This window comes from Actinophytocola xanthii, assembly GCF_001921205.1.
GTDB classification, from domain to species: domain Bacteria; phylum Actinomycetota; class Actinomycetes; order Mycobacteriales; family Pseudonocardiaceae; genus Actinophytocola; species Actinophytocola xanthii.
Genome location: NZ_MSIE01000035.1, coordinates 1 through 55,543 on the forward strand (window position 1 = coordinate 1; position 55,543 = coordinate 55,543).

The window sequence follows — 55,543 nt, forward strand, 5'->3', positions numbered from 1 at the left end:
CATCGCCACACCCTACAACTGCCAACGAACTACCGACTCAGGACATTAGGTTCCGGGCAGCGCCCGTAGTGGTGCACGTCGAACTGTTGCGCTCGGGGTTGTTCCACGACCGGCCGGAACTGACCAATCGTTACGTAGACGCGCTAGCCCAGATCGCCGGTGTGGCACTCGGTGAGACACAATCAGCCCGTCTGATCGACACTGTTCGGAAGGAGTTGGAGGGCTGACCGTGATCACCCCCGCACTCCGCTGGCGGCGTAGCAGCCGGAGCGGAGACACGAACTGCGTCGAGGTCTCCCACAACCTCGACGCAGTCCGCGACAGCAAGCAACCGTGTATCCAGTTGGGCGTAGACACCCGCAGGCTACTGGACGCGGTCAAGAACGGGCGATTCGTCCGCTAGTGCCAAGGCTACTCGGAATACGGCTCGGCCCCCGGAATCCTGCCCCCTGCTGACGGGGCACCGGGGGCCGAGTGTTCGTTAGGGACTAAATTTCGTTGACGGGAACGCGCCCGTCGGTCTCAGCGTCCCTTGTCCCGAAATTGGACCGGTGTCAGCGTGGGACCTTGGGCGGTTGGATCGAAATGTTCCACGTATTTCTCATAAATGGTCGCACTCGGAGTCCAGTGATTCGCAACCCTGCGAACGTACTGGAAGCCGAGACTCTCATAGTATCGATGGAGCGCCTTATTTGTGTCCCATGCATCTAGCACGAGTTTCTTTCGTCCATGAGCCCGGGCTAGGTCCTCGGCAAATTTGATCATTGCCGCACCAATGCCCTTTCCACTCTCGGATCGCGGCACCATCATGCGGTGAATGACGTAGGAATTTTCCAGTTCCTCATTAGTCCAGAGACCTTCATCCGCAACAACGTCGATGGCGATCGTCCCGATCGGCCGACCGTCGTCGTCGAGGGCCATCCAAGTCTCACCCGCCTCAATGGAGCGGCTGATACGCCGCTCGAACTCATCTCGCGAGAGTCCTTTGGTGTCCCACTGATCGCTGCCCTTGTCGTGGATCCACGCTGCTACCTCCCAACGCCACGTCGCGATCAGCCGGACGTCCTCGTCCGTCGCCTGACGGAACCTCACTGCTTAGCCTCTGCGGCGTGTTCCGTAATATGCGTGATCACGTTGCGGTCCGCTGGCAAGACTTCAACAGTGAGGCGCGTTATTGTTTCCTTCGCTGTCGCCAGCCGCCTGAACAACAACACTGAAACACCTGGCGCCAGGTTGAACCGTCGCCTCTCTTCCATATTTGCCGGCCGACTGCCGATCTCGTGGTGGACGCGATCTTCGACGTATCCCCGGGCTGCCATTCGACGAACCGTGCCCTCGGGAATGTCTTGCGGGACGTCAAGGCCGCATGCTTTTGCTATCTGATACGGGTAGTAGGTCGCCTGCTCGGACCAAGGGATCTGGTTGACAAAGCGCAGAAGCTCCCGAACGACCACCAGGTCGTTTTCTTCGACTTTGAGCTTCTCTGCGACCGCTCGGGAAGCGGGCTCTATGCGGAACTTGAAATCCTGACTCGGCTCCCGACCTGACGCTTTGACCACGGACGACCACGTGTCGGTCACGGTGCCGGACTGGTCCTCGCGGTACGGGCGCTCGGAATCGACGTTGTACTCAAGCAGCGGCAGTCGGCGCACGAAGGTGCCCGCCCGTCCCCTGGTCTCGATCAGACCCTCCGCCGCCAACCCGGCCAGGGCCTGGCGGACCGTGCCGCGGCTTGCCCGGTAGTGGTCGGCCAGCTCCGGCTCGGTGGGCAACTTGGCGCCGTCCATCAGCGCGACTCCAAGGAGAGTCGCCTCCGATCGGATGGCCTGCTTCAGTTCGTCGGCAAGCTCCCGGTACTTGGGCTCTGCTGCCATGCCGGCCATCTCCTCGCTTCGCCCGATTCGTATAGACGAATCTTACGTAAAGCCTTGACACCTGTCGAGTCGCGACTTAGCGTCTGTTTCGTACAGACGAAATAGACGCTCTGGTCGCAGGCGACCAGTGCATCGCGACGCTAGGACCCATATGAGCGAGATGAGCAGGTCAGAGCCCCACTACCCCGACGGCCTGACCATGTCAGTCATTGAAGCGCTGTTGACCGAGGCAGAGGAGACCGCGACCCCTCGCAGCCAACCGACGTGGGCCGTGCTGGATGGGAGCGCCGCGCAGCGGCGGGACCGCCGCATTGCTCGACGCGCGATCGGTGCAGTCGTTCGGGCGTTGCCGGCGCACCTGCCGGAGGGCTTTGCGGCCGGCGAGGTGGCGTAATGACGGACCAACGACAGCTGATGAACCCCGGCCCGGCGACGAATCCCGCCAAGAACTCCCACCGGGTCGGGGCTCTCAACCACCACCAGATGAGCGGAAGTGGAGAGAGGTCAATGGTAGGGAACGGTTCCCGCCCCGGCGACTACCCAGCCCGGGGGATTCGTCGGTGGTCGCCGATGAGCACGAAGCCGCAGGACGCCCAGCACCGGCCGTTGTCCGAGGTAGACAAGCTCCGTGTTGAGGCGCGCTCGGCTGCTGAGGTGCGTGCGTTGCAGACGCATCCGGATGTGGTGGCGTTGCGGGTGGAGAAGGTCCGTAAGCAGGTCGACGCGCTGATCTGGGTGGGCCTGCTGCTGGGTCTGTTGTTCACAATGGCCAACGTTCAGACGTTCGCTGCAGCTGGTGCGGCTGCGTGGTCGTTGCCGTGGATCGCGGCATGGCTGTTGGACCCGATGGTGTCGTTGGTACTGATCGCGGTGTTGCTGGCCGAGCAGGTGACCGCCCGGTGGCAGGTGGAGATGCGCACCAGGGGCACAGGGCCGTGGGTGAAGCGAACGAAGGTGTTCGCGTTCGCGGCCACGTACACGATGAACACGTGGGAGGCGTGGGCTGACCTGCACCTCGCGGGCATCGTGCTGCACTCGGTGCCGCCGGCCATGGTGTACCTCGCCGCGGAGACCGGCCCGATCCTGCGAGACAGGCTCACGGAGGCTGTGTTGCACGCGGCCAAGCTGACCGACACAGATAACGGCGGGCACGGCGCACTGCCGCCGGTTGACCTCCCGATCGTGCCCCTGGATCTCGATACCGAGACAACCGCGCCCTCGCGACAGCGGTCCCGGAAGCCGGCGAAGGCCAGGAAGGCGTCTCGTCGGGTGTCCCGTGCCGAGTACCTGGAACGGGCTCGTGCGGCGTACCGGCCGGGGACGATGGTCACTCCGGCGTGGGTGCGGGAAGCCGTGCCGGGCATCTCGCGGGGCACCTCTCAGGTCGTGGCGAACGAGCTGCGCACCGAGCTGGACAACCAGCACACCGTCACCACAGTGGCTACCGCGCCGGAGGCTACCGATCCCACCGACTCCGCTGCCGCGTCGGTCGACGGGAGGGCCGCCTGATGACCATCACGACGAACACCCCGACCCCGATGCCGGGCGACGAGACCGGCCGGCCCGTGAACGGCGTCCCTACCGTGCTCGTGAACGGCACGAAGAACCGTGCCGCGAACCTGGCCTCGAATGCTGTCCCGAACAGCGCCGTGAACAGCGCCGTGAACGGTGTGGTGAACGGCGGGGACACCGCCTACGAGGTCGAGCTGGACGAGACCTCGCCGACCGCGCGCCCGGTGCAGGTCGACGTAGCCGCGCCAACGGTGCCCGTGGTCGCGACTAGCCCTCTCCGACGGCCGATCATCCCGCCGCAGCTGCGACCGGCGAACGTGAAGGCCACCGCACGCCGTGCGGGTGGACGCGCGGCTCACGTGGCCGGCTACCACGCGGTCCGGCTGCCCTGGTACCTGGCGAAGCTGGGCTGGTTCGCGGTGCGCGGGTTGGGCCGGGTGCTGGCCGGTCAGCTGCGGTGGTGGTGGGTGCCGGGTGCGTTCGCGATGGAGCAGCACGCCGCGAACACCCACCAGTTGATGGAGTGGGAGCGGGTCCATCGGCAGGTGAAGGCGACCCGCCAGTGGCGGGGCATCGTGCTCGCCAGCGAGGCACTGACGCTGGGCATCGGGGTGCCCGTCGCGGTGACGCTGGTGCCAACCGGATGGCTGCTGATGGTGGCCGGTGGGCTGGTTGCCGGCCTGGGGCACTACGGCCGGCCGGCGGGTCAGACGTTGATCGGTACGGCGGTGGTGGCGCCGAGGTTCCGCAAGCTGAATTCCGACATCGTGCTCCGCGCCTACTACGCGGCTGGTCTGGGCAATCCAGCCAAGCCGGGCCAGGAGGTCCAGTTCGGCTCCCCGATGGCTCGCGACGCGCGGAACACCGGTTCCCAGGTGGTCATTGACCTGCCGTACGGCAGGGGCTGGTCGGACGTGGCGAACGCTAGGGAGAAGATCGCGTCCGGGTTGGACGTGCACGTGAACCAGGTGTTCCTCACCCCGGACAAGACCTCCTCCCGTCGGCACACGCTGTTCGTCACCGATCGGGACCCCCTCGCCGTGCCGGCCGGGCGAACGGACTTGCTGGACGGCAAGCCGCGGAGCATTTGGCGGCCGGTGCGGTTCGGCAAGGACGAGCGCGGCAACCTCGTCGAGCTGTCCCTGATGTGGGTGTCGGTCCTGGTCGGTGCCCAGCCGCGCAAGGGCAAGACGTTCGCCGCTCGGTTGGCCGCGCTGCACGCTGCGCTGGATCCGTTCGTGAAGCTGATTGTGGTGGACGGGAAGAACTCGCCGGACTGGGCCAAGTTCCGCCTGGTCGCGCATCGGATCGTGTTCGGTACTCACCCCAACCCCAACGACCCCGACCCGGTCGCCAACCTGCTCGCGGTGCTGGACGAGGTGTTGGAGCACATCGACCGCGTGAACCAGACCCTCGCCGGTCTGCCGGCCGGGGTGTGTCCGGAGGGGAAGCTGACCGAGGAGTTGGCGAGGGACCCGCGTTACCCGGATCTGCGGGTGGTGTTGCTGGTGATGGAGGAGTTCCAGGTCTACTTCGAAACCGAGGACCAGGCCGTGAACAAGGAGATCGCCGCGAAGCTGTCCCGCATCCAAGCCGTGGGGCCCTCGGCGGGGGTGGTGATCCTGTCCAGCTCGCAGAAACCCAGTGGTGTGGGGGCGGGGGATGTGGGTCGGTTGTTCAACCGCTACCGCGACAACCACGCCGTCCGGTTCGCCCTCAAATGCGGCAACCGCCTCGTCTCCGAAGCCGTCCTCGGTGGGGACGCCTACGCCGAAGGGTTCGACGCCTCCGCCCTCCCGGTCGGGGATGAGTACCGGGGCGTGGGGCTGCTCTACGGCCAGAGCGACCACACCCCCACCACACGCACCTTCCTCGCCGACCACACCGACGCGGAGAAGATCCTGACCGCCGCGCGGGCGCATCGGGAGCGGGTCGGCACGCTGACCGGGCAGGCCGCCGGCGAAGACATCGCCCGGCAAGTCCGCGACGTGCTCGCCGACGCGCTGTCGGTGTTCTCCGGCTCCAAGCGACTGCCCTGGCAGGTTCTCGCCGCCCGGCTGGTCGAGCACGCCCCGGAGCATTACGGCGACCTGACCGCCGATGCGATCAGCGCCCAGCTCCGCGCGCTCGGTGTCTCGAGTGTCAACGTCAAGTGGGACGGACAGGTGCTTAAGGGCGCCACGGCTGAGGACATCCACACCGCGATGACCCGCCGCGCTAGCAACACACCGTAACCAGCCGAAGGGTTGTTCCGCGGTTGGTGGGGTAGCGGGGTTCCCGCTACCGGTAGCGGCTCCGCTACCCCACCCCGCTACCCGCCACAACACACCTGATCAGGCCCTATCTCCGCAGGTAGCGAGTAGCGGCCTCAGCCCACCCATGCTCAAAACCCCGTCCCGGGAGACACCTGTGCTCATCTCTGCCGCTACCCCCACCCCACCCACCGCTACCCACAGCTACAACCCCGGAGGGCTCATCGCCGTGCTGGTCCTGGTCGCGCTCCTCGCCCTCGCGGTCTACCTCCTGCGCTGCTGGGCCTTCCCCTTCACCACCTGCCCTCACCCCAACCGCCGCCGTGCCTGGCGCTGCCGCCGCTGCGAAGGCACCGGCCGCCGGCTCCGCGCCGGCCGCCGCTTCCTCAACCACCTCCGCCACATCCGCCGCCACGGCAACCACCACTGACACCGGAAAGGCCCCATTCGCCATGACCAAGTTTCTTGACGCTGCCCTGGCCCACGCTGAGCGTGGCTGGCACGTCTTTCCTCTCCGCCCCGGCACCAAGCGACCCGCGCTCCACTCGACGAAGCACTGCCCCATGACCGATTCGTGCAAGGCCGGTCATCGCGGGTGGGAGCAGCGCGCCACCACCGACCCCGACCGCATCCGCGCCGCCTGGACTGCCGGCCCGTTCAACATCGGCATCGCCACCGGCCCATCCGGACTCGTCGTCATCGACCTGGACATTGCCAAGCCCGGCGACCGGCGACCGGCCGAGTGGGACCTGCCCGGTGTCCACGACGGACAAGACGTCCTCGCGGTCCTCGCCGACCGCGCCGGGGAGTCCTTTCCGGTCGACACCTTCACCGCGATCACCCCGTCCGGTGGTGTGCACCTGTTCTACGTGGCACCTGACGGTGTGGCGTTGCGGAACACCGCCGGAACCCGGCTGGGGTGGAAGGTGGACACCCGCGCTCACGGCGGCTATGTCGTCGCCCCTGGCTCCCTCGTGGACGCCATGCCCTACGAGATCGTGGTGGACCGCGACCCGGCGCCGCTGCCCGGGTGGCTGCTGGGCTTGCTGCGGCCGGCGCCGCTCCCACCACCGCCGGACAAGCCCGTAACCCTGCTGTCCGGGCGCCGGTCCCGCTACCTGGACGCCGCGATCCGGATGGAGTGCGAGCGGGTCCATCAGGCTCCGGACGGGCAGCGCAACGCCTGCCTGTACGTCGCGGCGTTCGCGCTCGGCCAGCTCGTGGCCGGAGGTGCACTCATCGCCGACGAACACGAGCGGGTGTTGCTGACCGCCGCCGGCCGCCACATCGCCGTCGGCGCCTACACCGAACGCGAGGCCCGCGCCACGATCGCGTCGGGTCTGGCCAAGGGCGCCAACCGTCCCCGGCAGGTGGCCTGATGACCGCGCCCCTGCGCCCGCTCCAAGCCGTGACCGAGCTACCCGCCCGGCGGACGCGGTGGACCGACGCCGAGCTGATGCGCGAGGAGTTCCCACCCCCGAAGTGGGCGGTCCCCGGCCTGCTCTGCGAAGGGCTCAACCTGCTGGCCGGTGCCCCCAAGCTCGGCAAGTCCTGGTTGTCGCTCGGGATCGGCGCGGCCATCGCCAACGGCGACCCCGCGTTGGGTGGGATCGAGGTCGAGCGCGGGCCGGTCCTGTACTGCGCCCTGGAGGACACGGGCCGTCGGCTCCAGCGGCGCCGCCGGCAGATGCTCGCCGCCGGCTGCCGCGCGGCGCCGCTGCTCACCCTGGAAACCGCCTGCCCCACCATGCCCAACGGCGGGGATGCGCTGATCGTCGAGTGGATCGAGGACAACCCCGGCGCCCGCCTGATCATCATCGACACCTTCGAGAAGATGCGCGGCCGCAACCCCCAAGGGGTGTCCGCCTACAGCGCCGACTACGCCGCCGCCGGCCGGTTCAAGACCATCGCCGACAACTACGGCGTCCCGATCCTGCTCATCCACCACGTCCGCAAACAAGCCGCGGAGGACTGGCAAGACCTCGTCTCCGGCACCAACGGCCTGACCGGCGCCATGGACGCCACCTTGGTCCTAGAGCGCTCCCGGGGACAGGCGGACGGGGTCCTGCACGTCACCGGCCGCGACGTCGTCGAGAACGACTACGCCATGACCTTCGACGGCACCTTCTGGACCAAGCTCGACGGCCCGGCAGGCGACTACGAGCTGGGCGACACCCGCGCCGACCTCATCCGCCTTGTCCGCCAGTACCCCGGCCGCAAACCTGCCCAGCTCGCCGACGCGCTCGACCTTCCGCCGGCCAACGTCCGGCAGACCCTCTCCCGCATGGCCAAAGCCGGCCAACTCCGCGTCGCCCCCGGCGGCGCCTACTACCCGCCCGACCCGAGTGACAGCACCAGCGACACCCCACCCCTGTCACACCTGTCACTCAGTCACCCCACCCCCTCCGACCAGGGAGAACACCAGTGACAACCCCAGTGCCACCCACCAGGAACCGTCACAGCGATCCGAGGGACGAGCTTGCCGCCATGGCCACATCTCTGGAGCACGACATCGAGCACAGCGACAAGGCGCGCTTGCTGATCACTGTTGAAGCTGCGGCTGAACTGCTCTCGATCAGCCGCACCCGTATGTACGCGCTCATCAAGTCCGGAGAGGTCATGTCGGTACGTGTTGGCCGGCTCCGCCGAGTTCCGGTGGCCGCGTTAGACGCCTTCACCGCGCATCTGCTCAACAGCCAGCGCGCTGCCTGACAAGCCACGAAAGGGGAGCACGATGGCTCGCAAGGCTCGGCCCGAAGGAACACGTGCACCGAACGGTGCGTCTTCCGTGTACTTCGGCAACGACGGCAAGTGGCACGGCCGCGTCACCGTGGGCGTGCGAGACGATGGCCGACCGGACCGGCGCCACGTCAAGCGCAAGACAGAAGCGGAGGTGATCAAGGCCGTCCGCGAATTGGAGAGGCAGCGCGACGCGGGCAAGGTGCGGAACCCGGGCCGCGCGTGGACGGTCGAGAAGTGGCTCACGCACTGGGTGGAGAACATCGCCGCACCGAGCGTGCGCCGGACGACGATGGTCGGCTACCGATCGTCGGTTTACAACCATCTGATTCCCGGTGTTGGGGCACACCGCCTGGACAGGCTCAGTCCGGAACACCTCGAAAGGCTGTACGCCACGCTGCAGCTCCCCAAGGGGCAAGGCGGCAAAGGGCTCGCCGCCGGAACGGTCCACCTCGCGCACAGGACTCTCCGAGCCGCGCTCAGTGAGGCGATTCGACGGAATCACGTCGCGGAGAACGTGGCAAAGGTCGCTAAGCCGCCACGGATTGACGAGGACGAGGTGGTGCCCTTCACTGTGGAGGAAGCGCGCCGAATCCTGGCTACAGCGGCCGGGGTGCGCAACGGGGCGCGATTCGTGGTCGCATTGACCATCGGACTGCGGCGCGGGGAAGCCCTCGGACTCAAATGGTCGGATCTGGACATCAAGTGGCGACACGGCTGTGAAAAGGACAGCGAATGCCGCGGCACTGCTGCGCAGATGTGCCCCGACCGCCAACTCAGGTCCGCGACGATGACCATTCGGCGTGCGGTACAGCAGTTCGTGTGGCAGCACGGTTGTACCGTCGGCCCGGATGGACGGGTCTGCGGCCGCAAGTACGGTGCGCACTGTCCGCAACGCCATGGTGGAGGAGTGGTCATTACTGACGTGAAGTCCCGCGCCGGTCGGCGGACCGTGGGTGTGCCGGCGCCGCTGGTGCACGAGATCGAGCGGCACCGTGAGCGGCAAGGGTTCGAACGCTTGCAGGCGGCCAACCTATGGCGCGAGGAGGGCTGGGTTTTCACGAACCGTCTCGGCGGTCCGGTTCACCCAACCGTGGACCATGAGGCATGGAAGGCCCTGCTTCGCAAGGCAGCGGTACGGAATGCCCGCCTGCACGATGCCCGGCATACAGCCGCGACCATGCTCCTGGTACTCAAGGTGCCGCTCCCGGCCGTCATGGAGATCATGGGTTGGTCGGATGCCTCAATCGCAAGGCGGTACATGCACGTCCCGAGTGAGTTCCTAGCCGTCATAGCGGACCAGGTGGGCGGGCTTGTCTGGGCCGATCCAAAGGATGACGACGAAGGCGACCCGCCGGCCGATGCGCAAATTCGGTTCTGATTGCTGCGGCTATTAGGACGCTACTGACATCGTCGCGTCCTTCGAGACAACGAAGCGCTCGGCGTCCAGCATTGGACGCCGAGCGTTTCGTCTGCTCAAGATTGGACTGTATCTAGTAGGTGGAGGTGTGCTGCGTGGGACCCCATGATTCTCACGCTGACGGAACGATATCGCCATTTAGCCACAATCGCCGTCAGTTTGAGCTTACGTGGTCGCTCTTCCTGACGTGGGGTGGTCCGAATAGAGCTAGGTTGCGAGCCCTCACCTCTCCTCCAGTCAAAGGTGGCAAGATGTGTCGGTGCCTGAGAGCCTGACAGACTGGTTGGACAGCGAGCGAGGACAGACGTCGGCTCTGCAACGAGCCCGGATAGACACAACGAAGCTTCTCGCGACCTTCTCCGCAGCGATGGCTGCAACAGTAGTCGCTACTGCCCTGCAAGTGGGTAAGCCAAACGTACTGGATAGGGTCGCTGTGTGGCTGCTCCTGGTTACGGCTTTAGGTGCGATCGGAGTGATCCTTTTGGACCGGTCTCGCGAGGTAGATGTAGCTGCTGTGGTGTTGGAGTCGACCCGGAAGGGCTGGGACTCGCGCACGTTGGTCGAAGAACTTCGCCAAGCCGCCTTCGAAGCGCAGGAGAGCAACCGGTCAGTGGTGTTTTGGACGCGGACTGCAGCCATCGTCACTGCCGTCGCCGCCGTCGCAGCCAGCGGATTTGCAGCGCTGTCGCTTCTTCAACCAGCCGCGTAGGCTTGGCTAGGTGTCCCGACGCTATCTGCGCGTGAGTGGCTGGGGGCCGTTCCCCCTTCCGGGTGAACGGCGCCGAGTCGAACGCGCTAGCAGGCGTGCGCGAGAGATGCTTGCCCGGGTAGCGGAACTGGAACGAGAGGACCGGTCACCTGCTAGCGGGACGGAGGATGGGTTGCCCTCGTCGGGGAGTGATGAGCCAGCGGGGGGAGGCTCGCCAGGACGAGGACGTGCCAACTCGAATATCACAACGACGACAGGTGGTCAAGCGCAGGGGCCGATGGGATTCAGCTCCGAGCACTATCACGTTGTGGACCTGTTCCCGACCCTAGCTACGGTTCGGGGGCCAGAAGTCGCTTCAGCGGCCCGGGCAATGGCACTCTTCGATGACTCGATGTATACGGAGGATGACTCGACGTATACGGAGGTCGGGGGAGCTTCGGGTGAACCTGGCGAAGCACTGGCTGCGGTCTTGCTGGCGCGCAGCCGGTTGGCCCAGGGGGACAACGGCACGGCGATGCAAGCTCTGAACGAAGCAATCCACGCGCTGCAGCTGGAGATAGCGAAGCGCCGTGGCGCTAGCGGCATACCCGAGGGCCACGTCGGAATCGGCAGCGCACCAGAAGGCGGCGCTAGCGGCATACCCGAGGGCCACGTCGGAATCGGCAGCGCACCAGAAGGCGGCGCTAGCGGCATACCCGAGGGTCATGCCGATACCGGCAGCGAGCCCGAAGGCCTTCAGCGGCGACGGGCCGACTGAGCCCCAAACTGAGACCCACCACCCCCGCAAACGACGAACGCCCGGCGTCCATGATCACGGACACCGGGCGTTCTGCCTGATCAGAGCGCGGAGGATGCGGGATTTGAACCCGCGAGGGCTATCACACCCAACACGATTTCCAATCGTGCGCACTAGGCCACTATGCGAATCCTCCGTCGAAGAGGGTACCGGACGTGGCTCTGACCGGCCAAAACGGGTGGTCAGTGACGTGCTGACGTGCGGAGACGACTGATCATCGGCGGGGTGAGGGCCCCGAACGCAGGCCCCGCGGCGCCCGGTGGCCCCACGGAGCGTCCCCGCGCGAGCACCGGCCGATCACCACCCGTAACCAGGGAAGAAAAACCCGCAAACCACTTGCCCTCATTTCCCCCAACAACGCGACTCAGGTCGCGCTGACGCTCGCGACCCAGATGATGCACACCAGCAACCCCACCAGCGAGCACACCAGTCCGGCGACCGCCGGCCCCTTCGGCATGCCGGGAGTCTTGCCGGCGTTGCTGATGCCGACCCCGCCGAAGATGACGCCGAGGACCGTCAACGGCCAGGCGATGACCCCGATCAGCGGGATGAAGGAGAACACCAGACCCACGATTCCCAGCACCAGCGCGGTGACCCCCATTCCGTTGGACGGAGCCGCCTGGTACACCGGATAGGGCTGCCCCTGCGGAGGGAAATAATGGGTCATTGTTACTCCTCGTGATTAGTGAGCTGGCTCAGACGTCGTCCTTTCCGGGCAGTCCGTTACGACGCGCGGCGGCGATATCCCCCGGTCGGGTATGAGATTTCGAGTCGTGTAACAGGGGCGACCCGGGTACCCACGCCGCATGACGAACCGGAACGTGGACATGGGTCGGGCGGCGGCGGTGGTGGGCGCGGCCGCCCTACAGGTCGCCGCGGGGGCGGTCGGCGGGCCCGGCCTGGTCGGGGAACCCGTCGGCGAGGTCGCGAACGCCTATCCGACCCTGCTGCTCCCCGGCGGCGGCGCCTTCGCCATCTGGTCGCTCATCTACGTCCTCTTCGCGGCCCTCGCGGTTCGACAGGCGTTCCCGAGCCAACGCCACCGGACCGTGCACCGGCGCACCGGGTGGTGGCTCGCCGCCGCCGGGCTGCTGAACGCGGCCTGGATCGCGTTGTTCACCCAGCGCCTGGTGGGTGCCGCGCAGGTCGTGATCGTCGCCCTGTTGGCGTGCCTCGTCGTCGCGGCGCTGCGGCTGCGTCGCGAGCCCGCCGAAGACTGGGCCGACCGGCTCCTGCTGCACCTCCCGGTGGCGATCTACACCGGCTGGGTCGCGGTCGCCACCGTCGCGGGGGCGGCGACGACGAGCGCCTTCCTCGGGGCGGCTCCGAGCGCACCGGTCGCGGTCGCGGCCGTGCTGTTGACCGGCGCTGCGGCGGCGTTCGCCGCGCTGCGGCTGCCGGCCGTCCTCGGGTTCGCGGCGGCCGTCTGCTGGGCGTTGGGGTGGATCGCGGTGGCCACGCCGGACACCGCGGTGCGGGTGGCCGCGCTGGTCGCGGTGGGCGTGGTCGTGGTCGGCGCCGTGGTGCGGCGGGGGAGGGCCCTGGGCTGACGACCTCACCTGTTGTGCACCACCACCGCGGGCCCGCGATGATTCGGGCTACGCGGAACGGGGAGGTCCTCCATGCGGTGGTGGCTGCCGGCGCTGTTGGTTGTCGTCTGGCTCGGGCTCGGTGCGCTCGGCGGCCCCTACGCGGGCCGGCTCGCCGAGGTCGCGGAGAACAACAACGCCGCCTTCCTCCCCGACTCTGCCGAGGCGACCGAGGCGCAGCGGCTCCAGGAGAGCTTCACCGACGAGCAGGTCCTGCCCGCGGTGGTCGTCGCCGAGCGGCAGGGTGGGCTCGCGCCGGAGGACACCCGGTACCTCGCTCAGCGGACGGGTGCGCTCGCCGAGGTCGACGGGGTCGTCGGTCCGCCGCAGCCGCGGAACTCCGACGACGGCGAGGCAGTGCAGCTCGTGCTGCAGATCCGCGGTGGGGGCGAACCCGCCGAGGTCGTGGCCGAGATCCGCACCCAGCTCGAGGAGGGCAGACCGGACGGGCTCGCGGTGGCCGTCACCGGGCCCGCCGCGCAGATCGCCGACCTCGTCGAGGCGTTCGGCGGCATCGACGGGTTGCTGCTGCTCGTGGCCGGTGCGGTCGTCGCGCTGATCCTGGTCGTGGTCTACCGCAGCCCGGTGCTACCGCTGATCGTGCTGTTCTCCGCCGTACTGGCGCTGGGCACCGCGAGCTTCGTCGTCTACCAGCTCGCCGAGGCCGGCACGCTCACGCTCAACGGGCAGAGCCAGGGCATCCTGTTCATCCTCGTGTTCGGCGCCGCGACGGACTACGCGCTGCTGCTGGTCTCGCGCTTCCGCGAGCAGCTGCGCGAGACCGAGGACCGGTTCGTCGCGATCCGGGCGGCCCTGCGCGGCACGATCGAGCCGATCGCCGCCTCGGCCGGGACCGTCATCCTCGGCCTGCTGTGCCTGCTGTTCTCCGACCTGAACTCCAACCAGGGGCTCGGCCCGGTCGCGGCGATCGGGATCGGCGGGGCGCTGCTCGCCTCGGTCACCTTCCTGCCGGCGGCCCTCGCGCTGCTCGGTCGGGCCGCGTTCTGGCCGTTTCGCCCTACCTACGGGTCGGCCAAACCAGAGCACGAGGGGCTGTGGGGGCAGGTGTCCGCCCTGGTCGGCCGCAAACCGAGGCTGATCTGGATCGTCACCACGCTCGTCCTGCTCGTCGGGGTCGCGTTCCTCCCGCAGCTGCGGGCCAGCGGTACCGCACAGTCCGACCTGTTCCTGACCGAGGTGGACTCGGCCAAGGGGCAGGAGATCGTCTCGCGGCACTTCCCGGGCGGCTCCGGTGCGCCGACGGCCGTCCTCGCCCGCGACGCCCAGGCCCAGGATGTGCTCGCCGCGACCGACGTGCCGGGCGTGGAAGAGGCAGCCGTCGTCGACAGCCGGGGCGGGTGGACGCTCATCCAAGCCGTGCTCGAGGACCCGGCCGACTCCGAGGACGCGATCTCCACCGTGAAGCGCCTCCGCGAGTCGGTGCACGCGGTCCAGGGGGCGGAGGCCAAGGTCGGCGGGCAGACCGCGATCCAGCTCGACGTCCAGACCGCGTCCGCCCACGACCGCACGCTGATCATTCCGATCGTGCTGGTCGTGATCTTCCTCGTGCTCGCCCTGCTGCTGCGGGCGCTGGTGGCCCCGCTGATGCTGATCGCCACCGTGGTGCTCTCGTTCGCGGCGACGATGGGTGTGTCCGCCCTGGTGTTCAACCACCTGCTGGGCTTCCCCGGAGCCGACCCGGCGATCCCGCTGTTCGGGTTCATCTTCCTGGTGGCGTTGGGGATCGACTACAACATCTTCCTGATGACCAGGGTGCGGGAGGAGGCGCTGGAGACCGACACCAGGACCGGCACCCTGCACGGCCTGGCGGTGACCGGCGGCGTGATCACCTCGGCCGGGGTGGTGCTGGCCGCCACGTTCGCCGCGCTCGCGGTGATCCCGGTGCTGTTCCTCGCGCAGATCGCCTTCATCGTCGCCTTCGGCGTGCTGCTCGACACGATCATCGTGCGCTCGCTGCTGGTGCCGGCCCTGACGATCGACATCGGACCGAAGGTCTGGTGGCCGGCCAGGATGAGTCAGGCGAGCCGCTCGCAGAGCCAGGCCAGCGAGAGCGGGTAGCGGTACTCGATCGCCCCGTGCCCGGCGTCGAAGAGCTCGAAGTAGACGGCGTCCGCGCCGACCCCGGCGGCGGTCAGCGCCCGGTGGAAGGCGACCGCGCCGAAGTCCAGGTGGTACTCGTCGCGGTTGCCGGCGTCGATCCACACGGCGTTCAGTGAGCGGACCGCCTCCCGGTACTCGGGGCGGGCGGCCATCAGCACCGGGTCCCACTCCAGCCACCGCGCCCACACCTCGGGCACCACCGCGCCGGTGTCGTCGAACGGGATGGCGACCGAGCCGTCCTCGTTGCCGGAGTACGCCGCGGCGTAGCCGTACAGCTCGATCAGGTCCAGGTCGGACGGGCGGGTGCCGTGCAGGCGGCCACGCCAGTCGGCGAGGAAGGCGGGGTAGGAGCCGTCGTACTCGTCGCGCAGCGTCCTGGCGACGGTCCGGAAGTCCGGCCGGTAGCAGACGTCGAACAGGGCGTCCCCGGCATGGGTGGCGAAGGCGCCGAACAGGTCCGGGCGCAGCAGCGGGGTGACCATGGCGCCGTAGCCGCCGCTGGACTTGCCCGCGATGGCCCGGTGGTCGCGGTCGGCGAGCGTCCGGTACCGCGCGTCGACCCACGGCACGACCTCGTCGCACAGGTAGGAGTGGTAGCGGCCGGTCGCCGGCGAGTCGAGGAACTGGCTGCCGCCGAAGGCGGTCCACGCGTCGACGTAGACCACGATCGCCGGCGGCACGTCACCCTGGGCGAACACCTCGTCGGCGAGCTCGGGGAACGGGCGGCGGAACGGCATCCGGTTGAACCACATGCCCACGTGCCCGGTGTAGCCCTGGATCGTGTAGACGACCGGGTAGCGCCGGTCGCTCCGGTCGTAGTCCGGGGGCAGGTAGACGAGGATCGGACGTTCGTGGGGGTCACCGAGCGGGTTGTCGCGCAGCAGCACGCTGTCGACGACACCCTGCTCGATTCGACCGGCGAGCTCCGCGGACCAAGGCAGCATGCGGCAAACCCTAGGCCGAAGACAGAAGGGGACCCCACGCACCCGACAGAGCCCGCTTATCCTTGCTGCCTTCCGGCCCTGGGGAGGTTCACGAGATGAACGCCGCATGGGGTCCGTAGTCAGTGTAGCCAGCCCGTCCGGGCACCGCCCGTGGGTGGGTGGGCAGTCGGGCACGGCGGGTATGGTCCTGCCGTGGCGCTCGCCCTCTACCGCAAGTACCGACCGGCGACCTTCGCCGAGGTCGTCGGCCAGGAACACGTCACCGAACCGCTGCGGGTCGCGCTGACCGCCAAGCGGGTCAACCACGCCTACCTGTTCTCCGGCCCCCGCGGCTGCGGCAAGACCTCGAGCGCGCGCATCCTCGCCCGCTCGCTCAACTGCGAGCAGGGCCCCACCGCGGACCCGTGCGGCGTGTGCGACTCGTGCATCTCGCTGGCCCCCGAGGGCCCGGGCAACGTGGACGTGGTCGAGCTCGACGCGGCGAGCCACGGTGGTGTCGACGACGCCCGCGAGCTGCGCGACCGCGCTTTCTACGCGCCGGCCTCCTCGCGGTACCGGGTGTTCATCATCGACGAGGCGCACATGGTCACCACGCAGGGCTTCAACGCCCTGCTCAAGATCGTGGAGGAGCCGCCGGAGCACCTCGTCTTCATCTTCGCGACCACCGAGCCGGACAAGGTGCTGCCGACGATCCGGTCGCGCACCCATCACTACCCGTTCCGGCTCATCCCGCCGAGCGCGATGCGCGAGCTGCTCGAGCGCAACGTCGCCGACGAGGGGGCGACGGTCGCACCCGCGGTCTACCCGCTGGTCATTCGGGCCGGCGGTGGCTCGGCGCGGGACACCCAGTCGGTGCTCGACCAGCTGCTCGCCGGGGCCGGGCCGGAGGGCGTGACCTACGAGCGGGCCGTGGCGCTGCTCGGGGTCACCGACGTCGCGTTGATCGACGAGATGGTCGACGGGCTCGCCGCCGGCGACGCGTCGACCGTGTACGGCACCGTTGACAAGCTGGTGGAGGCCGGGCACGACCCGCGCCGCTTCGCCGCCGACCTGCTGGACCGGCTGCGCGACCTGGTGCTGCTCCGTGCCGTGCCGGAAGCCGGGGCCAAGGGCCTGGTCACCGCGCCCGGAGACGAGCTGGACAAGATGATCACCCAGGCCCAGCAGCTCGGCCCGGGAACGCTCACCCGGTTCGCCGAGATCGTGCACAACGGCCTGGTCGACATGCGCGGAGCGACCGCGCCGCGACTGCTGCTCGAGCTGCTCTGCGCGCGCATGCTGCTGCCCGGCGCCGTGCCCACCGACGCCGCGGCCGACTCCGCGGTGCTGCAACGCCTGGAGCGGATCGAGCGCCGGGTCACCGTCGGTGGATCGGCCCCCGCCGAGCCGGCCGCCCAACCCGCTCGCCCGGTCACCTCGAGCGGCTCGGCCGCTCCGACGCGAGCGGAGGCAGCCGGCCAGGCCCCCGCCGGCCAGCGCGACGCCGGCCGTGCCGCCGAGCAGCCGCCCGCCGCCCGCCCGGCAGCTGCCGACCACCGCGACGCCGGTGATCCCGCACGCCCTGCCGCCGGGCGAGCGCCCGAGCCGGTCGAACCCGCGCCGACCCCCGCCGTCACCACCCCTGAGGCCGAGGCCGCGGGGATGCCGGCCACCCAGGGCGGTGTCGACGCGCCCGGGATCCGCCGGCTCTGGTCGGAGCTGCTGGCCGAGGTGCGCAAGGTCAGCCGCAGCACCGAGGCGATGCTCACCAACGCGAGCGTCCAGTCCGTCGAGGGCAACACGGTGACGCTCGGGCACATCGCGGCCCCGCTGGCCCGCCGCCTCGCCGAGGGCCGCAACGTCGACGCGATCGCCAAGGCCCTCGAGGCCGTGTTCGGCGGCACCTGGCAGGTCCGCTGCGTGCATGCCGACCCGAGCGCGGCGAGCAGCGCGCCGGTCGCGGAGAAGCCGAAGGTCGCGCCCACGTTCCAGCGCCCGACCCAGGCCGCCGCCCCGCCGCGCCGCCCCGAACCGGCCCCCGAGAAGACGCCCGAGCCGCGGCCGACCCCCCCGGTGGCCACCGCCGACGACGAGCCGCTCCCGCCGGAGCCTCCGGAGGAGGAGGACTACGACGACGGTGGTCCGGCCCCCGACCTGCCGCCGGCGAGCAGCCCGGAAGAGGACATGGTCAAGCTGCTGACCGACAAGCTCGGCGCGAGGCCCCTGGACCGCTAGGGCGCGCTAGCCGAGGTAGGCCAGGATGCCGGCGGCGATCGCGGTGGCGTATGCGCGCCGACCGGACTCGCTGGCGAACGCGGCGGCCTCGTCGGGGTTGCGCATGTTGCCGCACTCCACCAGCACTGCCGGCCGCTGCGACAGGTTCAGCCCGCCGAGGTCGTTCCGCGGCGACAGCCCGTCCCGCCCGATGTAGGTCGACACCGGGAACGACGCCCGCAGCGCGTCGCGCATGGCCTCGGCCAGCCGGAGTGTCGGCGCGCCCTGGGCGGGGTTCAGCGGCGGCGCCGAGTACGCGACGTGGAAGCCGCGGGCTCCCGGGTCGATCGAGCCGTCGGCGTGGATCGACACCACCGCGGCGGCCCGCGCCCGGTTGCCGACCGCGGCCCGCTCGTTCACGCACGGCCCCACCCCGTCGTCGTCGGGGCGGGTCAGCACCACCCGGACCCCGCGCGCGGTGAGCGCGTCCCGCACAAGCAGGGCCACCGACCAGGTGAACACGTGCTCCGGAAAGCCGGCGTCGGTCGCCGTGCTGGTGGTGTTGCAGGGCTTGGTCCGCCCCCGTCCGGCCGGCACCGGCCGGTTGATCACCTCGGGCGCGCCGGCGTTGCCTCCGTTGTGTCCCGGGTCCAGCACGACGACCGGCACGACGACAGGCGCGACGGCGGGCGGCGCGGTGCTCGTGCTCGACGGCGGAGCGGAGGACGGAGCGGAGGACGGAACCGACGGCCGGGTCGCGGACGGAACCGACGGGGGAGGAGAAGACAGGGACACCGGAGGGGCGGGTGCGGCGCAACCGGCCAGCGCGAGCAAAACCGCCGTGAGTACCGGTCTCCGCACGCCGTTCACCCTTCCACGACACCGACCCGGCTACGCTGGAACGCGAGACCGTTCATCGAGAGGAGCCGGCGTGCAACCCGGTGGCGTACCCGACATGCAGCAGATTCTCGCCCAGGCGCAGAAGATGCAGGAACAGCTGATGTCGGCGCAGGAGGAGTTGGCCAACGCGGAGACCACCGGCAGCGCCGGCGGCGGGTTGGTGACCGCGGTCGTCTCCGGAGCGGGCGAGCTCAAGTCGCTCACGATCGACCCGAAGGTGGTCGACCCCGAGGACGTCGAGACGCTCGCCGACCTCGTCGTGGCCGCCGTGCGCGACGCGTCCAACAGCGCCCAGCAGCTCGCCCAGGAGCGGATGGGCCCGCTGGCCGGTGGGCTGGGTGGGCTCGGCCTGCCCGGTATGTAGGACATGTACGAGGGACCGGTCCAGGACCTGATCGACGAGCTCGGGCGGTTGCCCGGCGTCGGCCCCAAGAGCGCCCAGCGGATCGCCTTCCACCTGCTCGGCGCGGACCCGGCGGACATCGCCCGGTTGCAGCAGGCGCTGCAGAAGGTCAAGGACGGCGTGGTGTTCTGCGACATCTGCGGCAATGTCTCCGAGGAGGCCACCTGCCGCATCTGTCGCGACGCCCGCCGCGACCCGAGCGCGGTGTGCGTGGTCGAGGAGCCCAAGGACGTCCTGGCCATCGAGCGGACCAGGGAGTTCAAGGGCCGCTACCACGTGCTCGGGGGCGCGCTGGACCCGCTGTCCGGGATCGGTCCCGACCAGCTGCGCATTCGCGAGCTGCTGTCCAGGATCTCCGCGCAGGAGGTGACCGAGGTGATTCTCGCCACGGATCCGAACACGGAGGGTGAGGCCACCGCCACCTATCTGGTGCGGATGCTGCGCGACTTCCCGGGCCTGGCCGTCACCCGGCTGGCGTCGGGGCTGCCCATGGGCGGCGACCTGGAGTTCGCCGACGAGCTCACGCTGGGGCGCGCGTTCTCCGGCCGCCGCGCCGTCTGAGTGCCACCCCGACCCGACCTACCCCGGCTTGGCCCACCCCGGCTCGGCCCGGTGCGGCTGGTCGCGGTCGACGGTCCGTCCGGCTCTGGCAAGACCACGTTCGCCGCGGACCTCGCCGTCGAGCTGGGTGCGGCCGTGGTCAGCACCGACGACTTCGCCACCTGGGACGAGCCGGTTTCCTGGTGGCCGCGGCTGGTCGAGGGCGTGCTGGCCCCGCTCTCCGCCGGCCGCCCCGGCCGTTATGTGCGCACCGAGTGGACCGATGGCCGGCCAGGGCCGGGAGCGGTGATCACCGTCGAGGTCCCGGAGATCCTGATCGTCGAGGGAGTGTCGGCCGGGCGGCGTTCGGTCGAACATCTGCTGTCGGCGCTGGTCTGGTGTGAGGTTCCCGACCCTGCCGAGCGCCTCGCCCGGGCGGTGGCCCGCGACGGCGAGCCGGCCAGAAAACCTCTGGTCGAGTGGCAGGCGTTCGAGCTGGGCTGGTTCGCCGTGGACGGCACTGTCCAGCGTGCCGATTACCGCCGGGTGAACGCCCTGGGTAGTTCGCATAACGGGCATGCGTGACCGAGTTGTGACCGAGGTGCTTTGTTGACCTGGCACTCGATGGATATAAGGTCGGCGACCGAAACCTGAGTCACAACTCTCCTGAGGTGCGAAATGGTCCAAATCCGCCCGGTTCGCCTGGTGGCGCTCGGCCTCACGGCCGCACTCGCCCTGTCCGCGTGCGCTGAGTCCGAGCGCGGCGGCGACGACGAGGGTCAGTCCGGCGGCGGCCAGACAGGCGGCACGATGACCTTCGCCACCGAGGGTGCGCCGAAGCTGTTCGATCCCTTCTTCGCCACCGACGGTGCGACCTTCCGCACCTCGCAGCAGATCTTCGAGGGCCTGATCGAGTTCAAGCCGGGCACTGCGGACGCCGAGCCCGGCCTGGCCGAGTCCTGGGAGTCCAGCGAGGACGGCAAGACCTGGACCTTCAAGCTCCGCGAGGGCGTCAAGTTCCACGACGGCACCGACTTCAACGCCGAGGCCGCCTGCTTCAACTTCGACCGCTGGTACAACCAGACCGGCGCGGCGCAGAGCCCGGCCGTGACCGGCTACTGGCAGGACAACTTCGGCGGCTTCGCCGACGGCAAGGTCCCGTCGCTGTTCGAGTCGTGCTCCGCGACCGACGCCAGCACGATCGAGGTCAAGCTGACCCGCTCCACCTCGAAGTTCCCGGACATCCTGGGCCTGCCGTCCTGGGCCATGCAGAGCCCGAAGGCGCTGCAGGACTACAAGGCGGACGAGGTCGTCCAGCAGGGTGACAGCTTCGTCTACCCCGAGTACGCCACCGAGCACCCGACCGGCACGGGTCCGTTCAAGTTCTCCAAGTACGACGAGGCGAACGGCACCGTCGAGCTGGTCCGCAACGAGGACTACTGGGGCGACAAGGCCAAGCTGGACAAGCTGATCCTCCGCGCCATCCCGGACGAGACCGCCCGCAAGCAGGCGCTGCAGTCCGGCGACATCGACGGCTACGACCTGCCGGGCCCGGCCGACTGGCAGGGCCTCAAGGACGACGGCTACCAGCTGCTGATCCGCCCCGCGTTCAACATCTTCTACGTCGGCATCGGCCAGAAGAACGTGGCGAAGCTGCGTGACCTCAAGGTCCGGCAGGCCATCGCGCACGCCATCGACCGCGAGGGCCTGGTGCAGCAGCAGCTGCCCGAGGGCGCCAAGGTGGCCGAGAACTTCTACCCCGACACCGTGTCCGGCTGGACCGACGACGTCGAGAAGTACGACTTCGACCAGGACAAGGCGAAGCAGCTGTTGAAGGAGGCCGGTGCGGAGAACCTGACGGTCAACTTCTACTGGCCGACCGAGGTCACCCGCCCGTATATGCCGAACCCGCAGGACATGTTCGGCTTCATCCGGGGCAACCTGGAGGCCGTCGGCCTGAAGCTGAACGTGGTTTCCAAGCCGTGGAACGGTGGCTACCTGGAGGACGTCGACCAGGGCAAGGCCGACCTGTTCCTGCTCGGGTGGAACGGCGACTACAACACGCCGGACAACTTCATCGGCAACTTCTTCTCCGACCCGAACAACCGCTTCGGCACCGGTAACTCGCCGTGGGGCCAGACCCTGTCCGACGAGCTGAAGGCCGCCGACACGGAGCCGGACCCGGAGACCCGCAAGGGGATGTACGAGGACCTGAACAAGAAGCTGAAGGCGGAGTACCTGCCGGCCATCCCGATCTCGCACTCCCCGCCGGCCCTGGTCGTCGCGGAGAACGTGGAAGGCCTGGTTCCGAGCCCGCTCACCGACGAGCGGTTCGACTCGGTCAGCATCGGCTGAGCTGACCAACGCTCCCACCACAAACAGGACCAATAGGTGCTTCGCTACACGATTCGGCGGCTGCTGCAACTCCTCATAGTCGTCGGGGTGCTGTCGCTGCTGCTGTTCGCGTGGCTGCGCTCGCTCCCAGGAGGGCCGGTCTCGGCCCTCCTGGGGGAACGCGCCACCACCGAGTCCAGGGCCCGGCTCACCGAGGAGTTGGGGCTGGACCAGCCAATCTTCGTGCAGTACTTCAAGTTCGTCGGACGCGCGTTGTCCGGGGACTTCGGGGTCTCCACCGGCGTACAGCCGGGAGACTCGGCGACGGAGATCTTCCTGCAGCGCTTCCCGGCGACGCTGGAGCTCTCGTTCCTCGCCATCGTCATCGCCGTCGCGGTCGGGATCCCGCTCGGCTACCTTGCCGCCCGGCGCCGTGGCGGCTGGCTGGACAACCTCAGCGTGGTCAGCTCGCTGATCGGTGTCGCGGTCCCGGTGTTCTTCCTCGCCTTCCTGCTCAAGCAGGTGTTCGCGGTGGACCTGGGCTGGTTCCCCACGGCCGGGCGCCAGGAGGGCGGGATCGACGCCACCCGGGTGACCGGGTTCTTCGTCCTGGACGGCATCCTCACCCAGGAGTGGGACGCGGCCTGGGACGCGTTGGTGCACCTGATCCTGCCCGCCGTCGCGCTGTCCAGCATCCCGTTCTCCGTGGTCTTCCGGATCACCCGGGCATCCGTGCTCGACGTGGTCGACGAGGACTACGTGCGCACCGCGGAGTCGAAGGGCCTCACCACGCCCGTGATCCGCCGCCGGCACGTGCTGCGCAACGCGATGCTGCCGGTCGTCACCACGATCGGCCTGCAGACCGGCGCGTTGCTGGCCGGGGCCGTGCTGACCGAGAAGGTGTTCGCCTTCCCCGGGATCGGGCAGGCGCTCGCGCTCGGGTTCGAGCGCCGGGACTACCCGGTCCTGCTGTTGCTCATCCTGTGCGCTGCCGGAGTGTTCGTGCTGATCAACCTGCTGGTCGACCTGTCCTATGCGTTGATCGACCCACGCATCCGAACCAGGGGTGGTGGCAGGTGAGCACCCGCACGGACAAGATCGACGCCCTGAGCGAGCAGGCGGCCCGCGGCGACGACGCCGGGGTCAGCCTCGCCGCAGCGGCCTGGCGACGCCTGCGCCGCAACCCGGTGTTCCTGGTCGGCTCGACGATCGTGCTGTTGTTCGTCGTGCTAGCCATCCTCTCCCCGTTCCTGGCCCCGCACGACCCCGCGGTGCCGATGCTCGGCGACCAGGTCGTCCGGGCCCGCAACCAGATCCCGCCGGTGCAGGAGGGGCACCCGCTCGGCGGCGACCAGGTCGGCCGCGACCTGCTCTCCCGGGTCCTCATCGGCTCCCAGCAGACGCTGCTCGTCGGCGTGCTGGCCACGCTGATCGGCCTGGCCGGCGGCCTGGTCCTCGGCACGCTGGCCGGTGCCATGGGCGGCTGGGTCGACACCGTGGTCATGCGCGCCGTCGACGTGATGCTCTCGATCCCGGGCCTGCTGCTCGCGGTCTCGATCGGCGCCCTGTTCGCCCGACCGAACCAGTACACGGTGATCCTCGCGGTCGCCGTCGTGCAGATCCCCGTGTTCGCCCGGCTGCTGCGTGGCTCGATGCTCGCCCAACGGCACAGCGACCATGTTCTCGCGGCGCGGGCGCTGGGGGTGCGGCAGCGTTCGATCGTCTTCCGGCACATGCTGCCGAACTCGCTCGGCCCGGTGATCGTGCAGGCGACGCTGGTGCTGGCGATCGCGATCATCGAGGCCGCGGCGCTGTCGTTCCTCGGCCTCGGCAACCCCGACGACCGGCTCCCGGAGTGGGGACAGATGCTCGGCCAGGCACAGAACGTCATCGACAGCCACCCGCAGCTCGCGTTCTGGCCGGCCGGCTGCATCATCGTCGTGGCTCTCGGGTTCACGCTGATGGGTGAGTCGCTACGCGAGGCACTCGACCCGAAGAGCCGGCGGTGAGGTGACATGGCACTGCTCGAGGTTCGAGACCTCTCGGTCGTCTTCCAGCGCAGGGGGGAGCGACCGTTCACCGCGGTAGACGGGGTGAGCTTCGACGTGGAGCCCGGCCAGACGGTCGGTCTCGTCGGCGAGTCCGGCTGTGGCAAGTCGGTCACCTCGCTCGCCATCATGGGCCTGCTCGCCAAGCGCGGAGTGAAGATCAGCGGCTCGGCGAAGTTCGACGGCACCGAGCTGCTGTCCCTGTCCGACCGGCAGATGCGTGACCGGCGCGGTCGTGACCTGGGCATGGTGTTCCAGGACCCGCTGTCCTCGCTGAACCCGGTCGTCTCGATCGGGCTCCAGGTCACCGAGGTGCTCGAGCGCCACCGCGACATGTCCCGCAAGCAGGCCTCGGTCGAGGCGGCGGAGCTGCTGGAGAAGGTCGGCATCCCCGACCCCAAGCGGCGGCTCTCGGAGTACCCGCACCAGCTCTCCGGCGGAATGCGGCAGCGTGCCCTGATCGCGATCGCGCTGGCCTGCCGGCCACGGCTGCTGATCGCCGACGAGCCGACGACGGCGCTGGACGTGACCATCCAGGCGCAGATCCTGGCGCTGCTGGCGGACCTGGTCCGGGACACCGAGACGGCACTGATCATGATCACCCACGACCTGGGCGTGGTGGCCGGCCTCTGCGACGAGGTCAACGTGCTCTACGCGGGGCGGGTCGTCGAGCGGGCTGGTCGGCACGACCTGTTCCGCGTCCCCCGCCACCCGTACACCCACGGCCTGCTCGCCTCGATCCCGCGGCTCGACGCGCCCCGGGGCGAGCGGCTCTCGCCGATCAAGGGCTCGGTCTCGGACAACATCCCGTGGACCACGGGATGCGCCTTCGCACCCCGCTGCCCCAACGCGCTGGACACCTGCGTGCAGGTGACCCCGGCGATGGAGCCCGACCCGGTGGTCGCGGGGCCGCGGTTGCTGCGCTGCCACAACCCGGTGGAGCCGGCCACGGCCGCCGAGCAGGAGATCATGTCGTGACCGAACTGGAGAACCCGTCGTCCCCGCTGGTCGAGGTCGTCGACATGAAGGTCCACTTCCCGATCCGGCGGGGGGTGGTGCTGGACAAGACGGTCGGTTACGTCTACGCGGTGGACGGGGTGGACCTGTCCATCCGGTCCGGCGAGACCTACGGGCTGGTTGGTGAGTCCGGCTGCGGCAAGTCCACGCTCGGCCGCGCGATGCTCAAGCTGACCGAGCCGACCGCCGGTCGGGTCGTGTTCGACGGCATCGACCTGTCGTCGATGAAGGGCGAGCCGTTGCGCACGATGCGCCGGCGGATGCAGATGGTCTTCCAGGACCCGCTGTCCTCGCTTGACCCGCGCCAGTCGGTGGAGTCCCTGCTGGTCGAGGGCATGCGCGCGCACGGCCTGGACAAGGGCAAGGAGTCCTCTGCCAAGCGTTTGCGCGAGCTGCTGTTGGCGGTCGGCCTGCCCAGCACCTCGCTGCGCAAGTATCCGCACGAGTTCTCCGGTGGCCAGCGCCAGCGCATCGGCATCGCCCGCGCGCTGTCGGTGGAGCCGGACCTGATCGTGGCCGACGAGCCGGTGTCCGCGCTGGACGTGTCGGTCCAGGCGCAGGTGATCAACCTTCTCGAGGACCTGCAGACGGAGTTCGGCCTGACCTACCTGGTGATCGCGCACGACCTCGCGGTGGTGCGGCACATCTCCGACCGGGTGGGCGTGATGTACCTGGGCGGGTTGGTCGAGGAGGCCGACTCCGACCAGCTGTACCGCGAACCCCTGCACCCGTACACCAAGGCCCTGATGTCGGCGGTGCCGGTGCCCGACCCCCTGGTCGAGGACCGGCGCGAGCGGATCCTGCTGGCCGGGGACCTGCCGTCCCCGGCCAACCCGCCGACCGGATGCCGGTTCCACACCCGCTGCCCGTGGCGCCAGGAGACCCGGTGCGACACCGAGCGCCCGGCCCTGCGCGAGATCGACCCAGGGCACCGGGTCGCCTGCCACTACGCCGAGGACATCCGCGCCGGGCGGATCCGCCAGCACGCGGTCGAGGCCGAGCTGGTTCGGGAGGACTGGGACGTCGTGCCCGACGACGCCTCCCTGGCCGGCCCGGCCTCGGTCACGGAGACACTCGGTCCCTGACCACGCTGGGTCTCAGCGGTTGGCCCGGTTGACCGCCGAGACCACCGCACGGAGCGAGGCCGTGATGATCGAGCTGTGCACGCCGACGCCCCACAGCACCCGGTCGCCGACCGTGCATTCGACGTAGGCGGCCGCCCGGGCGTCGTCGCCGGCGGTGAGGGCGTGCTCGTTGTAGTCCAGGACCCGCACGTCGTAGCCGACCGAGGCCAGGGCGTCCACGAACGCCGCGATCGGGCCGTTGCCGGTGCCGTTGATCTCGTGCCGGTCGCCCTCCACCTCGATCACCGCCGCGAGTTCGTCGTGACCGGAGCCGTCGTCGCTGACCCGGTGCTCGCGCAGCACCAGCGGAGCCGTCGAGGTCAGGTACTCGGTGGCGAAGGTGTCCCACATGAGCGTCGGCGAGACCTCGCCGCCCTCGTTGTCGGTGTACTGCTGCACGACCCGGGAGAACTCGATCTGCAGGCGCCGGGGCAGGTCGAGCTGGTGCTCGGTCTTCATCACGTAGGCCACGCCGCCCTTGCCGGACTGCGAGTTCACCCGGATCACGGCCTCGTACGAGCGACCGACGTCCTTGGGGTCGATCGGCAGGTACGGGACCTCCCACGGGTGCTCGTCGACCGAGTGACCGGCGCGCTCGGCCTCCGCGCGGAGCGCGTCGAAGCCCTTGTTGATCGCGTCCTGGTGGCTGCCGGAGAACGCGGTGAACACCAGGTCGCCGCCCCACGGATGACGTTCGGGCACCGGCAGCTGGTTGCAGTACTCGACGGTGCGCCGGATCTCGTCGATGTCGGAGAAGTCGATCTGCGGGTCGATGCCCTGGCTGAACAGGTTCATACCCAGCGTGACCAGGCAGACGTTGCCGGTCCGCTCGCCGTTGCCGAACAGGCAGCCCTCGATCCGGTCGGCGCCGGCCTGGTAGCCCAGCTCGGCGGCGGCGACCCCGGTTCCCCGGTCGTTGTGCGGGTGCAGCGACAGCACGACCGAGTCGCGGCGCTCCAGGTTCCGGTGCATCCACTCGATCGAGTCGGCGTACACGTTCGGGGTGGCCATCTCCACCGTCGCCGGCAGGTTGATGATCACGGGGGCGTCCGGCGACGGCTGCCAGATCTCGGTGATCGCGTTGCACACCTCGGCCGCGTAGGACAGCTCGGTGCCGGTGTAGGACTCCGGCGAGTACTCGAACCGGAAGTCGGTGTCGGAGTACTTCCCGGCGAGCTCCAGCACCATCTCGGCCGCGGAGGTCGCGATCTTCTTGATGCCCTCGCGCTCCTCGCGGAACACCACCCGCCGCTGCAGGATCGAGGTCGAGTTGTAGATGTGCACGATGGCCTTGCGCGCGCCGGCCAGCGACTCGAACGTCCGCTCGATCAGCTCGGGCCGACACTGGGAGAGCACCTGGATCGTGACGTCGTCCGGTACAGCGCCGTCGGTGATGATCTCCCGGACGAAGTCGAAGTCGGTCTGCGAGGCCGCCGGGAACCCGACCTCGATCTCCTTGTAGCCCATGCGCACCAGCAGGTCGAACATCTTCCGCTTGCGTGCCGGGGACATGGGGTCGATCAGTGCCTGGTTGCCGTCCCGCAGGTCCACAGCGCACCACTGCGGCGCTCGGTCGATGACGCGGTCGGGCCAGGTGCGGTCGGGCAGCGATACGGGCTCGACGAGCTGGGCGAAGGGCCGGTAGCGGTGGGTCGGCATGGCCGAGCCCCGCTGAGTGTTCCACGCGGGCTGGTCCGGCGGCGCCGGTCGGGACGGGATCCGGATGCGGCTGGCGGCGCGCTGGCTGTCCTGGAAGTCCTGGATGCTCATGGCTGGGGTAGCTCCTGGTGCCGGGTTCGGTGAAGGAAGACCGGCACGACAACGCCCCGCGGCGGGGAGCCGGTCTGGTCAGGCCCCGTCGCGGCGACGAAGGAGGAGAACACGCGCCACGGAAGGCAGCCTAACCACCGTGTCCACCACTGGCGACTCCAGGGTGCGCAAAGTTGAGCCGAACGGTCTAGTCAAATTCCTCCATCCGGTAGTTTCATCACACGATCGGAGGGAATTCTTCTTCCATGACTACTCGTCGATGGGCCGTTAGCAGTGGCCGTGGAACCGCGGCGCGGATCATCACCGGTATCGGTGCGGCGTTCGCTCTGATCGAGGTCGTGTACATCCTCCTGATCCTGTTCGGTGCGAACCAGGCGAACGACTTCTTCCGCTTCGTGAAGTCGCTCGCGGAGCCGTTGGCGTTGTTCTTCCCCGGCTTGTTCAACCTGGCCAACAACAACCTCGAGACAATTCTGAACTACGGTCTCGCCGCCGTGTTCTGGATTGTGGTTTCCGGTTTCGTCGCCCGACTCGTTTCCCGATGACCGGTACCGGTGCTGGCTACCGGTCGGTAGCCAGCAGCCGGTCGACATGCCAGACTTCCCACCATGGCCGCGCACACCGAGCGCCCTGAGGGTGTCGAGCAGCACCGCCGACGCGGAGCAGCCGAGGTGCGCGCGACCGTGGTGGGAGTTCTGGCGGGTCTGGTCCGTTGGGTCGGGCTCGCCTTCGCGCTGGTCCTGGTCATCCACGTCCTGTTGACGGTCGGTAGAGCGAATCCGGACAACGGGATCACCGTCTTCTTCGCCGACGCCGCCCAGCCGCTCGCGTTGGCGTTCCGGAGCCTGTTCACGCCCGAGAACGGCGACCTGCGGGTGCTGGTCAACTTCGGGCTCGCGGCGTTGTTCTGGTTGATCGGCTCCGCCGTCCTGGCCCGGCTCATCCGCCGCCTCGGCTGAGCGCGGCGGGTTTCGTCCCGAACTCCAGAACGAGAACGTGTTCTAGTATGGTCCGGTGGACACCATCCCCGCCGTGCTCGCCGCCGCAGCCGACCGGTTCGGGGACGGCGATGCGATCGTCGACGACCCCGTCCGACTGTCCTGGCGCCAGCTGTACGCCGAGGTCCGCACCGCCGCGAGGGCGCTGATCGCCCTGGATGTCCGCCCTGGCGACCGGGTGGCGATCTGGGCGCCCAACACCCACCACTGGGTCGTCGCGGCCCTCGCGGTCACCTGTGCCGGTGGCGTACTGGTGCCGGTCAACACCCGGTTCACCGCCGGGGAGGCCGCCGACCTGCTCACCCGTAGCCAGGCGAAGGTGCTGGTCGTGGCCGGCGAGTTCCTGGGCCGCGACCGCCTGGCCGAGCTGCGCGACGGCGGCCACCCGGTCCCCGCCACCCTGGTCGTGGGACCGGCCGGTGTGCTCGGCCCGACCGCCGCCGAGCACACCGCCGACTGGGCCGGCCGCGCGGACCTCGCCGCGGAGGTACCGGTCGAGGTCGCCGACTCCCGCGCCGGTGCCGTGACGCCCGACGACCTCGCCGACATCCTGTTCACCTCCGGCACCACCGGCCGCAGCAAGGGCGCGATGAGCGCGCACCGCCAGGCCGTCGATGTGGCCCGGGCCTGGGCCGAGCTCGGCGAGGTGACCGCGGCCGACCGGTACCTGGTGATCAACCCGTTCTTCCACAGCTTCGGCTACAAGGCGGGCATCCTCGTCTGCCTGCTGACCGGGGCGACGATCGTCCCGCAGGCCGCCTTCGACGTGGTGGCGGCCATGCGGCTGGTGGCGCGGGAGCGGATTACCGTGCTCCCCGGCCCACCGACGATCTACCAGACGCTGCTCGACCACCCCGACCGCGCCGCGCTCGACCTGTCCAGCCTCCGCCTCGCGGTGACCGGGGCGGCCACCGTCCCGGTCGTCCTCGTCGAGCGCATGCAGAGCGAGCTGAGCTTCGACACCGTGCTTACCGCGTACGGGCTGACCGAGGCCGTCGTCGCCACGATGTGCCGGCCCGACGACGACGCCGCGACCGTCGCGCGCACCTGCGGCCGGCCGACCGCGGGCTTCGAGCTGCGCACCGACCCCGAGACCGGTGAGGTCCTGCTGCGTGGCCGCAACGTCATGCTCGGCTACCTCGACGACGAGGCCGCCACGGCCGCCGCCGTCGACTCCGAGGGCTGGCTGCACACCGGCGACGTGGGCCGGGTCGACGAGCGGGGCTACCTGACGATCACCGACCGGCTCGGCGACATGTACGTCTCCGGCGGGTTCAACGTGTACCCGGCCGAGGTCGAACAGGTCCTGGCGCGACTGTCCGGTGTGGCCGAGTCGGCGGTGGTGGGCGTCCGCGACGAGCGCCTCGGCGAGGTGGGCAAGGCCTTCGTCATCCGGCGTGGCGACGAGCTGTCCGAGACCGACGTGCTCGACCACTGCCGGCGCGAGCTGGCGAACTACAAGGTGCCGAAAATGGTCGAGTTCCGCGGCGAACTGCCGCGGAACTCGACCGGGAAGGTGCTCAAGCGCCTGCTGCGCGAGTGACTTACTTACGGCACGACCGTCACCACGTCACCAGGAGCCAACGAGTTGAAGAACGTCTTCGCGTTCTCCCGGGTCAGCCGCACGCAGCCGTGGGACTGCGAGTTCAGGCTCCCCTCGTGGAACGCGATACCGGTGTCGGTGAAGAACACCGCGTACGGCATCGGTCCGTTGTAGGCCTGACTCCAGTGGTCAATGTTCTTCCACGTCACGTGGTACACCCCCGGCGGGGTCTCGTACCCCGGCTTGCCGTGGGTGACCGGAACCCCGCCCAGGGTGACGCCACCGTTACCGTCCATCAGCCAAGCGCGGTTGGCGCTCAGGTCGACGCAGGCTCGGGTCTCGCCACCACACGGGGCCGGCGACGCGCTGGCCGTGCCCGGCGCGGCAAACATCGCCGCTCCGACCGCGGCCGCACCGGCGGCCATGCCCGTGATCTTCCGCAACTTGCTCATCGTGGACCTCCCATCCGCCCTGAGGGCTCGTGTTCAGTCTTTCGACGCCATAGGACTTCCCGCTCCGCGCGCGATCAAACACGCTGAGTCAAACCGTCGAAGATCAGGCTGAGGTAGTGCTCAGCCAACTGGTCGGCGGACAGGGACCCGTCGCGCCGGAACCAGCGCACGGCGACCCAGACCGAGTCGCGCAGGAACCGGTAGGTGACGAGCGGGTCGAGGTCGGCGCGGAACTCCCCGGCCGCCACGCCGTCGCGCAGCACGGTGATCCAGATCCGCCTGACCTCAGCCTCGACCTCGGTCAGGTAGTCGAAACGCGGCAGACCCCGGAGGTAGCCGCGCTCGTTCTGCAGGACGGTGATCGCCGCCCGGTGCTCGGACATCGACCGGAAGGACACCCGCACCAGTTCGCCCAGAGCCCGCGTCGGCGTCGTCCCGTCCGCGACCACCGCCCGGTAGGTGTCCAGCAGGTCCCCCAGATAGCTGGACAGCAGCTCGTCGAGGATCGTCTCCTTCGAGTCGAAGTGGTGGTAGAGACTGCCGGAGAGCACCCCGGCCGCGTCGCCGATGTGGCGGACCGTCGTGGCCCGGTACCCCTGGTCGGCGAACAGCTCGGCGGCGATCTGCACCAGCGCCTCGCGCCGTTCCGAGGTCCTGCCCTGCTTCGTCCCCTGTTTCGGGCTCATCGCTCCCACTTCCTACCCAAGCGCTAGCTTGGTAGCGTAACAGGATGCCTGAGGCGTACCTCGTCGACGCCGTTCGCACCCCGGTCGGCCGGCGTGGCGGCGGGCTCGCCGGTGAGCACCCGGCCGACCTCGGCGCGCACGTCCTGCTGGCTCTGTTCGACCGCGTGGAGCTCGACCCGGTGGTGGTCGACGACGTGGTCTTCGGCTGCGTGGACACGATCGGTCCCCAGGCCGGCGACATCGCCCGCACCAGCTGGCTGGCCGCCGGCCTGCCCAGCGAGGTGCCAGGGGTGACCGTCGACCGCCAGTGCGGCTCCTCCCAGCAGGCCGTGCACTTCGCCGCGCAGGCCGTCATGTCCGGCACCGCGGACGTCGTCGTCGCCGGCGGGGTGCAGAACATGAGCGCGATCCCGATCTCCTCGGCCATGCTCGCCGGCCGCGAGCACGGCTTCGCCGACCCCTTCCGGACCTCCCGCGGCTGGCTCGCCCGCTACGGCGACCAGGAGATCTCCCAGTTCCGCGGGGCGGAGGTGATCGCCGCGAAGTGGGGCATCACCCGCGCGGAGATGGAGGAGTTCGCGCTGGGCAGCCACTACTCGGCGCTCGCCGCGATCGAGGCCGGCCACTTCGCCGGGGAGATCGCCCCGGTCGGCGGGGTGCGCGAGGACGAGTGCCCCCGCCGCGACACCAGCCTCGCCAGGATGGCCGCGCTGGCGCCCCTGCTGCCCGACGGTCGGCTGACCGCCGCCCTGGCCAGCCAGATCGCCGACGGGGCGGCGGCACTGCTGGTCGTCTCGGAGCGCGCGCTGCGCGTGCACGGCCTCAGCCCGCGGGCCCGCGTCCACCACCTGAGCGCCCGCGGCGGCGACCCGCTGACCATGCTCGACGCGCCGATCGAGGCGACCGCGCACGCCCTGCGCCGAACCGGTCTGTCCATCGACGACATCGATCTGGTGGAGATCAACGAGGCGTTCGCGAGCGTGGTCCTGGCCTGGCTGCGGGAGACCGGCGCCGACCCCGGGCGGGTCAACCCGACCGGCGGCGCCATCGCGCTCGGACACCCGCTCGGCGCGACCGGTGCCCGGCTGATGACCACGCTGCTCGGCAACCTCGAACGCACGCGCGGTCGGTACGGGCTGCAGACCATGTGCGAGGGCGGCGGGCAGGCGAACGTGACGATCCTGGAGCGGCTGTGAACATGTCTGGGCGGGTCGTACTGGTCACCGGCGGCTCCCGCGGGGTGGGCCTGGGCATCGTCCGCGCATTCGCCGCGGCCGGCGCGCACGTGGTGACCTGCGGTCGCTCGGCCGCGGAGTCCGAGGTCCGCTACCACCGGGCAGACGTCCGCGACCCCGCCCAGGTGGACGGCCTGGTGTCCGCGGTCGTCGAGGAGTTCGGGCGGCTCGACGTCGTGGTCAACAACGCCGGCGGGGCACCGCCGGCGCAGGCCGCCACCGCCTCGCCCCGCCTGCACGCCAAGATCATCGAGCTGAACCTCGTCGCCCCGCTGCACGTGTCCCAGCGGGCGAACGCGGTCATGCAGGAGCAGGAGTCCGGCGGGGCGATCGTGATGGTCGGCAGCGTCGCCGGGACCAGGCCCTCGCCGGGCACCGCTGCCTACGGAGCGGCCAAGGCGGGCCTGGCCAACCTCGCCGCCAGCCTCGCCGTCGAGTGGGCGCCGCGGGTCCGGGTGAACACGGTCGTCGTGGGCCCGGTCGACACCGAGCTGTCCCACCTGCACTACGGGGACGCCGACGGGGTGGCCGCGGTGGGCTCGACCATCCCCATGGGACGGATGGCCACTCCCGCCGACGTGGCGCAGGCCTGCCTGTACCTGGCCGCGCCCTCCTACGTCACCGGGAGCACCCTGACCGTGCACGGCGGCGGGGAGCGCCCCGCGTTCCTTGCCGCGTCGAACGCGGTGCCGTCGTGATGCTCGCCGGCCGGGTGGCGGTGGTGACCGGAGCCGGTCGGGGAATCGGCCGTGCGCACGCGCTGGAGTTGGCTCGCCGGGGCGCCGCGGTGGTGGTCAACGACGTGGGTGGGGCGGCCGCCCCCGTGGTCGAGGAGATCACCGCGGCCGGCGGCAGCGCGCTCGCCCACGACCTCGATGTGTCGACTTCGGAGGGTGCCGAGTCCCTGGTCGAGTCGGCCGTCTCCAGGTGCGGCCGGCTCGACGTGCTGGTCAACAATGCCGGCATCGTGCGGGACCGGATGCTGGTGTCGCTGTCCGAACAGGAGTGGGACGACGTGGTGCGGGTGCACCTCAAGGCCCACTTCCTGACCATGCGCCACGCCGCCGCGCACTGGCGCGCGGCCGCGAAGGCGGGTGAGCCGGTGGCCGCACGGGTGATCAACACCAGCTCGGGCGCCGGCCTGTGGGGCAGCGTCGGCCAGGCCAACTACTCGGCCGCCAAGGCAGGCATCCTCGGCCTGACCCTGGTCGCGGCCGCGGAGCTGGCCCGCTACGGCGTCACCGTCAACGCCATCGCGCCCGCGGCCAGGACCCGGATGACCGAGTCGCTGTTCCCCGACCTCCCCGGGCCGGAGCACGTGTCCCCGCTGGTGGTCTGGCTCGCCGGCCCCGAGTCCGGCGCGGTGACCGGCCGCGTCTTCGAGGTGGAGGGTGGCCGGATCACCGTCGTCAACGGTCCGGTTCGCGGCCCGACCGTGGACAACGGCACCCGGTGGGACCCCGCCGACCTCGGCCGGGTCGTCGGTGCCCTGCTGGCCGAGGCCCCGGAGGCGACACCGGTCTACGGAACCTGATCCACCCACTCGTCCACCCGAGGGTCCTCCCTGACCTCGAACAGGTCCGGCGCCACCTGGACCGACCGCTCCCGGATCCGTTCCGCCCAGCCCGGCGGCCACACGGTCGTGCTCGACCACCGCACGCCGGCCAGGTTCGCCGACTCCAGCTCCAGCTCGGCCAGATCCACTCCGGAGAAGTCCGCCAGGGCATGAACGAGGTCCTCGCGCGTGCGGACGATGGACCAGGCCACCTCGCGCGCTCGCCTGGTGTTGCCCAGGGTGACCCATCCCCGGACGTTCTCCAGATCATGGGCAAGCGACCGCTGGTACCCCCGCCCGAGGCCACCCACGCGGTCAACGCTCTCCAGATCGGGCCGGCACGTGGCCGCGAAGTACTGGTAGAACTCGTCGTCGGTCCGGAAGACGTCGGTCTTCGGATCGGCGGCGGCCCACCGCTCCCACTGGTGCAGCGCCTCCCGCGTCGCCCGCGCGACCCCCGCTTCGAGTGCGGCCAGCAAGCGGAGCCGCGCGGCCGGCGGCTCGTGTACAGCCATCGCGGTGAACCCGGCCAGCCCGCGCAGCCCTCGGCGGCGCGGACGCGGCTCGCTGGGGAGGATCGTCCACAACCCGGCCTCGGGGTCGAGGGCTGCCTCGAGCGCGTTGTCGATCGCCGACCGCCGCCGGGCCAGGGTGGCGTCGCGCAGGCCGGCCTCGACGTCCAGGACGGTGTCGAGCAGGTCGTGCAGGTCGTGGAGTGGATCGGCGCTCATCGGAGGTGGTCCTTCCCGATGGCCCGGCGCGCCTTGTACAGGCTGGACCGCACGGCGTCCACGTCGATGCCGAGCTCCTCGGCGATCTCGGCGGGGGTGTACTCGTACAGGCTCCAGGCCAGGACCTGGCGCTGCCGGGGCGGCAGCGCCGCCAGCGCCTCGACGAGGTCGGTACGCAGCGCCGTCAGGTCGGCCTCGCCGCCCCGCCAGAGTGGGGTCGGCTCCGGCGGGTTCGCCGTCGGCGTCTCCACGGCGAACATCCGGCGGGCCAACCCACGGGACGCGACCCGGAAGGCCCAGGCACGGGGGTGCTCGATGGCGCTCCACCGCCGGTAGGCCGTGCACATCGTCTCCTGGGCGACGTCGGCGGCGTCGACCGACGAGCCGCCCTGCAGGATCAGGAACCCCACCAGGTGTTTCACGTTCAGCCGGTAGAAGGCCGAGAACTCCTCGTCGGTGCCGGTCGGCGCGACCGGGCGGGCCGTGTCAGCGGGCTCGTGGGGGTTCATCGCGGCCGATCCGGAGCTGGACGGTGAGCGTGCCGGCCCGCAGGAGCCGTTCGACGACCAGGAGGATGGCCGCCGCGAGGATGGGATCCATGTTCGCCTCACTCTCTGTCGGTAGTGGGAGGCGCGACGGGCCGTGATCGTGAACTCAGAAGGCCGGATTGCCCCATTCGCCGGTGAAGGCCAGCTCCGCGAGCGGCCTGCGCCGGCGCGGGGCCAGCTCGCGGTCGCGGCGGGCGTCGTCGAGCTGGTCGGGGGAGCCGAGGGTGCCCAGGGCTATCACGACCAGGGGTTGGATGTCCTCGGGCAGGGCGAAGCTGAGCTTGGCGCCCTCGCGGTCGAAACCACCCATCTGGTGGGCGGCGACACCCTCCGCGACGGCCTGGAGCACCAGGTTCTGCACGGCCAGGCCGACGCCGTACTCGGCCATCGGCACCTGGCCCTTCTCGTTCCTGGTCGCCACGCAGGCCAGGACCAGCACCGCCGAGGGCCAGGCCCACTCCCGGTTGCGCTGGGAGAGCAGGGCGAGGATCCGCTCGTAGGTCTCATCGCCCCGCCGGCCGACCATGAACCGCGCCGGCTGGGTGTTGCCGTTGGACGGTGCCCAGCGCGCCGCCTCCAGCATCGCTCGCAGGGCCACCTCGCTGACCTGGCCGTTCGGGTCGAGTGCCCGAGGGCTCCAGCGGGTCCTGATCAGCTCGTGCACGGGCACGCTGGTCTCGGCGTCCTTGTCCATCAGATCGCGTATGCCCAGGACGTGAGCGAGTAGGCGCCGAACCAGGAGCTGGCCAACGCCAGCCCGCACAGCGTGAGCACGATCGTGGCAGGCCGCCGCCTGGCCAGGCCGAGGGCGACCGGGATGAGCAGGGCCAGGGCCGGGAGCATCAGCCGGGCCTTGGAGTTCATCAGGCCGTTGGACCCGAGGTCCATCGCCAGCACCCCGGCCGAGTACACCACCAGCGGCCACTCCACCCGGCGCACCACGCAGACGACCAGCAGGACGACCGCCAGCACGATCAACCCGACCGTGGTCACCTCGAGCACCGACCTGGCGTCGGCCAGTGCCTCCAGGCTGAACCGCACGGTGGCCGCGCCGCCGTCGAAGCCGGTGCCCCAGCCGCGCTCCTGGAGCTGGAACCAGCCGTCCCAGGTGCCGGTTTGCACGCCGACCCAGGCCAGGTACCCGATCAGCCCGACCGGCGCGAGCAGCCCGCCGACCCACGGCCGCCACCCGTCCTGGCGCTTCCCGATCGCCACGATGACCGCGAGCGCGACCGCGAGGACCAGCGCCGCGCCGGTCGACCGGACCAGGCCGGCCAGCGCGCAGGCCACCCCGGCCAGCAGCCACCGCCGCTCGAGCACGCCGACCAGTGACCAGGCGGCCAGCGCGCAGAACATCGCCTCCGAGTACGCCATCGAGAGCACGACCGACATGGGCGCGGCGGCGAACAGCGCGACGAGGATCAACCCGGCCCGCTCGGAGCCGCCGCGGACGTGCCGGCCCAGCCTGGCCAGCGCGTAGGAGCAGGCGATGCCGGCCGCGATCGTCACCGTCAACGCGGCGGAGACCAGCCCGATCCCGCCGTCGCCGTCGATCCCGGCGAGCCAGCGGATGGCGGTGGGGTAGCCGGGGAAGAAGGCGAGCGGCGTGGCGGTGGTGCGGTTGCCGAACGCGTCGACCAGGCTCGCCGGCACCCCGGTGTAGCCACCCTCGGCGATGGCCAGGAACCACTGTCCGTCCCAGGACCGCAGGGCCTCGGTCACCGACCGGTCGTTCTCCGCGGCCATCCAGCCCAGCACCAGCAGGCCGAGCTCGCGCACCGCCAGGAAGATCATTGCCGGGGCGAGCAGCATGCCGACCCGGCGCACGGTCCACCGCCGTCCCGGGCTGGGCGCCGACGGTGGCTCGAGGGTCCGCTTCGCGGTCGGTTCCGACGGCGGCCCAGGGGCCTGCTTGCCGGTCAGTGCCGACGGCGGCTCGGGGGCCTGCCTGGGGGTCGGTTCCGGCGTCGGGGCAGTGGTCGGCTCTGGTCGCTCGACCCGCTCGCTCGTCGGCTCCGGCGCCGACGAAGGGCCGTCGGCGGCATCGTCGGCGGTGCTGGCGCCGGTGCTGGCGGCCCCCGGCCGTCCGGACTCCTCCTCGTCGGAGTCGGCTCGCGTCACTTCCGTCGCAGACACCCCGATCCTTCCCATGCCATCTGCCGGCCGGTACAGCCTAGGGGGCGTCCTCGCACGTGGCGGCGAGCACACAGGCGCTGGGGAGGACGGCACCCCTCGGTTAGGCTCCTGAACGGGTCGCTTCGAGGAGGTTTCGGACAGTGGCGCTCGTGGTCCAGAAGTATGGCGGGTCCTCTCTGGAGAACGCGGACCGCATCAAGCGGGTCGCCGAGCGCATCGTCGCCACCCGCAAGGCCGGCAACGACGTCGTCGTGGTGTGCTCGGCCATGGGGGACACCACCGACGAGCTGCTCGACCTCGCCCAGCGGGTGAACCCGGTGCCCCCATCGCGCGAGATGGACATGCTGCTCACCGCCGGGGAGCGCATCTCGAACTCGCTGGTCGCGATGGCGATCGGGGCGCTGGGGGCCGAGGCCCGATCGTTCACCGGCTCCCAGGCCGGCGTCATCACCGACTCCGCCCACGGCAAGGCGCGGATCATCGACGTCACGCCGAGCCGGGTGCAGCAGGCGCTCGACGGCGGCTACATCTGCCTGGTCGCCGGCTTCCAGGGCGTCAGCCAGGACACCAAGGACATCACCACGCTCGGCAGGGGCGGCTCGGACACCACCGCCGTCGCGTTGGCCGCCGCGTTGAACGCGGACGTGTGCGAGATCTACACGGACGTGGACGGCGTCTACACCGCCGACCCACGCATCGTGACCAACGCGCGGCGGTTGGACCGGGTCTCCTACGAGGAGATGCTCGAGATGGCGGCCTCCGGCGCGAAGGTGCTGATGCTGCGCTGTGTCGAGTACGCCCGCCGCTACGGCGTGACGATCCACGTCCGCTCGTCGTACACCAACAAGCCGGGGACGATCGTGACCGGCTCAGTGGAGGACATTTCCGTGGAACAGGCGATGATCACCGGCGTCGCACACGACCGGTCCGAGGCGAAGGTGACCGTGACCGGCGTGCCGGACCAGGCCGGCGTCGCCGCCCGGATCTTCCGGGTGGTCGCCGACACCGAGATCGACATCGACATGGTGTTGCAGAACGTCTCGAGCACCGTGTCCGGTCGCACCGACATCACGTTCACGCTGTCCAAGGACAACGGCCCGGCCGCGGTCGCCGCGCTGGAGAAGATCAAGGACGAGCTGGGCTTCAGCGCGGTGCTCTACGACGACCACGTGGGCAAGGTGTCGCTGGTCGGCGCGGGGATGCGCTCCCACCCGGGCGTCACGGCGACCTTCTGTGAGGCGCTGGCCAAGGCCGGGGTGAACATCGAGATCATCTCGACCTCGGAGATCCGGATCTCGGTCCTGATCCGCGACACCGACCTCGACGAGGCGGTGCGGGCGATCCACGAGGCGTTCGAGCTCGGCGGCGACGAGGTCGCCACGGTGTACGCGGGGAGCGGTCGCTGATGGCCCCCACCCTCGCCCTGGTCGGCGCCACCGGTGCCGTCGGGTCCGTGATGATCGAGCTGATGAACGAGCGCCCGAGCTGGCCGTGGGGCGAGGTGCGGTTGATCGCCTCGGCGCGCTCGGCCGGCCGCAAGCTCACCGTCCGGGGCGAGGAGCTGACCGTGCTCGCCCTGGCCCCGGAGGTCTTCGACGGCGTGGACATCGCGATGTTCGACGTGCCGGACGAGATCTCCGCGGAGTGGGCCCCGATCGCCGCCGAGCGCGGCGCGGTCGTCGTCGACAACTCCGGAGCGTTCCGGATGGACGACGAGGTGCCGCTGGTCGTGCCGGAGTGCAACCTCGACAAGGTCGCCGAGCGGCCGCGGGGAATCATCGCGAACCCGAACTGCACGACGTTGTCGATGATGGCCTCGCTCGGTGCCCTGCACCGCGAGTTCGGCCTGCGTGAGCTCGTCGTGGCCTCCTACCAGGCGGTCTCCGGAGCCGGGGCGGCCGGCATCGACCGCCTCTACGCCGAGCTGGCCGCTGTCGTCGGCAAGGGGGTCGGGGTGCGCGCGGGCGACGTGCGCGAGGCCGTCGAGGCCGCCGGTCTGTCCTTTTCAGACTCTCCGTTCCCGGCGCCGCTGGCGCTGAACGTCGTGCCGGCGGCGGGCTCCTACAAGGGTGACGGCTGGTTCTCCGAGGAGCTCAAGGTCCGCAACGAGTCCCGCAAGATCCTCGGCATCCCGGACCTGAAGGTGTCCGCGACCTGCGTCCGCGTCCCGGTGGTGACCACGCACTCGCTCGCCGTCCACGCCACGTTCGCCCGCGAGGTGACCGTCGACCAGGCCCGTGCGGTGTTCTCGGCCCAGCCGTCGGTGGTCGTCGTCGACGACCCGGCGAAGGGGGTCTTCCCCACGCCGGCCGACGTGGTCGGCGCCGACCCGACCTACGTGGGCCGGATCCGGCAGGCGCTGGACTTCCCGAACACGCTCGACTTCTTCGTGTGTGGCGACAACCTGCGCAAGGGGGCGGCGCTGAACACCTACGAGATCGCGGAGGCACTGGCCGCCGAGAGCTGACGCCGAACGTTTGTCGGTTGTTCGCGTCCTTCCGGTGACTTTGTGGTTGCTCCTGGTTACGTTCGGTTTGTCACGCACGTTGCCCGGGAGGCTCTGCCATGGGTCGGAGAAGAATCTCGTTCGCCGTACGCGCCGTGGTCGTCGCGCTGGGGTTGGTGGTCCTGCTGCCGGGCGTCGCCTGGGCAGCGCCCCCCACCGCGCTGCCGGCCAGTTTCGCCCAGGCCGACGGGAGGTGGCAGCCGGCCTTCGACTACGACGGTGACGGGTGCTACCCGACGCCGGCCATCGGGCCGGACGGCACGCTGAACGGCGGGTTGAACAACTCGGGCGCGCTCAACGGGAACTGCCACGACCAGTCCGACCTGGACAACACGAACTCCTACTCCCGGTCCAAGTGCGACCGGGGCTGGTGCGCCTACCTCTACGACCTGTACTTCGAGAAGGACCAGGCGGTGCCCGGCATCGACTGCTGCGGCCACCGGCACGACATCGAGCACGTGGTGATCTGGGTGAACCAGGCCACGAACTCCGCGGAGTTCGTCTCGGTGTCCGCCCACGGGAACTACGGGACCCACCCGCGGTCGGCGGTGGCCTGGGAGGGCACGCACGCGAAGATCGTCTACCACAAGGACGGCGCCAGCACCCACTGCTTCCGCCTGGCGGGCGCGACCGAGCAGCCGGAGAACCACTACCGCGCCTGGCAGTACCCCGACCTGGTGAGCTGGGACCACTTTCCGCCGGGCATCCGAGACCGGCTGGTCCAGGCGAACTTCGGCAGCGCCAGCCTGGCGATCAAGGACGGGGCGTTCGAGCAGAACCTGGCCAGGGCGAAGCCGGCCGGGATCCCGTTCGACCCGTACGCGCGAGGGTTGTGAACACTGTGGATCATCCCTGTGGACAACCTCCGCCCGCTCACGCGGGCACGGTCACCACGGGTTCGGCGCGGCGTTGCCGTGCGATGAGGACGGCGGCGAGGCCGGCCACGAGCACCCCGCCCGCGCCGGCCACGGCGAAGCCCCACGCCGGGCTCGAGTGGTCGACGACGAAGCCCACCAGCGGCGCCCCGGCCGCGGAACCCAGCGTGAACGCCGAGGACTGCAGCCCGCTCGCCTCGCCCCGGGCGGTAGCCGGCGCCAGGCGGGCGACCCCCTCACCGGTGGCCGCGATCGTCGGCGCGCACAGCGCCGACGCGGGCAGCAGCACCAGCGTGAGCATCCACCAGGAACCCCCGACCAGGCCGATCGGGATCGTCAGCAGACCCAGCCAGGCCATCAACGTCACCTGGCCGGGCGAGCGGGACAGCGCCCCGTAGACCAGCCCGCCCACCGCCGAGACCGCCGCCCACACGGTGACCACGATGCTGGTGTAGGTGAGTTCCCCGTTCTCCCGCAGCTGTGCCACGATCGCCACCTCGGTGCCGGCCAGGATGAACACCGCACCCGCCCCGATCACCAGGACCGCGATCATCCGCGGGGTGAGCCAGACCCGCCGGGGCACGCGCTCACCGGTGTCGGCCGCCTTCTCCTGCTCGCTGCGCACGGCGGGGTTCACCAAGAACAGGGCGGCGCCGACCGCGGCGATCCCGATGGCCATGCTCAACATCGCCGTCGCCGAGGAGAACTGGGTGACCAGCACGACCGCCATCGCGGGGCCGACCATGAACGACATCTCGGCGGAGATCGAGTCCATCGAGTAGGCGGTGCGCCGCAGGTCGGGCGGCACGAGCGCGGCGACGGCCTGGCGGGCGATCGACATCACGGGCAGGACCAGGAGTCCGCCGACGAACCCCGCCACGAGCAGCCCCGGGTAGGGAAGGTAGCGGCCGAGCACCCAGAACGCGGCCTCGCAGGCGGTCGTCACTAGCACCATCGGCCGCAACCCGTAGCGGTCGACGACGCGGCCCATGACCGGGGCGCCCACCGCGATGCCGATCGTCACGACGGCGCCCGCGGCCCCGGCCGCCCCGTACCCGTGGCCGAGCCCGACCGCGACGTGCAGGGTCAACACCATGCCGGCCGCGGACAGAGGGATGCGGGCGAAGAACACCAACACCATCAGGGTGCGAACACCGGGCAGCGCCAGCGTTCTCCGGTACAGCCGCATGGTTGGATGTGACCTCTCGTCGGGCGTGCGGTGGCCTCAATGTAGGACCGGACCCCGACAGTTCTCGCGAGATTTCCTGGCCCGCTGCAGAAGGTGGTGCGCGACAGATCAGCACGAACGACCAGCCCGACCGCTCGAGCTCGACCGTGCGTGCCCAGCAGGCGCCCGCCACCCACCGCCTGGTCTGCCGAGCCTGCGGCCGCACCGAGCCCGTCCACTGCGTCGTCGGCGCCCACCCCACCTCACCCGCCGGCTTCCTCCTCGAGGCCGCGGAGGTGGTCTTCCGCGGCTACTGCGCGCCCTGCCGTTCGACCGGAGGGTGAGGGCCGGCGCGGCTCAGGCTGTCGGGCCGAAGAGGTCGACGACGTTGGCCCGGGAGCGCAGCGCCAGGCCGGTGCACAGCGCACCCGCGGCCTCCGCGACCGCCTCCCGGAAACGCGTCCCCAGCCCGATGAAGTTCACGAACCCGTGAATCAAATCGTCGTGCTGGTGTTTCACCACCGGGACGCCGGCCTCCCGCAGGCGGTCGGCGAAGGCGTTGCCCTCGTCGCGCAGGGGGTCGAAGCCGGCCGTTGCCACGTAGGCCGGTGGCAGGCCCCGCAGGTCCTCGGCGAGCAGCACCGCGACCCGCGGGTCGCGCCGGCTCTCGACGTCCGGGCAGTAGTGGTCGATGAACCACGTCATGTCCTCGTCGGTGAGGAAGAAGCCGTCGGCGAACAGGTCCCGCGAGCGACGCCGCACCGACGGGTCGGTCGCCGGGTAGAACAGCAGCTGGAAGACCGGTCGCGGACCGCCCTCGCGCAGCGCGTCCAGGCAGACCACGGCCGCCAGGTTGCCCCCCGCGCTGTCCCCGCCGACCGCCACCGCGGCCGGGTCGGCGCCGAGCGACTCCGCGTTCGCCGTGGCGTACCGGAACGCGGCGAACGCGTCGTCGGCCGCCGTCGGGAACCGGTACTCCGGCGCCAGGCGGTAGCCCACCGACAGCACCCGCACACCGGCCTGCGCGGCCAGGTAGCGGCAGAGCCCGTCGTGGCTGTCAACGCTGCCGATGACCCAGCCGCCGCCGTGGAAGTACACGAGCAGCGGCGAGCCCGGCGCCAGGCCCCGCGGCTCGTACAGCCGGGCCGGGAGCGTGCCCTGCGCCGCCGGCAGGTTCAGGTTCCTGGTCCGCACGCCGCTCACGACCGCTCCGCCGAGCACGTGCCGGCTGGCCTCGGTCCTGATCCGGGCGGCCTCCGCGCTCGAGGAGCTCAGCGAGATGTCGGACAGCGCCATCATGCGCAGCAGCAGCTGGGCGTCCAGCGCCAGCTCGAGCCCGTCGCGGCGGATGGGTGGGCCGGCGAGCAGCCGGCGCAGCGGCTGCGGCAGTGCGAAGACCCCGTGCAGTGCGGCACCCTGCACGGACGGCGGGACCCTGCTGATCAGCGTCGACATGCGGCCTCCCAGACCTTCGGGTGCAGGCTACCTGCCGCGGGGCAGGCAGGCGCCCGGTTCGGCAGTGCACCAGGGCGTCGTGCCGGGGAGCCGGTGCCGGTTGGCCGCGACCCAGCGGTACACCCGGTCCTGCAGCCACCGAACCCCGGGCAGCCAGTAGAGCCGCAGCGGCAACCGGGTGCCGAGCGCGGCGGACAGCGCGGCGTTGATCGCCTCCGCCCCCCAGTAGCGCCCACCGTCCTCGCCCGTCCAGAACACGGCCTCGGCCAGTGCGGCGCGGCTCACACCGGCCTCCTCGGCGACCCCGGCCCGCTGGTAGGGCACGGTGGCGACCCGGTCCCGCCGGTCCAACCGCACCAGCACGTTCCGAGCGCGGGTGCAGAACCCGCACTCGCCGTCGAAGATGAGCGTCCCCACCATGCCCCCATGGTGGCACCAGATGCGGGATGATTCGCGGAGGGCGAAGGGAGCGGTGTGACTGTCAACGTGGTGGGCATCGGCGGATCCCTGCGGACGGACTCGCAGTCCGAGCGTGCCCTGCGCATCGCACTCGAGGGAGCCGCGCTCGCCGGCGCGAAGACGACGATGGTCTCCGGCGCGGACCTGGTCCTCCCGTTCTACGACCCCGCGGACGAGGAACGCCCGGGGATCGCGACCCGGCTGGTGGAGGAGCTGCGGGCCGCCGACGGCGTGGTGCTGGTCTCGCCCGGCTACCACGGCACCATCTCCGGGCTGGTGAAGAACGCCCTCGACTACATCGAGGACCTCCGCGAGGATCCGCGGCCCTACCTCGACGGCCGCGCCGTGGGCTGTGTGGCAACGGCCCGCGGCTGGCAGGCGGCCGTGACCACGCTGACCTCGCTGCGCTCCATCGTGCACGCGCTGCGGGGATGGCCGACCCCGCTCGGCGCCGCGGTGAACTCCGCCCAGGTCTCCTTCGGGCCCGACGGCGAGTGCAGCGACGAGAAGGTCGCCGCGTCGCTGCGCACCATCGGTCTGCAGGTCGTGGAGTTCGCCACATCCCGCGTATGAGCCGCCGGAGGAGGGGTATGCCGGAAGCATGACCAAGTCTCCGATCACCAGCCCACTGGGCGATGCCGAACGCGAGGCGACGGGTGCCGTTCTCCAGGCGACGGTCGTCGACCTCATCGACCTGTCCCTGATCGCCAAGCAGGCGCACTGGAATGTCGTCGGCTCCAACTTCCGCAGCGTGCACCTCCAGCTCGACGAGCTGGTCAACGCCGCGCGCCAGTACACCGACGATGTCGCCGAGCGTGCCAACGCGATCGGAATCTCCCCGAACGGCAAGGCACGCACGGTCGTGGAGAGCTCCGGGCTCCCCGACTACCCCGAGAACTGGCAGACCGTGGAGTCCACCGTCGCCACGATCGTCGAGATCCTCGGCACCGTGATCGGCCGCCTGCGCGAGCGCATCGACGCCGCCGAGAAGTCCGACCTGGTGACCCAGGACCTGCTGATCGAGATCGCCGCCGAGCTCGAGAAGCAGCACTGGATGTGGCAGGCGCAGACCGCCTGACCCGCTACAGACCGAGGGCCCGGCGCGCGAAGTGGATCTCGATGGCGATCTGCTTGATCGTCTCGGCGACCACGAGCGAGCCGTGGCCCGCGTCGTAGCGGTACACCTGGTACGAGGCGTGCCGCACGGCGAGCCGGTCGAGGTAGTTGTCGATCTGCCGGATCGGGCAGCGGGGGTCGTTCTCGCCCGCGATCACCAGCACCGGGGCGCGGACCTGGTCGACGTAGGTGATCGGGGAGCACTCGACGTACCTGTCGTGCACCTCGTCCGGCGAGCCGCCGAACAGCGCCCGGTCGAACGCCCGCAGCGGCTCCATCTCGTCGTCGTAGGCAGCCAGGTAGTCGGCCACCGGCACCCCCGCCACCCCGGCCGCCCAGAGCTGGGGCTGGGTGCCCAGCGCGAGCAATGCCAGGTAGCCGCCCCAGGACGCGCCGTTGACCACACAGCGTGCGGGGTCGGCCAAGCCCTTCTCCACTGCCCAGGCGTGCACCGCCGCCACGTCCTCGAGCTCGGTCAGGCCGGGTCGGCCCTCGATCGCGTCCTTCCAGGCCGAGCCGTAGCCGGTCGAGCCCCGATAGTTCACGTGCACCACCGCGAACCCGGCGTCGAGCCAGGCGGCGCGGTAGGCCGAGAACCGGTCCTCGTCGGCCGAGTGCGGGCCGCCGTGCAGGGTGAACACCGTCGGCAACGGGCCCTCGGGGGCGAGCGCCGGCCGGGCGTAGAGCGCGTGCACCTGCCCGATCTCGGTCGCCGGCACGAACACGTCCTGCAGCTCGACCGACGCCGGTGCCTTGTGCCCCGGCGCTTCGAGCAGCACCCGCTCGGTCCCGTCGGAATGCAGCGCCCGGACCACCGGTGGTTGTGCCGCGTTGGACCACACGTACTCGACGGTCCCGTCCGGACGCACCGCGGCCGAACTTATGGTCCCATTAGGAGTGTCCAGTAGGGACAATTCGCTGGTCTCAAAGTCGTAGCGGTACATGGCGTTCCTGGCTTCGTGGGTGTGCACCACGATGATCGACCGCCCGTCCGCTGACCACTCGGCGACGACCTCGCCCGGCAGGTCGAGGATGATCTCGGTCTCGCTGTCGGTGGCGAGGTCCCAGACCAGCAGCTCCTCGCGGCCGCGGCGCTCGTGCAGGACCAGGAGCCGCTGGTCACCGGCGATCGGGCTGAACCCGATGGCGTCCAGCCCTTTGCCCTTGCCGTCCCACTTCTCGGCGACCGTCGAGCCGTCGGCCACCGAGAGCACGCGCAGCGCGGAGTGCCGGTTGTCCCCGTGCTCGGAGTGCGCGATCGCGAGCAGGGTCTCGTCCCGGGAGAGCGCGGCGACCCCGCCGTCGTGCTCGTCCTGGTAGATCACCGTGGCCTCGGCGCCGCCGCGGGACAGGAAGATCGTCGTGCCGTCGTCGTTGGACACGCCCGCCGCGGCGACCGACCGCCCGATCTCCACCCCCGCGGGGTAACCCGCCGGGGTACCCGGCACAGCGGGCTCCGGACCGGCGCCGGCGGGTCGCCCGGCGAACTGCTCACGCACCCAGGTGCCGAACTCGTCGCCGTCGGAGTCGGCGAACCACCAGATGTACTCGCCGTCCGGGCTGATCGCGGCGTAGGAGGTGCCGTTGGGCCGGTCGGTGACCTGGCGCCGGGTGTCCGTCGCGCGGTCCCAGGCGTAGACCTCCCACACCCCGCTGGAGTTGGAGAGGAACAGGTTGCGGTCCGGCGCGTCCTGGGCCCACCGCGGAAGCGACACGCGGGCGGCGGTGAACCGGGCTCGCCAGCGCTGCTCGGCTTCGGGGTCGGCGAACAGCGTGTCGGGGACCTCGGCCATGGGGTGGTTGCTCACGGCTTCGATACTGCCTCATTCGTTGAGCCGGAACGGCCCGGGCCGAGTAGAACTGTCGTATGAAGCATGTCGTCGACGTTGGCCGCCCGGTTTCGGGTGACGTGATCGAGCTGATCCTGGAAGACCACCGCCTGTTCGAGGAGCTGCTGCGGAACCTGCGCGACACGAGCTCGGACCGCGCCGCCGTCCGCGACGCGCTCGCGACCGTGCTCGTGGCGCACGCCGAGGCGGAGGAGAAGTTCGTCTACCCCAAGCTGAGCAAGCGCGACGCGGTGGGGGAGGACGAGGCTGAGCACGGCGCCGAGGAGCACGCCGAGGGGCACGAGGCGCTGCTCGCGGTCCTGGAGCTCAAGGGAACCGGCACCAAGGCCTTCGACGATGCGGTGGAGGAGCTCTCTGGCGTGCTGAACCACCACATCGTCGAGGAGGAGCTGACCATCCTCAACCCGGCAAGAGAGGCGCTGGGGGACCGGGCGAAGGCGGAGCTTGGTGACCTGTTCGTCAAGGAACGCAATCGCCAGATCGACGACAACTGCGGCACCGTCGAGAACGTCCGCAAGCTCGTGGCCAGGAGCCGCCGGGAGGGCAAGCTGGACTGACCCCTCAGCTGTCCACGGTGGACGGAGACCGGCGCCGAGCCAGGTCGACGGCGAGTCGGCCGACGGCGCCGGCCGCCGCGCCGGCGACGAACCCGAGGACGAGGGTCAGCAGGACGTTCCCGCTCAGCCGGAGCTCCGCGCCCATCAGCTGGGAGCCGAGCACCGAGACGCCGAACTCGACCGAGGCGCCGGCCAGCAGCGTCGCGACGGCCAGCGCGGCCGCCACGACCAGGCCGTGCCGCAGCCCCGCTGTCGCCGCGCGGAGCCACCTGGGCCCCTCGCCGGCGTCTCGGTCGTGCCGGGCCGTAAGAACGGCGGTGACCAGCAGCGTCACCGCCGCGAAGGCGAGGGTCGCCGGCCACCCCCCGGCGTCCAGGACCCCGTCGGGCAGCCGGTCGGGTGGCACCAGGCTCGTCATCGGTCCGCTGGCCGAGGCCGACCACGGCACGCCGAGCCCGAGTCCCAGCAGGGCGAGGACGCCCGTCGCGCCGGCGAACAGCACGCCGCCGGCCAGCGACCCGTTCCGGCCGACCAGGCCAAGCACCAGGCCCGCCGCGGTGGCCAACCCGGCGAGCACGACCAGCACCAGCACCGTCGAGGTCACCGCCGGGCGGAGTCGGTGTGCCCAGGTCCAGCGCGGGGGCAGGGGGCCGCGGCCGGACACGAGCCAGCCCACCGCGAGGACCACGAGCACCCACAGCAGACCCGCGCCGACCGCCGCGGCCACGTCGGCGCTGAACCTCGCCTCGCCGGCGGGCCCGCCGGCCCGCGCCCGGTCCTCGAGGCGTTCGGCGAGCCCCGGCGGCAGCCCTCGCCCGGGGCGGTCGCGCCCGGCGCGCAACCCCAGGCCGGCGAGCGGCAGCCGTCCCCGGCCGAGCAGCGCCAGCACCGCCACCGAAGCCAGGAACGCCGCCGCCGCCGCGAAGGCCCGGGTCGCCAACTCCTCCGCGGCCGGCGTCCGCCGCCGCACCGGTGCCCAGAACGCCAGCACGAGAACCGCCGCTCCGACCAGGGACACCCCGAGCGGCATCAGCTGGGCGGTGCCGTGCAGCCCCGCGCCGAGCTCGGCGGCCTGCCCGGAGGCGCTGGCCGTGAGGTCCACCGACCCGCCGACCGCCAGCGCCACGGCGGCCGCCGTCATCGCCGGCACCTCCTCCGCGCCGAGCTGGGCCAGCCCGAACGCGCAGAGCCCGGCCATCACCACCACCGCCGCGAGGCCCGCGGCGGCTCCCTCCAGCACGGCCCACCCGGGTCCCGGTCGGCCCATCACGCGTCCCGCCGCCCGAGGACGACGGCCGCCGCGGCAAGGGTGGCGAAGACCCACAGGCAGAGCACCCCGAACCCGGCCCACGGCGAGAGCAGGACCGGGTCCGGGTCGACCGCCATGACCCGGGTGCCGGCGCCGAACGGCCCGAACCTGGCGACGGCCTCGGCCACCGGCGCCGGTAGCGCCGTGGTCAGCAGCGGGACGAGCAGGGTGACCGCGATCATGGCCACGACGGCGCCCGCGGTGGCCCGCACGAGCACGCCGACAGCGACGCCCAGCAGCCCGATCATGGCGAGGTAGAGCCCGCAGCCGATCACCGCGCGCAGGGTCGTCGGGTCGCCCAGCGTCGCGTACCGGCCGTCCGACGCGGCGAGTACGGCCTGCCCCACCAGGAACGACCCGAACGCCACCAGCTGGCCGACGACGAGTCCGACGGCGGAGAACACCAGTGCCTTGGCCGCGAGCAGCCGCCCTCGACGCGGGACCGCGGTGAGACTGGTCCGGATCATGCCCGTGGCGTACTCGGAGGTGGCGACGAGCACCCCGAGGACCGCGATGACGACCTGGAGCAGGACGAAGCTCTGCAGGCTCGCGGTGGTGGGCTCGTATCCGCCCTCCTCAGCGCCGTTGCGCACCGCGCCGCTGCTGAACAGCACGCTCAGCCCCACCGCCAGCACGGCCGCGGTGAGCAGCGTGAAGGCGGTGGACCGAAGGCTGCGCAGCTTCGTCCACTCGGAACGGACGGTGTGTCCCAGGGTGTTCATCGGACCTCCTCGCTGGCCGCGTACTCGACGCTTTCGCTGGTGAGCGCCATGAAGGCGTCCTCGAGCGAGAGCCGTTCCGGCGTCAGCTCGGCCAGCGCGACCCCGGAGTGCATCGCGACCTCGCCGACCCGTAGACTGTCCATTCCGGACACGTGGAGAGCCTCGCCGTGCTCGTTCCGCACTACCGCACCCGCGTTCCGGAGCGCCCGTGCGAGGACCTCCGCATCCGGGGTGCGGACCAGCACGCCCTGCTGCTCCTCCCCGCCGATGAACTCCTCCACCGAGGTGTCCGCGATCAACCGCCCCCGCCCGATGACCACCAGATGCTGTGCGGTCAACGCCATCTCGCTGATCAGGTGGCTGGAGACGAGCACGGTCCGCCCTTCGGCGGCCAGCCCGCGCATGAGATCGCGAACCCACCGGATGCCCTCCGGGTCGAGCCCGTTCACCGGCTCGTCGAAGATCAGCACGCCCGGGTCGCCCAGCAGGGCGCCCGCGATCCCCAACCGCTGGCTCATCCCGAGGGAGAACGTCCGCACCCGCCGCCGGGCGACGCTCTCCAGCCCCACGACGCCCAGCACCTCGTCGACCCGCCGGTCTCCGATCCCGTTGCTCTGCGCCAGGCACCGCAGGTGGTCCCGCGCCGTGCGCCCGGGGTGCACCGCCCGGGCGTCCAACAGCGCGCCGACCTCCCGCATGGGCGCGGTCAGCTTCCGGTATCCCCGCCCACCCACGGTCGCGGCCCCCTCGCTTGGCTCGTCGAGCCCGAGGACCATCCGCATGGTCGTGCTCTTGCCGGCGCCGTTGGGCCCGAGGAACCCGGTGACGAGCCCCGGCTTGACGACGAACGTGAGGTCGTCGACCGCGACCGTGTCGCCGTACCGTTTGGACAACCCCCGTACCTCGATCATCTGCTCTCCTTCACCTAGTTGACGTGAGGTGAAGCCTGCAGACGCAAGGTGAACCAACCCTGGGAGAACCTGGGCGCTTCCCGGGAGAGCCGACACCCCGAGCAGCCGCTGCGGCCGGCGCCCCGGTAGGTCCGCCCGGAACTCCCAGCAACCCCTCAGTGATCTCGGTCGGACCGGTACCGCCGAACCTCCTCCGGCACCCCGCCGGTGAACGCGGTCTCCGCGAAGTCGGCGTCGTCGCTGAACGTGGTCGACCCGAAGTCGGCGCGGGCGGTGCAGGTGACGTGCCTGAAGTCCGCGTAGTCGGTGAACGTGGCGGACCCGAACATGATGTCGCCGGTGAACGTGGCCTCGGCGAAGTCGGCGTGGTCGGTGAAGGTGGCGGCGTAGAAGGTGGCGTCGTCGGTGAACGTGGCGGCGTGGAAGGCGGCGTAGTCGATGAAGGTGGCCGAGGCGAAGGTGGCCGGACCGGCGAAGGTGGCCGCCCTGAAGTTCGCGGGGCCGGCGAACGTGCCCTCGGCGAAGGTGGCGGGCCCGCTGAACGTGGCTTCCGCGAAGGTGGCGAAGCCGGTGAAGGTGGCGGCGTAGAAGCCGGCGTGGCCGAGGAAGGTGGCCGACTCGAACGTGGCGGTCTGGACGGCGCAGTCGATGAGGCTGAGGTTGGTGAGGGTGGCGCCGGTGAGATCGAGGTTGATCTTCTCCCAGAAGGTGGCCGCGACCTCCGGGCCCGGCCCCGGGCTCAGGTGCTCGGTGAGGATCCGCTGGGCGGTGAGCCGGACCTCGCGTTCCTGCACCCGTTCCCGGTGGTTCTGCTGGCTGCCGTCCTCGTTGTCCGGGGGCGGGCTGTAGGGCATGCGCAGGTAGGCGCAGACGACGTTGACGATCGACTGCCGCTGCTCCGGGTGGTCCTGGGCCACGCGTTCGAGCGCGTAGAGGCCGGCGAGCCGGACCGGCGCCTTCTCCGAGCCGAGCTGGTCGGCGGCCTTGGTGTAGAGATCGGTGATCCGCCGTGCCTCGGCGTCCTTCTCGGTGGCCGCGGCCACCCGTTCCTGGTGCAGTCGGGTCTGCTCGGCGACCCGTTCCTGGAGCGCGTGCGCGCGGGCGACGTCGGCCTGGTCCCGGTCCTTCTGCTTCAGTGCGATCTCCGCACTGCGCTGCCGCCGAGCCGCGAGCAGCAGCGCGGCAGCGCCCCCCGCCCCGACCACGATGGTGCCCGCCGTGCGGATGGCGTCGAGTTGCACGCGGTTGGCGGTGTGGTCCCCGCCGGTGTAGGCGAGCAGCAGCCAGACCACCACCCCAACCCCCACCAGCACGATCCCCACCGACCAGGTGAGGATCGCCCGCGGGGAGAGCACGGTGTAGGTCACCGCCTGCTGCCGGTCGGTCCGGCGGACCGACCGCACCACGGCGACGACGAGCAACGCCACCGTCAGGCCCCAGCCCAAGAGCCACCACCCCCGCGGCCACACCCATCGCGCGACCTCGCCCCAGTCGACCCACCCGCCGGCGCTGACCAGAACGCCCGACAACACCAGCCCGGCACCGGCCGGTACCACCACGTCAACCCGCCTGAGAAACTCACGACCACGCATACACGCTGAGTCTCCACCAGCCAAAACGGGGCGCCAGCCGTCGAGATACCGGTCGTGGACGGGATCACCCTCGTGGGCCGAGGGACCAGCCGAGCAGCCGGCGGCCACCGCCTTCCGTGGTGCCGTCGGCGGTGAACCTGCCACCCTCGACCACGTGGCCGAGACCGTCGGCGGCGGGGGAGAGCCGTGGGGTGAGGCCCGCGTCCTCGATCTGGTCGCGCAGGCGCTCGACCGCCGCCCGTTGGACCCTCTGGTCACAGAAGCTGAGGAAGAAGATCGCCTGTCGCCACGCGTAGGCGCTGTTCTTCCAGGCGAGCAGGGCGGCGTGACCGTCCACCCGGATCTTCTGGCGGCGCACCACCCATTCCAGGGCGCGGTCCGCCAGGTCGGGGGCGAGCGCGGCCACCCGGTCCGCCAGACCAAGCCCGTCGACCAGCACGGCGAGGTTGTGCGTGGTGAGGATCTGGCTCTGCTCCAGCACGACGCCGTTGGCAGCCACGCTGTGGCGGAAGCGGGAGGCGTCCCCCTGCGCCTGTGCCGCCCGCCGCACGCACAGCTCCGCGAACGCCCTGGCGGTCTGCTTGGCATGCCGGCCGAGTACCACCTGTCGCAGGCCGTGCTGGTCGTCGCTGGTCCAGTGATCGGGGCCGGGCAGGTCGTAGTAGCGGGCGTAGAGGGTGCCGGCCAGCACCCGGCTGGCGACGCCCGCGGCGTCTCGCCACTTCCTGGTGAACCTTCCGGTGAAGATGTCCGCCGCGAGCTCCTCCATCAGGGGCAGCCGCAGCTCCGCCTGCCTGGCCAGCGCACCGAGCTCGCGCACCAACGTGTTGGGCAGGATCGCCTGGGGGAACGAGCTCAGCGCGAGCACGGTGGCCTGGGTCAACGTCTGCCTGGCCGTGTTCGCCGCCTGCGCTCGCCGGTGGGTCCGGAGCGGCTCGAGGGCCCCGATCCACGGCAGCTCCTCGATCCCCACCTGGTGGGCGAGGTCCACCAGCAGCAGCCCGCGGCGGCGGCGGAAGGCGGTGTAGGTCTGGGCGTAGAGCCCGGCCAGGGCGGGATCGGCGATGCTCGCCGCCAGCAACGACGAGGTCAGCTGGGGCAGCACGGTGGCGAGCACGTCCCCGGAGCGGATGACGCCGCGCTCGACGAGCTCCTCGACCGGTGCCTCCAGTGCCCTGGTCACCTTGGCGACCAGGGACGGCGGCACCGGCTCCCCGGCCGGAACGCCGGGTGCCTCGTCCGCGGTTGTCGGCTGCGTCAGCGGCTCCACCGCGGGCACCCCGGACTCGTCGGGGAACCGGTCGAGTCGGCCGGCCACCACGTCCGCCAGCGCGGCATGCGTCGGCCGGGCGGCGACCGCGCGCTGGGTGGCCCGCAGCCGGACCCGGGCCGCCGAGCCGGGCGCGCCGTGTTTGGTGATCGTGTCGGCCAGCGCACGCCGCACCTGCCCGACGTCCCGTCCGGACAACGCGCCGCTGTCCCGCTCGCACGCGAGCAGGGCGGCGTGCAGCCGCGCGAAGTTGCCGCGCGGATGCCGGTGGGCGGTCGCGAGCGGGTGCCGCTGGAGTGCCTCGGCGTGGTCGGCGAGCCAGCGCGCCCGCCGCGCGGTCCAGTCCGCTGGCCACACCCGGCACGGCCACCCGCCGGTGACCGACTCGCCGGTGCGCTGGGGCAGCTCGCCGTCGACGGTGTCGCTCCACAGCTCGACCAGCCGGTCGTAGAGCGGGTGCCACACCCCGAGGGTCTCCCGCATCGCGCCGAGCTGCCGGCTGGTGGTGATTTCGCGCAGCGACTCCCGCACGGCGCTGACTGGCCGCAGCCGCACCATCGCACCCTGTGGGGCCGGGGTGGTGGTCGGCCGGGGCGTGAAACGCAGCCGGTGCATCAGCGGGCGCAGCTCGGCGATCACGTCGAGTGCCGAGGCGTGCCGTTCGACGGGCTGGCCGTCGTCGAGCAGCCACGCCACCACCGGCAGCGCGGCGTCCTCCGGCAGGTCGATCCGGTAGTTCCCGCTGGACAGCGCCGTCCGCAACGCGGCCAACCCCGCGTCGGTCAGGTACCACAGGTTGAGCCGCTCCCGGGGCGTGCTGCCCGGTGCCTCCGCGGGCAGGTTCGCGACCAGGGCGGCCTCGTCGTCGCGCAGGTCGGTCTCGGCGAGGTACCGGCCGGTGGCGAAGCCACCCTGCACGACCTCGAGGGTGACCCACGCCGGCGTCGCGGCGACCGGAGTGCGTGACCCGATGGTGAGCGTGCCGTCCACCATGCCGGCCAGCACCTCGCCCCACCGGGCCGCCCGCGCGCGTGCTCTCTTCCGGATACGAGGGTCGCGATCGGACACCGAGCGCCGCAGGGCGCGTTCGAGCTGCCCGAACGCGTACTCGTAGGCCATGGCTCCTCTCTGGTGGCCGGCCATGGAGGCGGGACTCGAACCCGCGCCCTCCCGGTGTAAAGCCGGGCGATCTGCCGCTGATCTACTCCATGTCGCACGTGATGCTAGGTCAGCCGGTGTTGCCGAGCACCTCGGTTTCGCCGGGCCCGGGCGAGCATGCGCTGTCGTTTCCGTCCAAGACGTCCGTCGCGCCGGCGAACTACCGTTGCCCCAACAGCTCGCCCGATCATGAGGAGACAGCACAATGCGTGACCTGGTGTACACCGGCTTCATGTCGCTGGACGGCGTGGTGGACTCGCCAGGCGGCGGGCCGGGGGAGGAGCACCGCAGCGGCGGGTGGGTGTTCAAGGACCTCGAGTTCGTGCCGGAAGCCTGGTCGCTGAAGGGCGAGGAACTCGCCGACACGACGGCGCTGATGTTCGGCCGCCGCAGCTACGAGGCGTTCGCCCCGGTCTGGCCGGGCTC

General features: G+C 70.6%; 55 protein-coding genes, 1 tRNA gene and 1 other RNA gene (1 of these 57 cut by a window edge). 34 read left to right on the forward strand and 23 right to left on the reverse strand.

The genetic code is table 11. From position 1 onward, the window contains the following. Positions 1-44 precede the first annotated feature (44 nt). Together BU204_RS42280 and BU204_RS19300 are read left to right on the forward strand one after the other, a co-directional pair. Positions 45-227 carry a Scr1 family TA system antitoxin-like transcriptional regulator gene (locus BU204_RS42280; RefSeq protein WP_408608021.1) on the forward strand — a complete coding sequence of 61 codons (183 nt, stop codon included), beginning with the start codon at positions 45-47 and terminating at the stop codon, positions 225-227. Between the two features lie 2 nt (positions 228-229). Further along, positions 230-403 (forward strand): DUF397 domain-containing protein, encoded by a 174-nt coding sequence (locus BU204_RS19300; protein ID WP_075127108.1) that lies wholly within the window; start codon positions 230-232, stop codon positions 401-403. Between the two features lie 119 nt (positions 404-522). Here the strand turns inward: BU204_RS19300 and BU204_RS19305 are convergent, their stop codons facing one another. Both BU204_RS19305 and BU204_RS19310 read right to left on the reverse strand, forming a co-directional pair. Continuing rightward, the gene (locus BU204_RS19305) at positions 523-1,092 is read right to left on the reverse strand and encodes a GNAT family N-acetyltransferase (protein ID WP_075127109.1); all 570 of its coding nucleotides are present in this window, start codon (positions 1,090-1,092) and stop codon (positions 523-525) included. Further along, positions 1,089-1,874, reverse strand: a complete 786-nt coding sequence (locus tag BU204_RS19310; RefSeq protein WP_158073482.1) for a GntR family transcriptional regulator — start codon at positions 1,872-1,874, stop codon at positions 1,089-1,091. Before BU204_RS19310 ends, BU204_RS19305 begins: the two co-directional genes overlap by 4 nt. Before the next feature lie 570 nt (positions 1,875-2,444). Between BU204_RS19310 and BU204_RS19320 the strand changes: the two genes are divergently transcribed. The 7 genes from BU204_RS19320 to BU204_RS19350 all read left to right on the forward strand — a co-directional run bounded on the left by BU204_RS19320 (position 2,445) and on the right by BU204_RS19350 (position 9,758). Continuing rightward, a complete protein-coding gene (locus BU204_RS19320; protein ID WP_075127112.1) occupies positions 2,445-3,383 on the forward strand; it encodes a hypothetical protein in 939 nt (312 codons plus the stop codon). After that, positions 3,383-5,620: a hypothetical protein gene (locus BU204_RS19325; protein WP_198942924.1), complete on the forward strand. Its 2,238-nt coding sequence runs from the start codon at positions 3,383-3,385 to the stop codon at positions 5,618-5,620. Before BU204_RS19320 ends, BU204_RS19325 begins: the two co-directional genes overlap by 1 nt. Before the next feature lie 175 nt (positions 5,621-5,795). After that, entirely contained in the window at positions 5,796-6,068 is a 273-nt protein-coding gene (locus BU204_RS19330) for a hypothetical protein (protein WP_143229597.1), read from the forward strand. A 22-nt stretch (positions 6,069-6,090) separates the two neighbouring features. Further along, positions 6,091-7,017 (forward strand): bifunctional DNA primase/polymerase, encoded by a 927-nt coding sequence (locus tag BU204_RS19335; protein WP_075127113.1) that lies wholly within the window; start codon positions 6,091-6,093, stop codon positions 7,015-7,017. Then, positions 7,017-8,066, forward strand: coding sequence for an AAA family ATPase (locus BU204_RS19340; protein ID WP_075127114.1), 1,050 nt, complete (start codon positions 7,017-7,019; stop codon positions 8,064-8,066). The genes BU204_RS19335 and BU204_RS19340 overlap by 1 nt, the downstream gene beginning before the upstream one ends. 59 nt (positions 8,067-8,125) lie before the next feature. Continuing rightward, positions 8,126-8,350, forward strand: coding sequence for a helix-turn-helix domain-containing protein (locus BU204_RS19345; RefSeq protein WP_075127115.1), 225 nt, complete (start codon positions 8,126-8,128; stop codon positions 8,348-8,350). A 22-nt stretch (positions 8,351-8,372) separates the two neighbouring features. Further along, entirely contained in the window at positions 8,373-9,758 is a 1,386-nt protein-coding gene (locus BU204_RS19350; protein WP_075127116.1) for a tyrosine-type recombinase/integrase, read from the forward strand. A gap of 1,593 nt (positions 9,759-11,351) precedes the next feature. On the opposite strand, the gene BU204_RS19360 is transcribed toward BU204_RS19350, so the two are convergent. Next, a tRNA-Ser gene (locus tag BU204_RS19360) sits at positions 11,352-11,438 on the reverse strand. Between the two features lie 228 nt (positions 11,439-11,666). Then, a complete protein-coding gene (locus tag BU204_RS19365; RefSeq protein WP_143229598.1) occupies positions 11,667-11,969 on the reverse strand; it encodes a hypothetical protein in 303 nt (100 codons plus the stop codon). Between the two features lie 139 nt (positions 11,970-12,108). Between BU204_RS19365 and BU204_RS19370 the strand changes: the two genes are divergently transcribed. Both BU204_RS19370 and BU204_RS19375 read left to right on the forward strand, forming a co-directional pair. Next, positions 12,109-12,852, forward strand: a complete 744-nt coding sequence (locus BU204_RS19370) for a tryptophan-rich sensory protein (protein ID WP_075127119.1) — start codon at positions 12,109-12,111, stop codon at positions 12,850-12,852. Positions 12,853-12,924: 72 nt separating this feature from the next. Further along, entirely contained in the window at positions 12,925-14,970 is a 2,046-nt protein-coding gene (locus BU204_RS19375; RefSeq protein WP_075127120.1) for an MMPL family transporter, read from the forward strand. On the opposite strand, the gene BU204_RS19380 is transcribed toward BU204_RS19375, so the two are convergent. Both BU204_RS19380 and ffs read right to left on the reverse strand, forming a co-directional pair. Continuing rightward, a complete protein-coding gene (locus BU204_RS19380; RefSeq protein ID WP_075127121.1) occupies positions 14,928-15,956 on the reverse strand; it encodes an alpha/beta hydrolase-fold protein in 1,029 nt (342 codons plus the stop codon). The two genes, BU204_RS19375 and BU204_RS19380, sit on opposite strands and share 43 nt — an antisense overlap. A gap of 23 nt (positions 15,957-15,979) precedes the next feature. After that, positions 15,980-16,074, reverse strand: an RNA gene (gene ffs, locus BU204_RS19385) — signal recognition particle sRNA small type. A gap of 74 nt (positions 16,075-16,148) precedes the next feature. On the opposite strand from ffs, the gene BU204_RS19390 reads away from it, so the two are divergent. Continuing rightward, positions 16,149-18,170 (forward strand): DNA polymerase III subunit gamma and tau, encoded by a 2,022-nt coding sequence (locus BU204_RS19390; RefSeq protein WP_075127122.1) that lies wholly within the window; start codon positions 16,149-16,151, stop codon positions 18,168-18,170. A 6-nt stretch (positions 18,171-18,176) separates the two neighbouring features. Here the strand turns inward: BU204_RS19390 and BU204_RS19395 are convergent, their stop codons facing one another. Then, on the reverse strand, positions 18,177-19,019 hold the full coding sequence (locus BU204_RS19395; protein WP_198942925.1) for an N-acetylmuramoyl-L-alanine amidase: 843 nt from the start codon (positions 19,017-19,019) through the stop codon (positions 18,177-18,179). Positions 19,020-19,104: 85 nt separating this feature from the next. On the opposite strand from BU204_RS19395, the gene BU204_RS19400 reads away from it, so the two are divergent. The 8 genes from BU204_RS19400 to BU204_RS19435 all read left to right on the forward strand — a co-directional run bounded on the left by BU204_RS19400 (position 19,105) and on the right by BU204_RS19435 (position 26,476). After that, complete coding sequence (locus BU204_RS19400; protein WP_233160414.1) at positions 19,105-19,413, forward strand: YbaB/EbfC family nucleoid-associated protein; 309 nt, start codon at positions 19,105-19,107, stop codon at positions 19,411-19,413. 3 nt (positions 19,414-19,416) lie between these two features. Beyond that, entirely contained in the window at positions 19,417-20,013 is a 597-nt protein-coding gene (gene recR, locus BU204_RS19405; protein WP_075127124.1) for a recombination mediator RecR, read from the forward strand. A gap of 51 nt (positions 20,014-20,064) precedes the next feature. Next, complete coding sequence (locus BU204_RS19410) at positions 20,065-20,577, forward strand: uridine kinase family protein (RefSeq protein ID WP_075127125.1); 513 nt, start codon at positions 20,065-20,067, stop codon at positions 20,575-20,577. A gap of 93 nt (positions 20,578-20,670) precedes the next feature. Continuing rightward, positions 20,671-22,347 (forward strand): ABC transporter substrate-binding protein, encoded by a 1,677-nt coding sequence (locus BU204_RS19415; protein ID WP_075127126.1) that lies wholly within the window; start codon positions 20,671-20,673, stop codon positions 22,345-22,347. A gap of 36 nt (positions 22,348-22,383) precedes the next feature. Next, the gene (locus tag BU204_RS19420; RefSeq protein ID WP_075127127.1) at positions 22,384-23,406 is read left to right on the forward strand and encodes an ABC transporter permease; all 1,023 of its coding nucleotides are present in this window, start codon (positions 22,384-22,386) and stop codon (positions 23,404-23,406) included. Further along, entirely contained in the window at positions 23,403-24,335 is a 933-nt protein-coding gene (locus BU204_RS19425; RefSeq protein WP_075127128.1) for an ABC transporter permease, read from the forward strand. The genes BU204_RS19420 and BU204_RS19425 overlap by 4 nt, the downstream gene beginning before the upstream one ends. Positions 24,336-24,341: 6 nt before the next feature. Next, a complete protein-coding gene (locus BU204_RS19430) occupies positions 24,342-25,352 on the forward strand; it encodes an ABC transporter ATP-binding protein (protein ID WP_075127129.1) in 1,011 nt (336 codons plus the stop codon). 44 nt (positions 25,353-25,396) lie between these two features. After that, positions 25,397-26,476, forward strand: a complete 1,080-nt coding sequence (locus BU204_RS19435; RefSeq protein ID WP_075127174.1) for an ABC transporter ATP-binding protein — start codon at positions 25,397-25,399, stop codon at positions 26,474-26,476. A 12-nt stretch (positions 26,477-26,488) separates the two neighbouring features. Here BU204_RS19435 and leuA read toward each other — a convergent pair whose 3' ends face one another. Then, entirely contained in the window at positions 26,489-28,285 is a 1,797-nt protein-coding gene (leuA, locus tag BU204_RS19440) for a 2-isopropylmalate synthase (protein ID WP_075127130.1), read from the reverse strand. A gap of 245 nt (positions 28,286-28,530) precedes the next feature. Here leuA and BU204_RS19445 point away from each other — a divergent pair, with 245 nt between their 5' ends. The 3 genes from BU204_RS19445 to BU204_RS19455 all read left to right on the forward strand — a co-directional run bounded on the left by BU204_RS19445 (position 28,531) and on the right by BU204_RS19455 (position 30,826). Then, on the forward strand, positions 28,531-28,830 hold the full coding sequence (locus BU204_RS19445; RefSeq protein WP_075127131.1) for a hypothetical protein: 300 nt from the start codon (positions 28,531-28,533) through the stop codon (positions 28,828-28,830). A 63-nt stretch (positions 28,831-28,893) separates the two neighbouring features. Continuing rightward, positions 28,894-29,244, forward strand: a complete 351-nt coding sequence (locus tag BU204_RS19450) for a hypothetical protein (RefSeq protein WP_075127132.1) — start codon at positions 28,894-28,896, stop codon at positions 29,242-29,244. A 55-nt stretch (positions 29,245-29,299) separates the two neighbouring features. Then, positions 29,300-30,826 (forward strand): FadD3 family acyl-CoA ligase, encoded by a 1,527-nt coding sequence (locus BU204_RS19455; protein WP_075127133.1) that lies wholly within the window; start codon positions 29,300-29,302, stop codon positions 30,824-30,826. Between the two features lie 5 nt (positions 30,827-30,831). Here the strand turns inward: BU204_RS19455 and BU204_RS19460 are convergent, their stop codons facing one another. Both BU204_RS19460 and BU204_RS19465 read right to left on the reverse strand, forming a co-directional pair. Next, the gene (locus tag BU204_RS19460) at positions 30,832-31,278 is read right to left on the reverse strand and encodes a L,D-transpeptidase (protein WP_143229599.1); all 447 of its coding nucleotides are present in this window, start codon (positions 31,276-31,278) and stop codon (positions 30,832-30,834) included. A 74-nt stretch (positions 31,279-31,352) separates the two neighbouring features. After that, positions 31,353-31,964 (reverse strand): TetR/AcrR family transcriptional regulator, encoded by a 612-nt coding sequence (locus BU204_RS19465; RefSeq protein ID WP_083661443.1) that lies wholly within the window; start codon positions 31,962-31,964, stop codon positions 31,353-31,355. A gap of 44 nt (positions 31,965-32,008) precedes the next feature. Here BU204_RS19465 and BU204_RS19470 point away from each other — a divergent pair, with 44 nt between their 5' ends. Genes BU204_RS19470 through BU204_RS19480 form a run of 3 tightly spaced genes read left to right on the forward strand, consistent with a single transcriptional unit; the run spans position 32,009 to position 34,733 of the window. Then, entirely contained in the window at positions 32,009-33,160 is a 1,152-nt protein-coding gene (locus tag BU204_RS19470; RefSeq protein ID WP_075127134.1) for an acetyl-CoA C-acetyltransferase, read from the forward strand. 2 nt (positions 33,161-33,162) lie between these two features. Next, complete coding sequence (locus tag BU204_RS19475; protein ID WP_075127135.1) at positions 33,163-33,897, forward strand: SDR family oxidoreductase; 735 nt, start codon at positions 33,163-33,165, stop codon at positions 33,895-33,897. Then, positions 33,897-34,733, forward strand: coding sequence for an SDR family oxidoreductase (locus BU204_RS19480; protein ID WP_075127177.1), 837 nt, complete (start codon positions 33,897-33,899; stop codon positions 34,731-34,733). The genes BU204_RS19475 and BU204_RS19480 overlap by 1 nt, the downstream gene beginning before the upstream one ends. On the opposite strand, the gene BU204_RS19485 is transcribed toward BU204_RS19480, so the two are convergent. The 4 genes from BU204_RS19485 to BU204_RS19500 all read right to left on the reverse strand — a co-directional run bounded on the left by BU204_RS19485 (position 34,721) and on the right by BU204_RS19500 (position 38,169). Beyond that, positions 34,721-35,485 carry a hypothetical protein gene (locus tag BU204_RS19485; RefSeq protein WP_075127136.1) on the reverse strand — a complete coding sequence of 255 codons (765 nt, stop codon included), beginning with the start codon at positions 35,483-35,485 and terminating at the stop codon, positions 34,721-34,723. The genes BU204_RS19480 and BU204_RS19485 overlap by 13 nt on opposite strands. Further along, positions 35,482-35,994, reverse strand: a complete 513-nt coding sequence (locus BU204_RS19490; protein ID WP_075127137.1) for an RNA polymerase sigma factor — start codon at positions 35,992-35,994, stop codon at positions 35,482-35,484. Before BU204_RS19490 ends, BU204_RS19485 begins: the two co-directional genes overlap by 4 nt. Before the next feature lie 145 nt (positions 35,995-36,139). After that, the gene (locus BU204_RS19495) at positions 36,140-36,727 is read right to left on the reverse strand and encodes a nitroreductase family protein (protein WP_075127138.1); all 588 of its coding nucleotides are present in this window, start codon (positions 36,725-36,727) and stop codon (positions 36,140-36,142) included. After that, positions 36,727-38,169, reverse strand: coding sequence for an ICP22 family protein (locus BU204_RS19500; RefSeq protein WP_233160412.1), 1,443 nt, complete (start codon positions 38,167-38,169; stop codon positions 36,727-36,729). Before BU204_RS19500 ends, BU204_RS19495 begins: the two co-directional genes overlap by 1 nt. A 140-nt stretch (positions 38,170-38,309) precedes the next feature. Here BU204_RS19500 and BU204_RS19505 point away from each other — a divergent pair, with 140 nt between their 5' ends. The 3 genes from BU204_RS19505 (at position 38,310) to BU204_RS19515 (ending at position 41,511) form a co-directional block, all read left to right on the forward strand. Beyond that, entirely contained in the window at positions 38,310-39,575 is a 1,266-nt protein-coding gene (locus tag BU204_RS19505; protein ID WP_075127139.1) for an aspartate kinase, read from the forward strand. Further along, the gene (locus tag BU204_RS19510) at positions 39,575-40,636 is read left to right on the forward strand and encodes an aspartate-semialdehyde dehydrogenase (protein WP_075127140.1); all 1,062 of its coding nucleotides are present in this window, start codon (positions 39,575-39,577) and stop codon (positions 40,634-40,636) included. Before BU204_RS19505 ends, BU204_RS19510 begins: the two co-directional genes overlap by 1 nt. Positions 40,637-40,734: 98 nt before the next feature. Continuing rightward, on the forward strand, positions 40,735-41,511 hold the full coding sequence (locus tag BU204_RS19515) for an NPP1 family protein (RefSeq protein ID WP_075127141.1): 777 nt from the start codon (positions 40,735-40,737) through the stop codon (positions 41,509-41,511). A gap of 37 nt (positions 41,512-41,548) precedes the next feature. Here BU204_RS19515 and BU204_RS19520 read toward each other — a convergent pair whose 3' ends face one another. Then, entirely contained in the window at positions 41,549-42,739 is a 1,191-nt protein-coding gene (locus tag BU204_RS19520; protein ID WP_075127142.1) for an MFS transporter, read from the reverse strand. Positions 42,740-42,885: 146 nt separating this feature from the next. Between BU204_RS19520 and BU204_RS40150 the strand changes: the two genes are divergently transcribed. Continuing rightward, a complete protein-coding gene (locus BU204_RS40150) occupies positions 42,886-43,062 on the forward strand; it encodes a hypothetical protein (RefSeq protein WP_158073483.1) in 177 nt (58 codons plus the stop codon). A 13-nt stretch (positions 43,063-43,075) separates the two neighbouring features. Here BU204_RS40150 and BU204_RS19525 read toward each other — a convergent pair whose 3' ends face one another. Beyond that, positions 43,076-44,173: an alpha/beta hydrolase gene (locus BU204_RS19525; protein ID WP_075127143.1), complete on the reverse strand. Its 1,098-nt coding sequence runs from the start codon at positions 44,171-44,173 to the stop codon at positions 43,076-43,078. Positions 44,174-44,200: 27 nt separating this feature from the next. Next, positions 44,201-44,593, reverse strand: coding sequence for a thiol-disulfide oxidoreductase DCC family protein (locus tag BU204_RS19530; protein ID WP_075127144.1), 393 nt, complete (start codon positions 44,591-44,593; stop codon positions 44,201-44,203). Between the two features lie 54 nt (positions 44,594-44,647). On the opposite strand from BU204_RS19530, the gene BU204_RS19535 reads away from it, so the two are divergent. After that, positions 44,648-45,205 carry an NADPH-dependent FMN reductase gene (locus tag BU204_RS19535; protein ID WP_075127145.1) on the forward strand — a complete coding sequence of 186 codons (558 nt, stop codon included), beginning with the start codon at positions 44,648-44,650 and terminating at the stop codon, positions 45,203-45,205. Positions 45,206-45,233: 28 nt separating this feature from the next. Next, positions 45,234-45,710, forward strand: a complete 477-nt coding sequence (locus BU204_RS19540; RefSeq protein WP_075127146.1) for a Dps family protein — start codon at positions 45,234-45,236, stop codon at positions 45,708-45,710. A gap of 4 nt (positions 45,711-45,714) precedes the next feature. Here BU204_RS19540 and BU204_RS19545 read toward each other — a convergent pair whose 3' ends face one another. Further along, on the reverse strand, positions 45,715-47,541 hold the full coding sequence (locus tag BU204_RS19545; RefSeq protein ID WP_075127147.1) for a S9 family peptidase: 1,827 nt from the start codon (positions 47,539-47,541) through the stop codon (positions 45,715-45,717). A gap of 74 nt (positions 47,542-47,615) precedes the next feature. Between BU204_RS19545 and BU204_RS19550 the strand changes: the two genes are divergently transcribed. Next, positions 47,616-48,155, forward strand: a complete 540-nt coding sequence (locus BU204_RS19550) for a hemerythrin domain-containing protein (protein WP_075127148.1) — start codon at positions 47,616-47,618, stop codon at positions 48,153-48,155. A gap of 4 nt (positions 48,156-48,159) precedes the next feature. Here BU204_RS19550 and BU204_RS19555 read toward each other — a convergent pair whose 3' ends face one another. The 5 genes from BU204_RS19555 to BU204_RS19575 form a co-directional block, all read right to left on the reverse strand. Next, positions 48,160-49,422 (reverse strand): streptophobe family protein, encoded by a 1,263-nt coding sequence (locus BU204_RS19555; protein ID WP_075127149.1) that lies wholly within the window; start codon positions 49,420-49,422, stop codon positions 48,160-48,162. Then, the gene (locus BU204_RS19560) at positions 49,422-50,186 is read right to left on the reverse strand and encodes an ABC transporter permease (protein ID WP_075127150.1); all 765 of its coding nucleotides are present in this window, start codon (positions 50,184-50,186) and stop codon (positions 49,422-49,424) included. The genes BU204_RS19555 and BU204_RS19560 overlap by 1 nt, the downstream gene beginning before the upstream one ends. Then, the gene (locus BU204_RS19565; RefSeq protein ID WP_075127151.1) at positions 50,183-51,097 is read right to left on the reverse strand and encodes an ATP-binding cassette domain-containing protein; all 915 of its coding nucleotides are present in this window, start codon (positions 51,095-51,097) and stop codon (positions 50,183-50,185) included. The genes BU204_RS19560 and BU204_RS19565 overlap by 4 nt, the downstream gene beginning before the upstream one ends. 155 nt (positions 51,098-51,252) lie before the next feature. Then, positions 51,253-52,689, reverse strand: coding sequence for a pentapeptide repeat-containing protein (locus tag BU204_RS19570; RefSeq protein WP_143229600.1), 1,437 nt, complete (start codon positions 52,687-52,689; stop codon positions 51,253-51,255). Between the two features lie 64 nt (positions 52,690-52,753). Then, positions 52,754-55,078 carry a hypothetical protein gene (locus BU204_RS19575; RefSeq protein ID WP_143229601.1) on the reverse strand — a complete coding sequence of 775 codons (2,325 nt, stop codon included), beginning with the start codon at positions 55,076-55,078 and terminating at the stop codon, positions 52,754-52,756. A gap of 244 nt (positions 55,079-55,322) precedes the next feature. Here BU204_RS19575 and BU204_RS19580 point away from each other — a divergent pair, with 244 nt between their 5' ends. Beyond that, positions 55,323-55,543: the 5' portion of a dihydrofolate reductase family protein gene (locus BU204_RS19580; RefSeq protein WP_075127154.1), read on the forward strand. 358 nt of this gene lie beyond the right edge of the window; the window shows 221 of its 579 coding nt (coding positions 1-221); its start codon is at positions 55,323-55,325; its stop codon lies beyond the right edge, outside the window.

What these genes read in the sequence shown, in the direction of transcription:
- BU204_RS19310 (WP_158073482.1), bottom strand. Translation starts at nt 1,874, where the DNA reads ATGGCAGCAGAGCCCAAGTACCGGGAGCTTGCCGACGAACTGAAGCAG.
- BU204_RS19320 (WP_075127112.1), top strand. Translation starts at nt 2,445, where the DNA reads ATGAGCACGAAGCCGCAGGACGCCCAGCACCGGCCGTTGTCCGAGGTA.
- BU204_RS19325 (WP_198942924.1), top strand. Translation starts at nt 3,383, where the DNA reads ATGACCATCACGACGAACACCCCGACCCCGATGCCGGGCGACGAGACC.
- BU204_RS19335 (WP_075127113.1), top strand. Translation starts at nt 6,091, where the DNA reads ATGACCAAGTTTCTTGACGCTGCCCTGGCCCACGCTGAGCGTGGCTGG.
- BU204_RS19340 (WP_075127114.1), top strand. Translation starts at nt 7,017, where the DNA reads ATGACCGCGCCCCTGCGCCCGCTCCAAGCCGTGACCGAGCTACCCGCC.
- BU204_RS19345 (WP_075127115.1), top strand. Translation starts at nt 8,126, where the DNA reads ATGGCCACATCTCTGGAGCACGACATCGAGCACAGCGACAAGGCGCGC.
- BU204_RS19350 (WP_075127116.1), top strand. Translation starts at nt 8,373, where the DNA reads ATGGCTCGCAAGGCTCGGCCCGAAGGAACACGTGCACCGAACGGTGCG.
- BU204_RS19365 (WP_143229598.1), bottom strand. Translation starts at nt 11,969, where the DNA reads ATGACCCATTATTTCCCTCCGCAGGGGCAGCCCTATCCGGTGTACCAG.
- BU204_RS19370 (WP_075127119.1), top strand. Translation starts at nt 12,109, where the DNA reads ATGACGAACCGGAACGTGGACATGGGTCGGGCGGCGGCGGTGGTGGGC.
- BU204_RS19375 (WP_075127120.1), top strand. Translation starts at nt 12,925, where the DNA reads ATGCGGTGGTGGCTGCCGGCGCTGTTGGTTGTCGTCTGGCTCGGGCTC.
- BU204_RS19380 (WP_075127121.1), bottom strand. Translation starts at nt 15,956, where the DNA reads ATGCTGCCTTGGTCCGCGGAGCTCGCCGGTCGAATCGAGCAGGGTGTC.
- BU204_RS19400 (WP_233160414.1), top strand. Translation starts at nt 19,105, where the DNA reads ATGCAGCAGATTCTCGCCCAGGCGCAGAAGATGCAGGAACAGCTGATG.
- recR (WP_075127124.1), top strand. Translation starts at nt 19,417, where the DNA reads ATGTACGAGGGACCGGTCCAGGACCTGATCGACGAGCTCGGGCGGTTG.
- BU204_RS19415 (WP_075127126.1), top strand. Translation starts at nt 20,671, where the DNA reads ATGGTCCAAATCCGCCCGGTTCGCCTGGTGGCGCTCGGCCTCACGGCC.
- BU204_RS19430 (WP_075127129.1), top strand. Translation starts at nt 24,342, where the DNA reads ATGGCACTGCTCGAGGTTCGAGACCTCTCGGTCGTCTTCCAGCGCAGG.
- BU204_RS19435 (WP_075127174.1), top strand. Translation starts at nt 25,397, where the DNA reads ATGAAGGTCCACTTCCCGATCCGGCGGGGGGTGGTGCTGGACAAGACG.
- leuA (WP_075127130.1), bottom strand. Translation starts at nt 28,285, where the DNA reads ATGAGCATCCAGGACTTCCAGGACAGCCAGCGCGCCGCCAGCCGCATC.
- BU204_RS19445 (WP_075127131.1), top strand. Translation starts at nt 28,531, where the DNA reads ATGACTACTCGTCGATGGGCCGTTAGCAGTGGCCGTGGAACCGCGGCG.
- BU204_RS19450 (WP_075127132.1), top strand. Translation starts at nt 28,894, where the DNA reads ATGGCCGCGCACACCGAGCGCCCTGAGGGTGTCGAGCAGCACCGCCGA.
- BU204_RS19460 (WP_143229599.1), bottom strand. Translation starts at nt 31,278, where the DNA reads ATGAGCAAGTTGCGGAAGATCACGGGCATGGCCGCCGGTGCGGCCGCG.
- BU204_RS19465 (WP_083661443.1), bottom strand. Translation starts at nt 31,964, where the DNA reads ATGAGCCCGAAACAGGGGACGAAGCAGGGCAGGACCTCGGAACGGCGC.
- BU204_RS19470 (WP_075127134.1), top strand. Translation starts at nt 32,009, where the DNA reads ATGCCTGAGGCGTACCTCGTCGACGCCGTTCGCACCCCGGTCGGCCGG.
- BU204_RS19475 (WP_075127135.1), top strand. Translation starts at nt 33,163, where the DNA reads ATGTCTGGGCGGGTCGTACTGGTCACCGGCGGCTCCCGCGGGGTGGGC.
- BU204_RS19480 (WP_075127177.1), top strand. Translation starts at nt 33,897, where the DNA reads ATGCTCGCCGGCCGGGTGGCGGTGGTGACCGGAGCCGGTCGGGGAATC.
- BU204_RS19485 (WP_075127136.1), bottom strand. Translation starts at nt 35,485, where the DNA reads ATGAGCGCCGATCCACTCCACGACCTGCACGACCTGCTCGACACCGTC.
- BU204_RS19490 (WP_075127137.1), bottom strand. Translation starts at nt 35,994, where the DNA reads ATGAACCCCCACGAGCCCGCTGACACGGCCCGCCCGGTCGCGCCGACC.
- BU204_RS19495 (WP_075127138.1), bottom strand. Translation starts at nt 36,727, where the DNA reads ATGGACAAGGACGCCGAGACCAGCGTGCCCGTGCACGAGCTGATCAGG.
- BU204_RS19510 (WP_075127140.1), top strand. Translation starts at nt 39,575, where the DNA reads ATGGCCCCCACCCTCGCCCTGGTCGGCGCCACCGGTGCCGTCGGGTCC.
- BU204_RS19515 (WP_075127141.1), top strand. Translation starts at nt 40,735, where the DNA reads ATGGGTCGGAGAAGAATCTCGTTCGCCGTACGCGCCGTGGTCGTCGCG.
- BU204_RS19520 (WP_075127142.1), bottom strand. Translation starts at nt 42,739, where the DNA reads ATGCGGCTGTACCGGAGAACGCTGGCGCTGCCCGGTGTTCGCACCCTG.
- BU204_RS19525 (WP_075127143.1), bottom strand. Translation starts at nt 44,173, where the DNA reads ATGTCGACGCTGATCAGCAGGGTCCCGCCGTCCGTGCAGGGTGCCGCA.
- BU204_RS19530 (WP_075127144.1), bottom strand. Translation starts at nt 44,593, where the DNA reads ATGGTGGGGACGCTCATCTTCGACGGCGAGTGCGGGTTCTGCACCCGC.
- BU204_RS19540 (WP_075127146.1), top strand. Translation starts at nt 45,234, where the DNA reads ATGACCAAGTCTCCGATCACCAGCCCACTGGGCGATGCCGAACGCGAG.
- BU204_RS19545 (WP_075127147.1), bottom strand. Translation starts at nt 47,541, where the DNA reads ATGGCCGAGGTCCCCGACACGCTGTTCGCCGACCCCGAAGCCGAGCAG.
- BU204_RS19550 (WP_075127148.1), top strand. Translation starts at nt 47,616, where the DNA reads ATGAAGCATGTCGTCGACGTTGGCCGCCCGGTTTCGGGTGACGTGATC.
- BU204_RS19555 (WP_075127149.1), bottom strand. Translation starts at nt 49,422, where the DNA reads ATGGGCCGACCGGGACCCGGGTGGGCCGTGCTGGAGGGAGCCGCCGCG.
- BU204_RS19560 (WP_075127150.1), bottom strand. Translation starts at nt 50,186, where the DNA reads ATGAACACCCTGGGACACACCGTCCGTTCCGAGTGGACGAAGCTGCGC.
- BU204_RS19565 (WP_075127151.1), bottom strand. Translation starts at nt 51,097, where the DNA reads ATGATCGAGGTACGGGGGTTGTCCAAACGGTACGGCGACACGGTCGCG.
- BU204_RS19570 (WP_143229600.1), bottom strand. Translation starts at nt 52,689, where the DNA reads ATGCGTGGTCGTGAGTTTCTCAGGCGGGTTGACGTGGTGGTACCGGCC.
- BU204_RS19575 (WP_143229601.1), bottom strand. Translation starts at nt 55,078, where the DNA reads ATGGCCTACGAGTACGCGTTCGGGCAGCTCGAACGCGCCCTGCGGCGC.